At 72.3% G+C, this 57,671-nt stretch carries 42 protein-coding genes, 9 tRNA genes, 1 pseudogene and 1 CRISPR repeat array (2 of these 53 cut by a window edge); of the genes and pseudogenes, 29 read left to right on the forward strand and 23 right to left on the reverse strand.

What is annotated here, in order from left to right; genetic code table 11:
• From purD to ACIRO3_RS16535, 4 genes are all read left to right on the forward strand, one after another.
• Positions 1-786: the 3' portion of a phosphoribosylamine--glycine ligase gene (gene purD, locus ACIRO3_RS16520; protein ID WP_404137063.1), read on the forward strand. It extends 468 nt beyond the left edge of the window; the window shows 786 of its 1,254 coding nt (coding positions 469-1,254); its start codon lies off the left edge, out of view; the stop codon is at positions 784-786.
• A gap of 277 nt (positions 787-1,063) precedes the next feature.
• On the forward strand, positions 1,064-2,644 hold the full coding sequence (locus ACIRO3_RS16525) for a hypothetical protein (RefSeq protein WP_404137066.1): 1,581 nt from the start codon (positions 1,064-1,066) through the stop codon (positions 2,642-2,644).
• Positions 2,645-2,825: 181 nt separating this feature from the next.
• Entirely contained in the window at positions 2,826-4,304 is a 1,479-nt protein-coding gene (locus tag ACIRO3_RS16530) for a N,N-dimethylformamidase beta subunit family domain-containing protein (RefSeq protein WP_365997431.1), read from the forward strand.
• 237 nt (positions 4,305-4,541) lie between these two features.
• The gene (locus ACIRO3_RS16535) at positions 4,542-5,459 is read left to right on the forward strand and encodes a phosphoribosylaminoimidazolesuccinocarboxamide synthase (protein ID WP_404137069.1); all 918 of its coding nucleotides are present in this window, start codon (positions 4,542-4,544) and stop codon (positions 5,457-5,459) included.
• Between the two features lie 114 nt (positions 5,460-5,573).
• On the opposite strand, the gene ACIRO3_RS16540 is transcribed toward ACIRO3_RS16535, so the two are convergent.
• The 6 genes from ACIRO3_RS16540 to ACIRO3_RS16565 form a co-directional block, all read right to left on the reverse strand.
• Positions 5,574-5,646 (reverse strand) — tRNA-Gly (locus ACIRO3_RS16540).
• Between the two features lie 22 nt (positions 5,647-5,668).
• Positions 5,669-6,298: a response regulator transcription factor gene (locus tag ACIRO3_RS16545; RefSeq protein ID WP_361974037.1), complete on the reverse strand. Its 630-nt coding sequence runs from the start codon at positions 6,296-6,298 to the stop codon at positions 5,669-5,671.
• 77 nt (positions 6,299-6,375) lie between these two features.
• Positions 6,376-7,608 (reverse strand): sensor histidine kinase, encoded by a 1,233-nt coding sequence (locus ACIRO3_RS16550; RefSeq protein WP_404137072.1) that lies wholly within the window; start codon positions 7,606-7,608, stop codon positions 6,376-6,378.
• 332 nt (positions 7,609-7,940) lie between these two features.
• A tRNA-Gly gene (locus ACIRO3_RS16555) sits at positions 7,941-8,013 on the reverse strand.
• 74 nt (positions 8,014-8,087) lie between these two features.
• Positions 8,088-8,159: transfer RNA gene (locus tag ACIRO3_RS16560), tRNA-Gly, on the reverse strand.
• An 88-nt stretch (positions 8,160-8,247) separates the two neighbouring features.
• On the reverse strand, positions 8,248-8,565 hold the full coding sequence (locus tag ACIRO3_RS16565; RefSeq protein WP_351382784.1) for an Lsr2 family protein: 318 nt from the start codon (positions 8,563-8,565) through the stop codon (positions 8,248-8,250).
• 320 nt (positions 8,566-8,885) lie between these two features.
• On the opposite strand from ACIRO3_RS16565, the gene purS reads away from it, so the two are divergent.
• The 5 genes from purS to ACIRO3_RS16590 all read left to right on the forward strand — a co-directional run bounded on the left by purS (position 8,886) and on the right by ACIRO3_RS16590 (position 13,873).
• Positions 8,886-9,137: a phosphoribosylformylglycinamidine synthase subunit PurS gene (gene purS / locus ACIRO3_RS16570; protein WP_008740952.1), complete on the forward strand. Its 252-nt coding sequence runs from the start codon at positions 8,886-8,888 to the stop codon at positions 9,135-9,137.
• Positions 9,138-9,139: 2 nt separating this feature from the next.
• Positions 9,140-9,820: a phosphoribosylformylglycinamidine synthase subunit PurQ gene (gene purQ / locus ACIRO3_RS16575; RefSeq protein ID WP_404137077.1), complete on the forward strand. Its 681-nt coding sequence runs from the start codon at positions 9,140-9,142 to the stop codon at positions 9,818-9,820.
• Positions 9,817-12,066 (forward strand): phosphoribosylformylglycinamidine synthase subunit PurL, encoded by a 2,250-nt coding sequence (gene purL, locus ACIRO3_RS16580; protein WP_404137080.1) that lies wholly within the window; start codon positions 9,817-9,819, stop codon positions 12,064-12,066. Before purQ ends, purL begins: the two co-directional genes overlap by 4 nt.
• A 107-nt stretch (positions 12,067-12,173) precedes the next feature.
• Complete coding sequence (locus tag ACIRO3_RS16585) at positions 12,174-12,965, forward strand: sterol carrier family protein (RefSeq protein ID WP_404137083.1); 792 nt, start codon at positions 12,174-12,176, stop codon at positions 12,963-12,965.
• An 83-nt stretch (positions 12,966-13,048) separates the two neighbouring features.
• A complete protein-coding gene (locus tag ACIRO3_RS16590; RefSeq protein WP_404137086.1) occupies positions 13,049-13,873 on the forward strand; it encodes an META domain-containing protein in 825 nt (274 codons plus the stop codon).
• Between the two features lie 82 nt (positions 13,874-13,955).
• Here the strand turns inward: ACIRO3_RS16590 and ACIRO3_RS16595 are convergent, their stop codons facing one another.
• The gene (locus ACIRO3_RS16595) at positions 13,956-15,446 is read right to left on the reverse strand and encodes a sulfatase-like hydrolase/transferase (protein WP_404137089.1); all 1,491 of its coding nucleotides are present in this window, start codon (positions 15,444-15,446) and stop codon (positions 13,956-13,958) included.
• A gap of 124 nt (positions 15,447-15,570) precedes the next feature.
• Positions 15,571-15,666: a putative leader peptide gene (locus ACIRO3_RS16600; protein WP_323178891.1), complete on the reverse strand. Its 96-nt coding sequence runs from the start codon at positions 15,664-15,666 to the stop codon at positions 15,571-15,573.
• A 160-nt stretch (positions 15,667-15,826) separates the two neighbouring features.
• Here ACIRO3_RS16600 and purF point away from each other — a divergent pair, with 160 nt between their 5' ends.
• Together purF and purM are read left to right on the forward strand one after the other, a co-directional pair.
• Positions 15,827-17,344, forward strand: coding sequence for an amidophosphoribosyltransferase (gene purF, locus ACIRO3_RS16605; protein WP_361783780.1), 1,518 nt, complete (start codon positions 15,827-15,829; stop codon positions 17,342-17,344).
• A 136-nt stretch (positions 17,345-17,480) separates the two neighbouring features.
• Positions 17,481-18,551 (forward strand): phosphoribosylformylglycinamidine cyclo-ligase, encoded by a 1,071-nt coding sequence (purM, locus tag ACIRO3_RS16610; protein WP_053680253.1) that lies wholly within the window; start codon positions 17,481-17,483, stop codon positions 18,549-18,551.
• Positions 18,552-18,636: 85 nt separating this feature from the next.
• On the opposite strand, the gene ACIRO3_RS16615 is transcribed toward purM, so the two are convergent.
• Positions 18,637-18,903 (reverse strand): DUF3073 domain-containing protein, encoded by a 267-nt coding sequence (locus ACIRO3_RS16615; RefSeq protein WP_053680255.1) that lies wholly within the window; start codon positions 18,901-18,903, stop codon positions 18,637-18,639.
• Positions 18,904-19,193: 290 nt separating this feature from the next.
• On the reverse strand, positions 19,194-20,288 hold the full coding sequence (locus ACIRO3_RS16620) for a Glu/Leu/Phe/Val dehydrogenase dimerization domain-containing protein (protein WP_361783785.1): 1,095 nt from the start codon (positions 20,286-20,288) through the stop codon (positions 19,194-19,196).
• 205 nt (positions 20,289-20,493) lie between these two features.
• Here ACIRO3_RS16620 and ACIRO3_RS16625 point away from each other — a divergent pair, with 205 nt between their 5' ends.
• Both ACIRO3_RS16625 and bldC read left to right on the forward strand, forming a co-directional pair.
• Entirely contained in the window at positions 20,494-21,348 is an 855-nt protein-coding gene (locus ACIRO3_RS16625; RefSeq protein ID WP_404137095.1) for a hypothetical protein, read from the forward strand.
• Positions 21,349-21,894: 546 nt separating this feature from the next.
• Positions 21,895-22,101 carry a developmental transcriptional regulator BldC gene (gene bldC / locus ACIRO3_RS16630; RefSeq protein WP_003949541.1) on the forward strand — a complete coding sequence of 69 codons (207 nt, stop codon included), beginning with the start codon at positions 21,895-21,897 and terminating at the stop codon, positions 22,099-22,101.
• Positions 22,102-22,838: 737 nt separating this feature from the next.
• Here the strand turns inward: bldC and ACIRO3_RS16635 are convergent.
• Both ACIRO3_RS16635 and hrpA read right to left on the reverse strand, forming a co-directional pair.
• A tRNA-Asp gene (locus ACIRO3_RS16635) sits at positions 22,839-22,912 on the reverse strand.
• A gap of 69 nt (positions 22,913-22,981) precedes the next feature.
• Positions 22,982-26,905 carry an ATP-dependent RNA helicase HrpA gene (hrpA, locus tag ACIRO3_RS16640; RefSeq protein ID WP_404137098.1) on the reverse strand — a complete coding sequence of 1,308 codons (3,924 nt, stop codon included), beginning with the start codon at positions 26,903-26,905 and terminating at the stop codon, positions 22,982-22,984.
• 118 nt (positions 26,906-27,023) lie between these two features.
• Here hrpA and ACIRO3_RS16645 point away from each other — a divergent pair, with 118 nt between their 5' ends.
• The 3 genes from ACIRO3_RS16645 (at position 27,024) to ACIRO3_RS16655 (ending at position 29,120) form a co-directional block, all read left to right on the forward strand.
• Complete coding sequence (locus ACIRO3_RS16645) at positions 27,024-27,419, forward strand: hypothetical protein (protein ID WP_404137101.1); 396 nt, start codon at positions 27,024-27,026, stop codon at positions 27,417-27,419.
• Between the two features lie 73 nt (positions 27,420-27,492).
• The gene (locus ACIRO3_RS16650; RefSeq protein ID WP_404137104.1) at positions 27,493-28,245 is read left to right on the forward strand and encodes a DsbA family protein; all 753 of its coding nucleotides are present in this window, start codon (positions 27,493-27,495) and stop codon (positions 28,243-28,245) included.
• On the forward strand, positions 28,242-29,120 hold the full coding sequence (locus ACIRO3_RS16655) for a cytochrome c biogenesis CcdA family protein (protein WP_404137107.1): 879 nt from the start codon (positions 28,242-28,244) through the stop codon (positions 29,118-29,120). Before ACIRO3_RS16650 ends, ACIRO3_RS16655 begins: the two co-directional genes overlap by 4 nt.
• 40 nt (positions 29,121-29,160) lie before the next feature.
• Here the strand turns inward: ACIRO3_RS16655 and ACIRO3_RS16660 are convergent.
• From ACIRO3_RS16660 to ACIRO3_RS16670, 3 genes are all read right to left on the reverse strand, one after another.
• Positions 29,161-29,234: transfer RNA gene (locus tag ACIRO3_RS16660), tRNA-Phe, on the reverse strand.
• A 22-nt stretch (positions 29,235-29,256) separates the two neighbouring features.
• A tRNA-Asp gene (locus ACIRO3_RS16665) sits at positions 29,257-29,330 on the reverse strand.
• 38 nt (positions 29,331-29,368) lie between these two features.
• A tRNA-Glu gene (locus tag ACIRO3_RS16670) sits at positions 29,369-29,441 on the reverse strand.
• 103 nt (positions 29,442-29,544) lie between these two features.
• On the opposite strand from ACIRO3_RS16670, the gene ACIRO3_RS16675 reads away from it, so the two are divergent.
• From ACIRO3_RS16675 to ACIRO3_RS16695, 5 genes and pseudogenes are all read left to right on the forward strand, one after another.
• Positions 29,545-29,895, forward strand: coding sequence for a metallopeptidase family protein (locus ACIRO3_RS16675; protein ID WP_030012899.1), 351 nt, complete (start codon positions 29,545-29,547; stop codon positions 29,893-29,895).
• A 4-nt stretch (positions 29,896-29,899) separates the two neighbouring features.
• Entirely contained in the window at positions 29,900-30,382 is a 483-nt protein-coding gene (locus ACIRO3_RS16680) for a fluoride efflux transporter FluC (protein ID WP_404137110.1), read from the forward strand.
• Positions 30,379-30,753, forward strand: coding sequence for a fluoride efflux transporter FluC (locus ACIRO3_RS16685; RefSeq protein WP_404137113.1), 375 nt, complete (start codon positions 30,379-30,381; stop codon positions 30,751-30,753). The genes ACIRO3_RS16680 and ACIRO3_RS16685 overlap by 4 nt, the downstream gene beginning before the upstream one ends.
• A gap of 91 nt (positions 30,754-30,844) precedes the next feature.
• Positions 30,845-31,438, forward strand: coding sequence for a hypothetical protein (locus tag ACIRO3_RS16690; protein ID WP_404137116.1), 594 nt, complete (start codon positions 30,845-30,847; stop codon positions 31,436-31,438).
• 296 nt (positions 31,439-31,734) lie between these two features.
• Positions 31,735-32,838: pseudogene (locus ACIRO3_RS16695) on the forward strand (DEAD/DEAH box helicase); the annotation flags it as partial.
• Positions 32,839-33,427: 589 nt separating this feature from the next.
• A CRISPR array of direct repeats spans positions 33,428-33,740; the repeat unit is 28 nt; unit sequence GTGGCGGCTTCCGTCGCGACGACCGTCC.
• 539 nt (positions 33,741-34,279) lie between these two features.
• On the opposite strand, the gene ACIRO3_RS16700 reads toward ACIRO3_RS16695, so the two are convergent.
• Positions 34,280-34,352, reverse strand: a tRNA-Lys gene (locus ACIRO3_RS16700).
• 335 nt (positions 34,353-34,687) lie between these two features.
• Here ACIRO3_RS16700 and ACIRO3_RS16705 point away from each other — a divergent pair.
• The 3 genes from ACIRO3_RS16705 to ACIRO3_RS16715 all read left to right on the forward strand — a co-directional run bounded on the left by ACIRO3_RS16705 (position 34,688) and on the right by ACIRO3_RS16715 (position 37,465).
• Positions 34,688-34,761: transfer RNA gene (locus tag ACIRO3_RS16705), tRNA-Met, on the forward strand.
• Positions 34,762-34,918: 157 nt separating this feature from the next.
• Positions 34,919-36,133 carry a PP2C family protein-serine/threonine phosphatase gene (locus ACIRO3_RS16710; RefSeq protein WP_404137119.1) on the forward strand — a complete coding sequence of 405 codons (1,215 nt, stop codon included), beginning with the start codon at positions 34,919-34,921 and terminating at the stop codon, positions 36,131-36,133.
• 291 nt (positions 36,134-36,424) lie between these two features.
• Entirely contained in the window at positions 36,425-37,465 is a 1,041-nt protein-coding gene (locus ACIRO3_RS16715) for a M23 family metallopeptidase (RefSeq protein WP_404137121.1), read from the forward strand.
• Positions 37,466-37,522: 57 nt separating this feature from the next.
• Here the strand turns inward: ACIRO3_RS16715 and ACIRO3_RS16720 are convergent, their stop codons facing one another.
• The 4 genes from ACIRO3_RS16720 to ACIRO3_RS16735 form a co-directional block, all read right to left on the reverse strand.
• On the reverse strand, positions 37,523-38,809 hold the full coding sequence (locus ACIRO3_RS16720) for a PrsW family intramembrane metalloprotease (RefSeq protein ID WP_404137124.1): 1,287 nt from the start codon (positions 38,807-38,809) through the stop codon (positions 37,523-37,525).
• A gap of 43 nt (positions 38,810-38,852) precedes the next feature.
• Positions 38,853-39,656, reverse strand: coding sequence for a tRNA (guanosine(46)-N7)-methyltransferase TrmB (gene trmB / locus ACIRO3_RS16725; RefSeq protein WP_361783815.1), 804 nt, complete (start codon positions 39,654-39,656; stop codon positions 38,853-38,855).
• Positions 39,657-39,873: 217 nt separating this feature from the next.
• Positions 39,874-41,106: an L-2-hydroxyglutarate oxidase gene (lhgO, locus tag ACIRO3_RS16730; RefSeq protein ID WP_404137127.1), complete on the reverse strand. Its 1,233-nt coding sequence runs from the start codon at positions 41,104-41,106 to the stop codon at positions 39,874-39,876.
• A gap of 19 nt (positions 41,107-41,125) precedes the next feature.
• Positions 41,126-42,835, reverse strand: a complete 1,710-nt coding sequence (locus ACIRO3_RS16735; RefSeq protein ID WP_404137130.1) for a sporulation protein — start codon at positions 42,833-42,835, stop codon at positions 41,126-41,128.
• A gap of 625 nt (positions 42,836-43,460) precedes the next feature.
• On the opposite strand from ACIRO3_RS16735, the gene ACIRO3_RS16740 reads away from it, so the two are divergent.
• Entirely contained in the window at positions 43,461-45,677 is a 2,217-nt protein-coding gene (locus tag ACIRO3_RS16740) for an asparagine synthase-related protein (RefSeq protein WP_404137133.1), read from the forward strand.
• Positions 45,678-46,000: 323 nt separating this feature from the next.
• Complete coding sequence (locus ACIRO3_RS16745; protein WP_404137136.1) at positions 46,001-49,237, forward strand: BTAD domain-containing putative transcriptional regulator; 3,237 nt, start codon at positions 46,001-46,003, stop codon at positions 49,235-49,237.
• Here the strand turns inward: ACIRO3_RS16745 and ACIRO3_RS16750 are convergent.
• Both ACIRO3_RS16750 and ACIRO3_RS16755 read right to left on the reverse strand, forming a co-directional pair.
• Entirely contained in the window at positions 49,224-51,155 is a 1,932-nt protein-coding gene (locus tag ACIRO3_RS16750) for a sigma-70 family RNA polymerase sigma factor (RefSeq protein ID WP_404137138.1), read from the reverse strand. The genes ACIRO3_RS16745 and ACIRO3_RS16750 overlap by 14 nt on opposite strands.
• Positions 51,156-51,590: 435 nt before the next feature.
• A complete protein-coding gene (locus tag ACIRO3_RS16755; protein WP_361783830.1) occupies positions 51,591-52,358 on the reverse strand; it encodes a helix-turn-helix domain-containing protein in 768 nt (255 codons plus the stop codon).
• A 341-nt stretch (positions 52,359-52,699) separates the two neighbouring features.
• On the opposite strand from ACIRO3_RS16755, the gene ACIRO3_RS16760 reads away from it, so the two are divergent.
• Both ACIRO3_RS16760 and ACIRO3_RS16765 read left to right on the forward strand, forming a co-directional pair.
• Positions 52,700-54,118 carry an NAD(P)/FAD-dependent oxidoreductase gene (locus ACIRO3_RS16760; protein ID WP_404137142.1) on the forward strand — a complete coding sequence of 473 codons (1,419 nt, stop codon included), beginning with the start codon at positions 52,700-52,702 and terminating at the stop codon, positions 54,116-54,118.
• Between the two features lie 168 nt (positions 54,119-54,286).
• Positions 54,287-56,032, forward strand: a complete 1,746-nt coding sequence (locus ACIRO3_RS16765; RefSeq protein ID WP_404137174.1) for a SpoIIE family protein phosphatase — start codon at positions 54,287-54,289, stop codon at positions 56,030-56,032.
• Positions 56,033-56,090: 58 nt separating this feature from the next.
• Here the strand turns inward: ACIRO3_RS16765 and ACIRO3_RS16770 are convergent, their stop codons facing one another.
• Positions 56,091-57,392 carry an MFS transporter gene (locus ACIRO3_RS16770; protein WP_361974096.1) on the reverse strand — a complete coding sequence of 434 codons (1,302 nt, stop codon included), beginning with the start codon at positions 57,390-57,392 and terminating at the stop codon, positions 56,091-56,093.
• A 110-nt stretch (positions 57,393-57,502) separates the two neighbouring features.
• Here ACIRO3_RS16770 and ACIRO3_RS16775 point away from each other — a divergent pair, with 110 nt between their 5' ends.
• Positions 57,503-57,671 carry the start of a MarR family winged helix-turn-helix transcriptional regulator gene (locus ACIRO3_RS16775; protein WP_053676179.1) on the forward strand. The gene runs 365 nt beyond the window's last position, so 169 of the gene's 534 nt are visible here — the first part of the coding sequence; it begins with the start codon at positions 57,503-57,505; the stop codon falls past the right edge of the window.

Below are 57,671 nucleotides of genomic sequence, written 5' to 3' on the forward strand. Positions count from 1 at the left end.
GACGACCTCGCCGCCGCCCGCGCGCACGCGCTGGCCTGCGACCGGGTCGTCATCGAGGAGTTCCTCGACGGCCCCGAGGTCTCCCTCTTCGCCATCACCGACGGGGTCACCGTCCTGCCCCTCCAGCCCGCGCAGGACTTCAAGCGCGCGCTCGACGGCGACGCGGGCCCCAACACCGGCGGCATGGGCGCGTACTCGCCGCTCCCCTGGGCCGACCCCAAGCTGGTCGACGAGGTCATGGCCTCCGTCCTGCAACCCACCGTCGACGAGCTCCGCCACCGCGGCACCCCCTTCTCCGGGCTGCTGTACGCCGGTCTGGCGATCACCTCGCGCGGGGTCCGGGTCATCGAGTTCAACGCCCGCTTCGGCGACCCCGAGACCCAGGTCGTCCTCGCCCGCCTGCGCACCCCGCTCGCGAGCGTGCTGCTGAACGCGGCCCGGGGCACCCTGGACACCGAGCCGCCGCTCGCCTGGCGCGAGGACGCCGCCGTCACCGTCGTCATCGCCTCGCACAACTACCCCGAGACCCCGCGCACCGGGGACCCGATCGAGGGTCTGGCCGACGTGGCCGCGCAGGACGCCCCGCACGCGTACGTGCTGCACGCCGGAACCCGCCGCGACGGCGACTCCGTCGTCAGCGCGGGCGGCCGCGTCCTCTCGGTGACGGCGACCGGTTCCGATCTGGCGCAGGCCCGCGAGAGGGCGTATAAGGCCGTCGCCCGGATCCGGCTCGACGGCTCGCAGCACCGCACGGACATCGCGGCGAAGGCCGCCGAAGGCCGCTGAACAGCGGAACGACGTGAACGCGGGCCCGGGCGCACTCTGTGCGCCTGGGCCCGCGCGTGCGACTGCATCCGGCCGCGTTCGAACGCACCCACCTTTACCCAAAGCCATTCCATCGGGTGATGGTGCCCCGGACCGCCTGACTCTCGCGCCGGCCCCAACTAGGGTGCGGCGCAAGCGTTCCGGCACATGGCCCACCGGCATTGCGATGTCGGTGGCTGGTGTCACAGTGGGGGAGTGAGCAAAGCCGCCGCAGGGCAGAGGGGGGTGAGGTCCGGCCGTGTCCGGAACCGGTTCGATCGCTGAAGGTGGGACGCCGTCCGCGCGTTCCCGAGCCCTCGCCGTGCTGCGGGTCCGCAGCAGGGCGCTGGCCCTCGCGCTGCTGCCCGCCGCCCTCGCGGTGGTGCTCGTCGCCGCCCGGACGACGGGGCGGCTGGCCGGTGACCCCTGGCCCGCGGTGACCCTGACCGTCTGCGCCGTCGCCGCCGTCGTGCTGCTGGTCGGCGGGGTCTTCGCCGCCGTCGTGCTGCGGGCCGGCCCCGCCGTGACACCGACGGTGCCGCTGTCCGAGACCGCCGCCCCCGATCTGTACCGCCTGGTGCGCGACCTCGCCGACCGCATGGACGTGCCCGCGCCCTCCGCGATAGCCCTGACCCCGGACTGCGACAGCTGGCTGGAGGACCGCACCCATCCCGCCCACCGTCGCGCGGACACGGCGGCCGGCCGGCCCGAGTCCGAGCCCGGCGCGGCCCCCGTGCTGGTGATCGGTTCGCCGTTCCTGTGGTGGATGCGGGTCGCGGAACTCCGGGCGGTCCTCGCGCCGGTCGTCGCCGGCACGGGCCCCTCCGCCCATCCCGACATAGCCGACGCCCGCTCCTTCGTACGGGGGCTCGACGCCGCCGTGGACGTGGGCACCAGGCCCGGCCTCGGCTGGATCGCCCCGCCGGCCCGGCTGCTGCTGCGCCTGTGTCGGGTGGACGCCGCGGAGATGGAGCGCGGGGTGGCCGCCGCCGCGTCGGATCGCGCCCAAGGCGTGGACTACGGGCTGCGCATCGTCGCCCAGGAGCAGGTCGGGCTGGCCTACGCGGGCTGGGACCGGCTGCTGACCCGGGTGGCCCTGCCGGCCTGGCGGATGGGCCGGTGGCCCGCACGGCTCGACGCCGGCGTGGTGTCCGCGCTGACCGAGCTGTCCCGCCGCGACCGCCTCGCGGACGGGTTCACCTCCCGGCTCGGCGAGCGCCCCGCCTGCGATCTGCTGGAGCAGCCGGGCGCGGTCGACGAGGCCGCCTCGCTGCTGGCCGCGCGGCTCTTCCACGGCGGTCCGGCCGAGGCGGGTCCGGACTGGTCCCCGGTGGACTGGGCCGCGTACCCGGAGGAGGTCGTGGACCGCAAGTGGCGCACGGAGGCCGCCCGACTGCACGCCGCCCTCGACGGGCTGGCGGCGCCCGCCGCCCCCACGGTGGAGCGGGTCATCGCCTACCTCACGGACGCCGTCCCCGCCGGGGAGTCGCTGGCGGGCAGGCTCAGCGGGGACCTCGCTCGGCAGGAGTCGGGGCCGGACTCGGCCGTGGCGCGGACCGCGGACGCCGTTCCGCTGTTCCCGCTCCAGGCGCCGCGCAGTGGGCGGGACCTGCTGGCCGACCACGTGACGGCGCTGGTCTGTTGTGCGGCCGTGGACTCCGCCGGGGCCGCGCCGGGCCTGGACTGGCTCGACGGCCCCGTGCTGCTGGTGGGCGGAGCACGCCGGTCGGACCTCGGGCCCCGAGTGCTGTCCCTGGTCGAGGACGGCGACCCGGAGCCGCTGCGGGACTGGCTCCAGGAGATCGGAGTCCGCCCGGAGAAGCCGGTCCGGCTGGTGTGAGGCGCGGCCGGCGCCGCTCGCGCCCGCGCGCCCGCGCGCGCTCCCTGGCCCCGGATCGCCCCCGGCGGCGCCCGGTCATGTGACAAGGCTTTTTCGCGACGAACGGTGACGGAGTGCGCGCGTTATGTGATGTGCTGGGGTCGACGGATGCACGTTCGGGGGAGCGAGGGAGGGGAGCGGGATGAGTGCGGACCAGATCCGGCGGTGGGAATCAGGTGCGCTGGCGCACGCGGTGAACGATCCCTTCGGGCAGGGACCGCTGCCCTGGTTCCGGGGCAGCGAGCTGTACTTCGACGACACCGGCCAGGTCGTCCCCTGGTACGTCGACCCCGCCGTCGCCCCCGGCCAGATCCCGCGCGCCCGCAGCGGCGGCGGCCCGCTCACCGCCGACGACGTCCACCGACAGATCAAGGGCTTCGCCTCCACCGGCGCCGTGTCCCCCGGCGAGGCGATCGACTTCCACATCACCGTGGACCCGCCGCAACAGTTCTCCGTCGACATCTACCGCATCGGCCACTACGCGGGCGACGGCGCCAGCAAGATCCACTCCAGTCCCCGGCTCTCCGGCATCGTCCAGCCGGCCCCGCTCGCCGCCGACCGGACGGTCTCCTGCCACCACTGGTGGCTGTCCTGGCGGCTCCAGGTCCCCTCGTACTGGAACGTCGGCGCGTACGTGGCCGTCCTGACGACCGTGGACGGCTACCGCTCCCACATCCCCTTCACGGTCCGCGACGATCAGCCCGCCGACCTGCTGCTCCTGCTGCCCGACATCACCTGGCAGGCCTACAACCTCTACCCGGAGGACGGCCACACCGGCGCGAGCCTCTACCACGCCTGGGACGAACAGGGCCGCCTCCTCGGGGAGCGGGACGCCGCCACCACCGTGTCCTTCGACCGCCCCTACGCGGGCGCGGGCCTGCCGCTCCACGTGGGCCACGCCTACGACTTCATCCGCTGGGCCGAGCGCTACGGCTACGACATCGCCTACGCCGACACCCGGGACCTGCACGCCGGCCGCGTCGACCCCACCCGCTACCGGGGCCTGGTCTTCCCAGGGCACGACGAGTACTGGTCGGCCCCCATGCGCCGCACCGTGGAGCGCGCCCGCGAGCACGGCACCTCGCTCGTATTCCTCTCCGCCAACACCATGTACTGGCAGGTCGAACTGGCCCCCTCCCCGTCCGGGGTCGAGGACCGGCTCCTCACCTGCCGAAAGCGGCGCGGACCCGGCCGCCCCAGCCTCTGGCGCGAGGTCGACCGCCCGGAACAGCAACTGCTCGGCATCCAGTACGCGGGACGGGTCCCCGAGCCCGCGCCCCTGATCGTGCGCAACGCCACGCACTGGCTCTGGGACTCCACCGGCGCCGCCGAGAACGACGAGCTCGACGGACTGGTCGCCGGCGAGGCCGACCGGTACTTCCCGCGCACCCAGCTTCCCGAACACCAGGACCGGATCCTGCTCGCGCACTCCCCGTACCTCGACAGCGAGGGCGCCAAGCGCCACCAGGAGACGTCCCTGTACCGGTCGCCCAGCGGCGCCTGGGTGTTCGCGTCCGGCACCTTCGCCTGGTCCCCGGCGCTCGACCGCCCCGGCCACGTGGACGAACGGGTCCAGCGGGCCACGGCCAACCTCCTCGACCGGATCTGCAAGCACGACTGACACGCCCCCACACCAGACACGGCCCCCACGCCCGGCACGGCCCCCGGCACCCCCCACCCACCGCACCGGACCGCACCGCACCGCCGGCCGACGCGGCATCCCGCACCGCACCGCCGGCCGACGCGGCATCCCGCACCGCACCGCCGGCCGACGCGACGGGCCGCGCCCCCTGGCGAGGGCGCGCGGCCCCGTACGGGACAATGGGACCGCGCTCGTACAGAACCACAGGGAGACCCCGTGTCCGGATTCGTCGAAAAGCCCGAGCCGGCTCAGGTGCCGGGCCTCGTCCACCTCCACACCGGCAAGGTCCGCGATCTCTACCGCGACGAGGACGGCAACCTCGTCATGGTCGCCAGTGACCGGCTGTCCGCCTTCGACTGGGTCCTGCCCACCGAGATCCCGGACAAGGGCCGGGTCCTGACCCAGCTCTCCCTGTGGTGGTTCGACCAGCTCAGGGAACTGGTCCCGAACCACGTCATCGGCACCACCCTGCCCGCCGGCGCCCCCGCCGACTGGGCCGGCCGCACGCTGATCTGCCAGAACCTCGACATGGTGCCGATCGAGTGCGTGGCCCGCGGCTACCTCACCGGCTCCGGCCTCGCCGAGTACGAGCGGACCCGCACCGTCTGCGGACTCGGCCTGCCCGAGGGCCTCGTGGACGGCTCCGAGCTGCCCGGCCCCATCTTCACCCCGGCCGCCAAGGCCGAGGTGGGCGAGCACGACGAGAACGTCTCCTACGAGGAGGTCGCGCGCACCGTCGGCACCGAGACCGCCGCGCTGCTGCGCCAGGCCACCCTGGCCGTCTACACCCGCGCCCGGAACATCGCCCGCGACCGGGGCATCATCCTGGCCGACACCAAGTTCGAGTTCGGCTTCGGCGCCGACGGGACCCTGGTCGCCGCCGACGAGGTGCTGACCCCGGACTCCTCGCGGTTCTGGCCGGCCGACCAGTGGAAGCCGGGCCGCGCCCAGCCCTCCTTCGACAAGCAGTACGTCCGCGACTGGCTGACCTCCCCCGCCTCCGGCTGGGACCGCGCCGGTGAACTCCCGCCCCCGGCATTGCCGCAGGAGGTCGTGGAGCAGACCAGCGCCAAGTACATCGAGGCGTACGAGCGGCTCACCGGCCTGACCTGGACCGCGAAAACCGGTCGCTGACCGGTCGCTGACCGGTCCCGTGTCCCCGGCCCGCCGAGCGGGCCGGGGAAGCCGAACGGCCCGTGAACACGAAGAAGCCCCCCGGTCCGAGGATCGGGGGGCTTCTTCGTACAGAGCGGACAACGCGACTCGAACGCGCGACATCCACCTTGGCAAGGTGGTGCTCTACCAACTGAGCTATGTCCGCATGCGCCGTAGCGCGGTACCCACTATACCCAACCCCGCTGCCGTGCGAGACGCACTGCCGTGTGCCGGTTCTCGGCCCCCAGCTTCGTCGCCGCCGAGGACAGGTAGTTGCGCACCGTTCCCTGCGTCAGGCAGGCCCGCTCCGCGATCTCGGCGATCGGCGCCCCGTCCCCCGCGAGTTCCAGCACCTCCGCCTCGCGGGCGGTCAGCGGAGAGTCCCCCGCGCTGATCGCGTCCGCCGCCAACTCGGGGTCCACGTAACGGCCTCCGGCGTGCACGGTCCGGATCAGCTCGGCCAGTCGCTGCGCCGACACCGTCTTCGGCGCGAAGGCCCGCACGCCCGCCGCGAGGGCCCGCTTGAGGTGGCCGGGCCGGCCGTGACTGGTCACGATCATGACCTTGCAGTCGGGGAGTTCGGACCGCAGCGATGTGGCGACACTCACACCGTCCGCCCCCGGCATCTGCAGGTCCAGCACGGCGACGTCCGGACGGTGCGCCCGGGCCATCGCCAGGGCCTCCGGCCCCGAGGCCGCCTCCGCGACGACCAGCAGGTCGTCCTCCAAGGCCAACAGCGCGGCCAGGGCGCCGCGGATCAGGTGTTCGTCATCGGCGAGCAGTACGCGTACGGGGCTCACGCCCGCACCTCCAGTCATGGGCCCGGGGCTCACGCCCGCGCCTCCAGTCGTGGGCCCGGGGCTCACGCCCGCACCTCCAGTCATGGGCCCGGGCCTCACGCCCGCACCGTCGGTCGTTGTTCGGGGACCCGCGCCAGCAGCCGGAACCGGCCCCCCTCCGCCGAGCCCGCCGACAGGGTTCCGTCGACCGCCGCGAGGCGCTCGCGCAGCCCCGCGAGCCCCGATCCGGGCGGACCGGACGGCGCCTCGGGGGCCCCGTCGTTCTCCACCAGCAAGGTCAGCGCGCCCGAGCCGTCCGGGGCCTCGGCCAGCCGGATCAGGCAGCTCTGCGCGTCGCCGTGCCGCAGTACGTTGGTGGTCGCCTCCCGCACCACCCAGCCCAGGGCCGACTGCACCTCGGCGGGCAGCGCCCGGCGGTCCTCGTACTCGACCCGGCAGTCCATCCCGGCCGCGCTGAGCACCCCGCGCGCACCCTCCAGCTCCACCGCCAGGTCCGCCTCGCGGTAGCCGCGCACGACGTCCCGTACCTCGCGCTGCGACTCGCGGGCGATCCGCTGGACCTCGATCATCTGCTCCACCGCCTCGGGCCGGCCGCGCCGGGCCAGTTGCACCGCGAGCTCGCTCTTGAGGGCGACGACCGCCAGGTTGCGCCCCATCACGTCGTGCAGGTCCCGGCCGAACCGCAACCGCTCCTCGGCCACCGCGAGCTGGGCCTGGAGCTCCCGGGCGCGGTCGAGTTCGTACACGATCCGCAGCAGCCACCCCGAGAACCCGCAGGCGAAGCTGAGGAACAGGCCGGTCAGCAGCACCCCGATGGCATACCCGACGCCCTCCTGCGCCGGCAGCCCGACGGCCACCACGGTCAGGCCGGTGGCCGCGGCGTGGGCCGGCGCGACGAACCACATGTGCCGGGCCTTCTCCAGGCACATCACCAGCGAGCCGGTGGCGAAGCAGGTCAGGCCCGTCACCAGCATCGGGGCGACGGCCTCGTCGACGTGCCCGGTCCGGCGCAGGACGAGAACGCTCAGGCACCCGGCGGCCGTCACGACCACCGTCGCCGCCGCCACCCACACCGGACGCTCCCGGCGCCCCACCAGCCAGTCCAACGCCCGGGAGGAGAGGAACCCGACGAGCACGGAGTGCCCGCACATCAGCGCCAACAGGATCAGGTCGACGGAGCCCGGGGCTTTGCGCGGACCGAGGACCAGGCCGCCGACTCCGAAGGTCAGGATCTCGATCGCCACGAAGAGGTGGAACGACCACCGCGTGTAGAGCTCGACCTTCCCCGCACTGCTGCGGTTCTTCCACCACCCCGTCAGCTTCGACACGGTCCCAGCCCCCCGACCTCGTTCACGGCTCCACGCCGACCGGCGGCGCGGTTCCCGGCGCGACCACCGGTGGACAGCAAACACGGTGTCCACGGTCCAGGCCAACGCGACGAGCGCGGCGAGGTCCGGCCGCGCCCCACCGGGAAGGAGACTCCGCCGGCGGCTCGCTGTGTCGCTCACCACACAAGCCTCGCGACCGACCGGCCGCGCCGGCAGTGCGCGCTGTCATGGCGGGAGATGACATATGTCAGCCGGGGCCGGGCAAAGGCGCGGGTATAGGGGTGAACACACGACAAAGGCCCCGATCAATGATCGGGGCCTTTGTCACACTGAGCGGACGACGCGACTCGAACGCGCGACATCCACCTTGGCAAGGTGGTGCTCTACCAACTGAGCTACGTCCGCATGCAACGACGTAAAGCCGTGCGCTGCGAGCATCACTCTACCTGATCCACAACCGTGGTCGGTAAAGCGTGCAGAGCGGGTGACAGGGATTGCACACTGCGCCTCCCCCCTGGAAGGGGGGTGTTCTGCTACTGAACTACACCCGCACGACTTCGGGGTCTTGACCTTGCGGCCTCGCCCCTTGGCGTGATCCACACACTAGCCGATCGGAGGGGGTGGATGGCAAATCCGGGGTCAGTGGGCAGCGTTGTAGGCCTCGTAGACGCGCTTGGGGATGCGTCCGCGCGGCGGCACGTCGTGGTGGTTGGACCGGGCCCAGGCCCGGACGACCGCCGGATCGGGGGCGATCGACGTGTGCTTGTACGCCTTCCCCGATCGCGCCTGGCGGCGGCCGGCGGCCACGAAGGGGGCGAGGCTCTTCCGCAGTTTCTTTGCGTTGGCGACATTGAGGTCGATCTCGTACGACTTACCGTCCAGTGCGAACACGACCGTTTCCGCCGCTTCTCCGCCATCGATGTCATCGGAGATCGTGACTACTACGCGCTGCGCCACGGATATCGGTCCCTTCGTGCGAGGTCACCGCGTGCTGACATGCGGTGATGTCGCCTGTGTGGATGTTTCGGAGCAATGCATCAATCCGTCGGAATCCCGACTGATTCCTTTGTACCGTGATTCGCATTGAATTGCGAAGCCCAGTTAATTCTCTCCGCGTGTCCTGCCGCAATCCCGAGCACGTGGTTTTCCGGTGGATTTTGCGAAGCGTTGGTGAAGCTGAAACCGATCGCGGATCATGCCCAAGGTATATCTACCCGCGTAGAAATTTTCGCCGGGTACGCTGATGGAACCGCCTTCGCACCAACCACCACACGGGAGTGCCAGTGGCACGCGTCGTAGTCGACGTCATGCTCAAGCCGGAGATCCTCGACCCCCAGGGCCAGGCGGTGCAGCGTGCACTGCCGCGGCTGGGCTTCGAGGGAATCGCCGACGTCCGCCAGGGGAAGCGCTTCGAACTGGAGGTGGAGGGACCGGTCGACCAGGCCGCCCTCGACCGCATCCACAAGATGGCCGAAACCTTCCTTGCCAACACCGTCATCGAAGACTTCACCGTGAAGGTCGAGGCCTGAGGGTGACCACTCGCATCGGAGTCGTCACGTTCCCCGGAACGCTCGACGACCGTGACTCGCTGCGCGCCATCCGCCTCGCGGGAGCCGAGCCGGTCTCGCTGTGGCACCGCGACAAGGACCTGCACCAGGTCGACGCGGTCGTCCTCGCGGGCGGCTTCTCCTACGGGGACTACCTGCGCGCCGGGGCCATCTCCCGCTTCTCGCCGGTGATGGAGACCATCATCGAGCAGGCCAGGGCCGGCATGCCGGTCCTCGGCATCTGCAACGGCTTCCAGGTCCTCACCGAGGCCCATCTGCTGCCGGGGGCGATGCTCCGCAACACCGACCTGCACTTCATCTGCCGCGAGCAGAAGCTGCGGGTGGAGAACGCGGAGACCGCGTGGACCGGCGACTACAGCGCCGGCCAGGAGATCTCCGTACCGCTCAAGAACATGGACGGCCGCTACACGGCCGACGAGCGCGTGCTGGACGAACTGGAGGCCGAAGGCCGAGTGGCCTTCCGGTACCTGGACGGGAACCCGAACGGTTCGCTGCGCGACATCGCCGGCATCACCAACGCCGCGGGCAACGTCGTCGGTCTCATGCCGCACCCCGAGCACGCGGTGGAACCGCTGATCGGGACGGGCCGCACCGACGGCCTCCCGTTCTTCACCTCGGTCCTGAAGAAGCTGGTCAGCGCATGAGCCTCGACACCGTCAAGAACGCCACCGACACCCCGGACGCCTCCCAGCCGTGGAAGGAACTCGGCCTCAAGGAGGACGAGTACGCCCGCATCCGGGAGATCCTCGGCCGCCGCCCCACGGGCGCCGAGCTCGCCATGTACTCGGTCATGTGGTCCGAGCACTGCTCGTACAAGAGCAGCAAGGTCCACCTGAAGCAGTTCGGCGAGAAGGTCCCGCAGAACGACGCCATGCTCGTCGGCATCGGCGAGAACGCCGGCGTCGTCGACGTGGGCCAGGGTTACGCGGTCACCTTCAAGGTCGAGTCGCACAACCACCCCTCCTACATCGAGCCCTACCAGGGCGCGGCCACCGGCATCGGCGGCATCGTCCGCGACATCCTCGCGATGGGCGCCCGTCCGATCGCGGTCGTCGACCCGCTGCGCTTCGGTGCGGCCGACCACCCCGACACCCGGCGCGTCCTGCCGGGCGTCGTCGCGGGCATCGGCGGCTACGGCAACTGCCTGGGTCTGCCGAACATCGGCGGCGAGGTCGTCTTCGACGCCTGCTACCAGGGCAACCCGCTGGTCAACGCCGGTTGCATCGGTGTGATGAAGCACGAGGACATCCACCTGGCCAAGGCCTCCGGCCCCGGCAACAAGGTCATCCTCTACGGCGCCCGCACCGGCGGCGACGGCATCGGCGGCGTGTCCGTGCTGGCCTCGGAGACCTTCGACGACTCGAAGCCGACCAAGCGCCCCGCCGTCCAGGTCGGCGACCCCTTCCAGGAGAAGCTCCTCATCGAGTGCACCCTGGAGATCTTCAAGGAGAAGCTGGTCGCGGGCATCCAGGACCTCGGCGGCGCCGGGCTCTCCTGCGCCACCTCCGAGCTGGCCTCCGCGGGCTCCGGCGGCATGCGCGTCGAGCTCGACACCGTGCCGCTGCGCGACGCGACGCTCTCGCCCGAGGAAATCCTCATGAGCGAGTCGCAGGAACGCATGTGCGCGATCGTCGAGCCGCAGTACGTGGACCGCTTCATGGAGATCTGCGAGAAGTGGGACGTCATCGCCACCGTCATCGGTGAGGTGACCGACGGCGAGCGCCTGGAGATCTTCTGGCACGGTGAGCAGATCGTGGACGTGCCCCCGGGCACCGTCGCCCACGAGGGCCCGGTCTACAACCGGCCGTACGCCCGCCCCGCGTGGCAGGACGCCCTCCAGGCCGACGACGCGGGCAAGCTGCCCCGTCCGCAGACCTCCGAGGAGCTCCGCGCGCAGGTCCTGGCGCTGGTCTCCTCCCCGAACCAGGCCTCCAAGTCCTGGATCACCGACCAGTACGACCGCTTCGTCCAGGGCAACACGGTGCTCTCGCAGCCCGAGGACGCCGGCATGGTCCGCATCGACGAGGACACCAACCTCGGCGTCGCGATGGCCACCGACGGCAACGGCCGCTTCGCGAAGCTCGACCCGTACACGGGCGCGCAGCTCGCGCTGGCCGAGGCGTACCGCAACGTCGCCGCGACCGGCGCCAAGCCGCTCGCCATCTCCGACTGCCTCAACTTCGGTTCGCCGGAGGACCCGGGCGTCATGTGGCAGTTCGCCGAGGCCACCCGCGGTCTCGCGGACGGCTGCCTGGAGCTGGGCACCCCGGTGACCGGCGGCAACGTCTCGCTGTACAACCAGACCGGCGACACCGCGATCCACCCGACCCCGGTCGTGGCGGTCCTCGGTGTGATCGACGACGTCAACCGCCGTACGCCGATGGCGTTCGCGGAGGCCGGTCAGCTGCTGTACCTGCTTGGCGACACCGCCGAGGAGTTCGGCGGCTCGGCCTGGTCCGAGGTCGTCCACCAGCACCTCGGCGGCCTGCCGCCGAAGGTGGACCTGGGCCGCGAGAAGCTGCTCGGCGAGATCCTGATCTCGGCCTCGCGCGACGGCATGATCGACGCCGCGCACGACCTGTCCGACGGCGGCGTGATCCAGGCGCTCACCGAGTCCTGCCTGCGCGGCGGCAACGGTGCGCGGATCGTGGTGCCCGAGGGCCTGGACGCCTTCACCTTCCTGTTCTCCGAGTCCGCGGGCCGCGCCGTCGTGGCCGTTCCGCGCAGCGAGGAGCTCCGCTTCACCGACATGTGCGGTGCGCGGGGCCTGCCCGCCGCCCGCATCGGCGTGGTGGACGGCGAGGAGATCGAGATCCAGGGCGAGTTCACGATCGCGCTCGCGGAACTGCGGACCGCCCACGAGGCGACGATCCCGGCGCTGCTCGCCTGATCCCGCCCGTGCCGTCGTCGAGCCCCCGCCCGGAATTCCTCCGGGCGGGGGCTCGGTCGTTCGGCCAGGTCGAGGTCCGGGCTGATCGCGCCGGATAGGGTCGCCCCATGCCCACCGCCCGGAAGAAGCCGCGTACCTACGACTCCGCCAGGATCCGCGCGGCCGTCACCGCGCAGTTCGACCACATCGCCGCGGCGGTGGCGACGCTCACCCCCGAGCAGCTGGCCCGCCCCACGCACCTCGGCGACTGGACGGTGCGGGACCTCGCCGCGCACATCGCCTGGATCGTCCGGTCGATTCCCGAGGCGGTGGCGCTGCCCGAACCGGCCAAGGCCGAGCTGACCGTCCGGGACTGGCCCTTCGCCACGTCCCGGATCGCCGCGCGGATCGACGAACTGGCCCGGGAGACCGCCGCCGGCGAGGAACTCGGTCCGCTGTACGAGGAGTCGGCGACCCGGCTCGCCGAACTGCTCCGCGTCGTCCCGGACGGCCGGCTGCTCGGACTGCGGGTCGGGGCGATGGCCTTCGGACCGTTCATGGTCACCCGCACGGTCGAGCTGGTCGTCCACACCGACGACCTCAACCGGGCCGCCGACCTGGACGTCCCGATCGACCGGCAGGCGCTGGCCGCCTGCACCCGGCTGCTCGCCGACGCCCTCGCGGACAGGGCACCCGGGGGCTCGGTGGAGCTGCGGATCCCGCCCTTCGCCGTGGTCCAGTGCCTGGAGGGCCCCCGGCACACCCGGGGCACCCCGCCCAACGTGGTGGAGAGCGACCCGCTGACCTGGATCCGGCTCGCGACGGGCCGTACGACCTGGGACGAGGCGTTGCACGGAGCGCGGCTCAGCGCGAGCGGGGAGCGGGCCGATCTGGGCGCGCTGCTGCCGTTGATGGGCTGAGGGAAACCCTCCCCGCAGGGCCGGACGTCGGGCCGAGGACGAACGGAGGGGAACCGTCCGGGCACCTCGCCCGTCCCAGGTGCATGCGTCAGCAACGGCACGTCCTCGCCGCCCTCACGCTCGCCGTCACCGTCACCACCGCGGTGACCGCCTGCGCGGACCAGACGACCCCCGCCGGCCCGGATCCATCCCCGGGCTTGCCGGGCACGAGTTGGTCCGTGGAAAGCGTGACCGTGGACGGGAAGACCCTGACCGCACCCGCAGCGGCCCGACTGGCCATCGGCGCCGAGGCCCCGTACGAGGCCACGGGCAACTACGGCTGCAACGGCCTGTCGGCCAAGGTGGAGATCAAGGGCTCGACCATGAACGTCCAACCGGGTTCCAGGACCGCGATGGCCTGCCCGGACATCGCGTTCGAGACGGCTTTCGCCAAGCTCTTCCGGGGCGCGCTCACGATCGAGACCCGGCCGGAACACCTCACCCTGAAGACCACCGACGGCAACACCATCTCCCTGACCACGAAGCCCCGGACCCCGGACGCGCCGCTCACCGCCACCGACTGGAACACGGACTCCCTGATCCAGGGCGCGACGGTGTCCTCGCTGCCCGCCGAGGCGGCGGGCAAGGCCCGGTTCACGATCGCCGCCGACGGCGCCGCGAGCGGCAACCTCGGCTGCAACCGGTTCTCCGCCCGGGCCGTCGTCGAGGGGCCCCGGATCACCTTCGGGCCCCTGACCTCGACCCGGATGGCCTGCACGGGCCCGGCCGGTGACGTCGAGCGGGCCCTGACCGCGCTGTTCGCCAGTGGCCCCCTCGAACACCGCGTCCAGGGCGACACCCTGACGCTGACCGCCACCGACGGCAGCGGCAAGGGCCTTGGAGCCAAGGCGGCCTCCGCGGTCGAATGACCCCGCCCGCGCCCGGCCGGTGTCCACAGCCTGTGGACACCGGCCGGGCCCGAGCCCGGGGCGGGTTCCGCGCGCCGGCCGATCAGGCCGGGTACGGGAGCAGCGTCGCGTCCGTCTTCTCCCAGGCCGCCCGCAGTTCGGCCAGCCTGGCAGGTTCCACGGCCGCCTTGTCGGCCTGCTCGCGGACGTCCCCGGCCAGGTTGAACAGCTGGTCCTTGCCGGCCTTGCCCCGGTAGTACTTCCAGTCCCCGCGGCGCAGCGCCCGCTCGCCCCGCACCCGCCAGAACAGGTTCCGCTCCGCGACCCTCTCGCCCCGCACCAGGTACCCGGCCAGGCTCACCCCGTCGAGCGGGTACGCGCGGTTCGGTCGGGCCCCGGCCAGTTCCAGCAGGGTCGCCGTCCAGTCCGGGCTGAACACCGGGACGTGGCTGACCTGCCCGCCGTCCAGGCGCGCGGGCCAGCGCACGATGTTCGGCACCCGGATCCCGCCCTCCTGGAGCGAGGCCTTGTTGCCGGAGAGCGGCCAGTTGTACGAGAAGCGCTCGCCCCCGTTGTCGCTGGAGAAGACGACCAGGGTGTCCTCCTCCTGGCCGGAGCGCTTCAGGGCCTTCAGCACCTCGCCGATCGAGCGGTCGAGGTCCTCGACCATCTCCTTGTACTTCTCCACGGACCCGCCGTCCTGGTGCCACAGGGCCCGACCGTCGCCCGCCTTGATCCGGCGGACGATCTCGGCACTCTCCTTCGTGTCCCCGTCCGCGATCCAAGGCCAGTGCGGGGTGGTGAAGTTGAGGTTCAGCAGCCACGGCTTGCCGTGGTGGTCGCGGGAGACGTACTCGCTCGCCCGCTCGGTGATGATCCGCGTGTAGTAGCGCAGGTCCTTGTACTCGGCGTCGCCCTCGTAGAGGTCGTACTCCCCGCCCAGGCCCAGCTTGGAGTAGTACTCCAGGGCCCCTCCGAAGTTGCCGAAGAACTCGTCCCAGCCGGACCTGGTGGGGCTGTAGTCCGGCAGGTACCCGGCGTGCCACTTGCCGATCAACGCGGTCGCGTAGCCGGACTCCTTGAGCAGTGAGGCCAGCGTCGGATGGGTGGGCTCCAGCCCCGCGGACTTGTCGGCGATCGGCTCGGCCAGCCCGCCCTTGGTACGGCCCGGGTAGCGCCCGGTGTACAGGCTGAAGCGGGTCGGTGAGCAGGTCGCGGAGCCGGAGTACGCGTCGGTGAACCGGACTCCCTGACGGGCGAGCCGGTCCAGGTTCGGGGTTTTGATGTGCGGTGACCCGTACGAGGACAGGTCCGCCCAGCCGAGGTCGTCGCCGAGGATGAACAGGATGTTCGGCCGCCGGGAGTGACGCCCCCGGGCGGCCTTGAACTCCCGCTCCTCGGGGCCGGCGTGCCGGGCGTCGGCGGACACGGAGGCGGTCCCGGACGCGGGTGCGGCGGCAGCCGGCGAGGCGGCCCCCAGCCCGACGGCCGCGGCGGCGGCGCTCACGCCCACGGCCCCACCGAAGGCGCGTCGGGACAGGGGGGATTCAGACGAGGTCACAGATGCTCCAAGGCATGGCCCGCCGGCCGACATCGCGGCGGCGCGGGACGGCGCACGGCACGGCGAGACGGCTGGAGCGAGCGGAAAGGCACTGCGGGGGAAATCGGCGACAAGCGCCGGGAAAGTCAGAAAAGGCGCGCCGGAGCGCGGGGCGGAACTACGCCCGGCAACAACAGATGGCGCTCGCGACACGGACCAGGTCCACGTGCCGGCGCTCGACGAGGGTGACGGTGCGGTCACCGAGAGGCTGCATGAGCCGGAAGCTTGTACGAATCGACGACCCACTGTCAACCAGGGCATTCCGGATATCGAGACAGTCACCCTCCGCACGGGTTACCCGACTGTCCGCACTGTGACTTTTACGGGCCGTCCCCAATTCGGACCAGTGGTCGATCTCGCCTACACTCGGGAGCGTGCCTCGTGGTGATGGACGACTCAACCACGACCTGCTCCCCGGCGAAAAGGGCCCCCAGGACGCTTGCGGCGTCTTCGGTGTCTGGGCTCCGGGTGAAGAGGTCGCCAAGCTCACCTACTTCGGACTGTATGCGCTGCAGCACCGCGGACAAGAGTCCGCGGGAATCGCTGTGAGCAACGGTTCCCAGATCCTCGTCTTCAAGGACATGGGCCTCGTTTCCCAGGTCTTCGACGAAACCTCTCTCGGCTCGCTCCAAGGTCATATCGCGGTCGGTCACGCCCGCTACTCGACCACCGGAGCCTCCGTCTGGGAGAACGCGCAGCCCACTTTCCGCGCGACCGCCCACGGCTCCATTGCCCTGGGTCACAACGGCAACCTGGTGAACACCGCCGAGCTCGCCGAGATGGTCGCCGACCTCCCCCGTCAGGACGGCCGCGCCACCCAGGTGGCGGCCACCAATGACACCGACCTGGTCACCGCCCTGCTGGCCGGCCAGGTCGACGACGAGGGCAAGCCCCTGACCATCGAGGAGTCGGCCACCAAGGTCCTCCCTCAGGTCAAGGGCGCGTTCTCGCTCGTGTTCATGGACGAGGGAACCCTCTACACCGCCCGTGACCCGCAGGGCATCCGCCCGCTGGTCCTCGGCCGCCTGGAGCGCGGCTGGGTGGTCGCCAGTGAGACCGCCGCCCTCGACATCTGCGGCGCCAGCTTCGTCCGCGAGGTCGAGCCGGGCGAGCTCATCGCGATCGACGAGAACGGCCTGCGCAGCTCCCGATTCGCAGAAGCGAAGCCGAAGGGCTGTGTGTTCGAGTACGTCTACCTGGCGCGCCCGGACACCGACATCGCCGGCCGGAACGTCTACCTCTCGCGTGTCGAGATGGGACGGCGCCTCGCCAAGGAAGCCCCGGTCGACGCCGACCTGGTGATAGCGACGCCGGAGTCCGGCACGCCCGCCGCCGTCGGCTACGCCGAGGCCAGCGGGATCCCGTACGGCGTCGGACTGGTCAAGAACGCCTACGTGGGCCGGACCTTCATCCAGCCCTCGCAGACGATCCGCCAGCTCGGCATCCGCCTCAAGCTCAACCCGCTCAAGGAAGTCATCCGGGGCAAGCGCCTGGTGGTCGTGGACGACTCGATCGTCCGCGGGAACACCCAGCGCGCCCTGGTCAAGATGCTCCGCGAGGCCGGCGCGGCGGAGGTCCACATCCGGATCTCCTCGCCGCCGGTGAAGTGGCCGTGCTTCTTCGGCATCGACTTCGCCACCCGGGCCGAGCTCATCGCGAACGGCATGACGGTCGACGAGATCGCCACGTCGATGGGCGCCGACTCGCTCTCGTACATCTCGCTCGACGCGATGGTGGAGGCGACCACCATCCAGAAGCCGAACCTCTGCCGTGCCTGCTTCGACGGCGAGTACCCGATGGAACTGCCCGACCCGCAGCTCCTCGGCAAGCAGCTCCTGGAGACCGAACTCGCCGGCGGCACCGACGCCGCCGACGCGCTCCGGCGCCCGTAGCCCTCCTCCGACCCGACCGCACCAGGTCGGGTCGGACCGGCTCGGCCCCAGCTCGACCTGCGCCCGGCCCTGTCTTTCAAGCTTCTCCCAGGGCTGTGCACCACCCGCAGTAACGACACGAAAGCTCTCTCCTGTCATGACAGAGAAGACCACCGGTGCCAGCTACGCAGCAGCAGGTGTCGACATCGAAGCGGGCGACCGCGCCGTCGAACTCATGAAGGAGTGGGTGAAGAAGACGCAGCGCCCCGAGGTCCTCGGTGGCCTCGGCGGTTTCGCCGGCCTCTTCGACGCCTCCGCCCTCAAGCGGTACGAGCGCCCCCTGCTCGCCTCCGCCACCGACGGCGTCGGCACCAAGGTGGACATCGCCCGCCGCCTCGGCGTGTACGACACCATCGGCCACGACCTGGTCGCGATGGTCATGGACGACATCGTCGTCTGTGGCGCCGAGCCGCTCTTCATGACGGACTACATCTGCGTCGGCAAGGTCCACCCCGAGCGTGTCGCGGCCATCGTGAAGGGCATCGCGGAGGGTTGCGTCCTCGCCGGCTGCGCCCTCGTGGGCGGCGAGACCGCCGAGCACCCGGGCCTGCTGGGCCCCGACGACTTCGACGTGGCCGGCGCCGGCACCGGAGTGGTCGAGTACGACCGCCTGCTGGGCGCGGATCGCATCCGTACGGGGGACGCCGTCATCGCGATGGCCTCCTCCGGTCTTCACTCGAACGGGTACTCGCTGGTCCGGCACGTCCTCCTGGACCGCGCCGGGATGCCCCTGGAAGGTCACGTCGAGGAGCTCGGCCGGACCCTCGGCGAGGAGCTGCTGGAGCCGACCAAGATCTACTCGCTGGACTGTCTCGCCCTCACCCGCACGGCCGAGGTCCACGCGTACTCGCACATCACGGGCGGCGGCCTCGCCGCGAACCTGGCCCGGGTGATCCCGGACCACCTGCACGCCACGGTCGACCGCGCGACCTGGGCCCCCGGTGCGATCTTCGACCTGGTCGGCAAGGCCGGCCAGGTGGAGCGCCTGGAGCTGGAGAAGACGCTCAACATGGGCGTCGGCATGATGGCCGTCGTCCCGCAGGAATCGGTGGACGTGGCCCTGACCGCGCTGGCCGACCGCGGCGTGGACGCCTGGGTCGCCGGCGAGATCCTGGACCGGGGCGACCACACCGAAGGCGCGACCCTGACCGGTTCCTACGCGAGCTGAGCAGCACTGAAACCCGGTCCGGGGCGATGCCCTGGACCGGGTTCAGTATTTTCGAGACTTCTTGCAGGTGCCGACGTCGAGAGCGTCAAGCGCCGCGGCGCTGCGCCGAGGGACCGGACTCATCGTCCTCGTCCTCGTCGTCATCGCCGTTGTAGAGAGCCGCGTACTTGGCGTACGGGTCGTCTTCGTCATCCAGATCGTCATCGACCTCGACCGGCGCGCTGACGGGCAGCGGCTCTGTCGGCGATGCGCCCAGCTCATTGGCCAGACGCGAGAGGTCAGTCCCGCCGCTGTTGTACTTCAGCTGGCGGGCGACCTTTGTCTGCTTGGCCTTGGCCCGGCCGCGCCCCATGGCTCGACCCCCTCGGTGACGGGGCTCGACGGCCCCAGAGTCTGACACGCGTTCATGGTTCGGAGCGGGCTCTCCGTGGAGAGACCGTCCGTAGGGGTTCAACGGTACCTGCTTCAGCGGCCGTACGGTACGCCGCCCGCATCACGCGCGCCGATGCAGTACCAACGAGACACCCCGTACTCGCTGGTCAGCTGCGATTTTAACCCTTTCCTGGCGGGCGACCCGCCGAAGAGCAGTGAGTTCCGTCTCCCCTGCGCCTCCGGCGGGTCCCGAGGGGCCCTCGGAAGGGGTCAGACGGTGACGCCGCCGCGCGCGTCGGCCATCCGCTGCTCGGCGATCCGGTCGGCCGCGGCAGCCGGCGGAATCCCGTCTTCCTTCGCACGTGTGAATATGGCCAGGGTGGTGTCGAAGATCTTCGACGCCTTGGCCTTGCACCGGTCGAAGTCGAAGCCGTGGAGCTCGTCGGCGACCTGGATGACCCCGCCCGCGTTGACCACGTAGTCGGGGGCGTAGAGGATCCCGCGGTCCGCGAGGTCCTTCTCCACACCCGGGTGGGCGAGCTGGTTGTTCGCCGCGCCGCAGACGACCTTGGCGGTCAGCACCGGCACCGAGGCGTCGTTGAGCGCGCCGCCCAACGCGCACGGCGCGTAGATGTCCAGGCCCTCGGTGCGGATCAGCGAGTCCGTGTCGAAGGCGGCGGTCACCCGACCCGGGTGCCGGTCGAGGATCTCCTGCACCGACTCGCGTCGGACGTCGGTGATCACGACCTCCGCGCCGTCCTCCAGGAGGTGCTCCACCAGGTGCCGGCCGACCTTGCCGACGCCCGCGACGCCGACCTTGCGGCCGCGCAGGGTCGGGTCGCCCCACAGGTGCTGGGCGCTCGCGCGCATGCCCTGGAAGACGCCGTACGAGGTGAGGACCGAGGAGTCGCCGGCGCCGCCGTTCTCGGGGGAGCGGCCGGTCGCCCAACGGGTCTCGCGGGCCACCACATCCATGTCCGCGACGTACGTGCCGACATCGCAGGCCGTGACGTAGCGGCCGCCGAGGGACTCCACGAACCGGCCGTAGGCCAGCAGCAGTTCCTCGCTCTTGAGGAGGTCCGGGTCGCCGATGATCACGGCCTTGCCGCCGCCGTGGTCGAGGCCGGCGAGGGCGTTCTTGTACGACATGCCGCGCGCGAGGTTCAGCGCGTCGAGCACGGCCTCCCCGTCCGAGGCGTACGCGTGGAAGCGGGTACCACCGAGGGCCGGGCCCAGGGCGGTGGAGTGGATGGCGATGACAGCCTTGAGGCCGGTGGCTCGGTCCTGGCACAGCACGACTTGCTCGTGGCCGCCCTGTTCCGTGCGGAACAGGGTGTGCAGGACGCCGTCGGTCATTTCGGTCACGGTGGTGACTCCCATGGAAGAGATGCGGCGGGAAGACGCCCCCCTGCGGGTGGGGGAGGACGCGCTGGGAGCAGCGTAAGACCTGAGGGGCCCGCGCAGGCGTCCTGTCCGGGGATCGAAACACTCCCGGGTCCCCGGCGGGGCCCCGGCGACCTCGCGGGCGCCCGCCGGAGTACCGCCGGCCGACGCGGGGGAGTACGAGAGCGTGAGCGAATCCCCCGACCCCCGGCCGCCCTCCGCGCGCCCCGCCCCGACCGTTCCGTACGCCTCCTACCTGCGCGTCTACGAGCCGCTGGCGGCCTTCCCCGAACCGGAGCGCACCCACTGGGCCGACTACGCCCGGCGCGGGGACACCCCGACCGCCCAGGACGAACTGCGCAGGTCGCTCGTGGACTTGGTGCGGGTGCCCCTGGTGGCGGTCCCCCGGCACGAGAGCGCCGACGCCTTCACCACCGAGTGGGACGGGACGCTGCTGGTCTGTCCGTGGCGGACCAGGCTGCGGGGCTGGCTGGCGCTGGAGGAGCTCGTGGAGTGGTTCCCGCGCCCGGTGCTGGACGCGGCGCTGCCCCCGGCCGCCCGCCGTCGGGCGACCGAGGAGTACGAGGCCTGGCGCGCGCGGAACCCGGACGGCCGCCCGTGGATCCGGACCGGGGTCTGGCAGGTCCCGCTGCGGTGGTTCGTGCTGGTGTCCGACGAGGAACGGGAGTACCTGCCGGGCGAACGGCTGCGCTACCGCACTCCGATGGTGCAGGCCCGGCGGCGCCTTGCCCGGGGCCTGCGGACCCTGCGGGAGGCGGAGGGGTACGGCATGCTCACGGAGGGTCTGGTGGAGGTCGGCAGCTGGCTGGAGGAGTTCCACCCGCGCTCCATGGTCGAACTGGACTACGGCGGACTGACGCACACCCTGCCCGAGGCCGGGCTGGCCGACGACCGCTCGGCGCGGGACCTGGCGCGGGGGATCGCGGAGCTGCGGGCCGGGGACCGGGAGGGCGCGACCCGGACGTACGGGGAGCTGGCGGAGCGCTGGCGGGCGGTCCGGGAGAGACTGTTCGCCAATTAGGTCCCGGAGACCCCTGGCGCGCCCGCCGTGTCGCCCGTATCGTCCGATCGGCCATAAGTCGCAGATCAGAGTCTTGATCACGGTATTGGGGTCTTAGTGCCGGGACCTACGTCCCGATACGGGCCATTGGCCCAAGGGTGACGGACCGCACTATCTACACCCTTGCGCCCTTCCCCTACCCTCGTGCCAAAATAGGACAAGGAGTCCGGGGAGGGTTCCTTTCGTCCGAGTAAGGGCGGAACACTCGGTATTGCACTCTATGGGGGGTCTGACGACTCCTGATCGCGCTGTGACTGATCGTCACAGTGGGGTGACTGTCCGTTATGGGACGGTCCATCGGCTTCCGCCGCTGATGAACACCTCGGAGGGCAATTCCATCGGTTTGGCCGTCGAGGCTGGACGGATGGTGTAGTTGTAGTGCCGAGGACAAGCCGTTCGTCCTATAACCGACTCGGCCTGCGTATGTCCATTTCGGGCAACGTGGGCCAAGGTGCAGAATTTAGAGGAAAGAACCGAGATGGTTCGGTTCTCCCGAGGAGGCCGCTCATGACCGCTCGCACCCCTGATGCCGAGCCGCTGCTGACCCCGGCTGAGGTTGCCACGATGTTCCGCGTGGACCCGAAGACGGTCACCCGCTGGGCCAAGGCTGGCAAGCTCACGTCCATCCGCACCCTGGGTGGACACCGCCGTTACCGCGAGGCTGAGGTTCGCGCACTGCTCGCGGGAATTCCGCAGCAGCGCAGCGAGGCCTGAGGCTTGCAAGCAGGACCTTTTTGACGGGTCTGAATCGGGTCCCCCAATCCGATGAAACCCAAAAGCTTCAAACGGCAGGGCCTGCCCCAACAGGTTCCGCTGTTCGATCGCGCTGGACTCCGCCGGGTCCAGCGCGATCTTTTTTATGCCCGGAAGGCGGCCGAATCGCGGGTCTCCCGGGCGGGCCCGCAGGGCGGGTGCCATTGCACATATAAAATCGAGCCGACGTAGGACTGCGATAAATGTGCGAGTCTCAAAAACTCATGTGGTGACACCCGTCACAGCTGATCACTCTTGTACACCCGGCAATGCACCCCGTAAAGGGACGTGAGCGACAGGGCGCGTCATGCGGACGGGGGTTTTCGCCCCACGCGGTCACCGGTCGGCGGTTCGGGCACGAGAATGCGGCAGGACCTGGCAAGGGGCGCGGTCGCGTTGAGACGGGACTGTGACCGGTGGGGGTCCGGGGGTCGGCCGGGGCGACCGGTGGCCCGAGAAAGGCCTCCAGGGCCGCTCTGCGCGCCTCGTGGACCGCAGACGTGATCCACGGGCCTGCGACCCGCTCGCGCCCCTCAGGCCTCCGACGCGCGAACCGCCCCCGCCTCCGCCCCTGAACGACCCGCGCGCGGCGCCGACCGGCCCGCCGGCAGAGCCCGTCGGTGAAGTCCGCCGGCGCATGGACCCGTCAACGCGTCAGGGCCCGTATCCCCTGAGGGATACGGGCCCTGACGTTTCTGCGAACCTGACGGGACTTGAACCCGCGACCTCCACCTTGACAGGGTGGCGAGCTAACCAACTGCTCCACAGGTCCTTGATTCGTAGCCGCTGGGCGGTTACGAATCAGACTGTACAACAGCTCAGGGGGTGCAGTCGAACCCGATCAGGGGGCGGCCGCGTCCACCGCCTTCACGATGCGCTTGTCGGAGATCGGATACGCCGTCCCGAGCGCGTGCGCGAAGTAGCTGACGCGCAGTTCCTCGATCATCCACCGGATCTCGGTGACCGCCTCGGGCACGGGCCGCCCCTTCGGGAGCTGCTCCAACAGCCACAGGTACTCGTCCCGCATCTCGTGGACCTTCTCCATGCGCGTGGTGTCGCGCTGGACGCCCGTCGGCATCTGCTGGAGGCGCCGGTCGACCGCCACCAGGTAGCGCATCAGGTCCGGCAGCCGCTTCAGTCCGGTCAGCGTCACGAAACCGGCCGGCATCAGCGCCGCCAGCTGCGTCTTCGCGTCCTGGACGTTCGCCATCAGGGCCAGGCTGTTGGTGGCCTTCAGCCGCCGTTCGCAGGCCTGCCAGGCGGCCAGCACCTGCTGCACCTGGTCCACCGTCCGTACGGTCGTGTCCACCAGGTCGGCCCGTACCCCGTCGAAGAGCCTGCGGAAGCCGGCCTCGTCCCAGGCCGGCCCGCCGTGGACGGCGATCAGCCGGTCGGTGGCCGCCGTCGCGCAGTCCTCGAACAGCGCCTGGATGGAGCCGTGCGGATTGCGCGAGAGGGCCAGCTTCTGCTGGTTGGTGAGCTTGTCCGAGGCGAACTTCGCCGGGTTCACCGGGATGTTGAGGAGGATCAGCCGCCGGGTGCCGAGCCACATCGCCTGCCGCTGTTCGGCCTCCGTGTCGAAGAGCCGTACGGACACGCTCGTGCCCGCGTCCACCAGCGCCGGGTACGCCTTCACCGGCTGCCCCGCCCGCCGGGTCTCGAAGACCTTGCTCAGCGTCCCGATGGTCCAGTCGGTCAGCCCGGAGCGCTCGACCGACTCCCCGCCCGCCCGCTCGGCGGTCGCCGCGGCGGCCTTGGAGAGGGCCTGGCGGGCCTTCGGCTTGAGGCTCAGCCGCAGGGCCTCCAGGTCCTTGTCCTCCGCGAGGTTCTTGCGGCGCTCGTCGACGATCCGGAAGGTGATCTTCAGGTGGTCCGGGATCCGGCTCGGGTCGAAGTCGTCGGCGGTCACCGGCACTCCGACCATCCGGTGCAGCTCACGGGCCAGCGTCACGTGCAGGGGCTCCTGCATCGGGTGGGACGTGGCCAGGAAGCGCGTGGCGAAGTTCGGCGCGGGCACGTAGTGCCGGCGGATCGGCTTCGGGAGGGAACGGATCAGCTCCGTGACGACCTCTTCCCGCAGGCCCGGGATCTGCCAGTCGAAGCCCTCCTCGGTGACCTGGTTCAGCACCTGGAGCGGGATGTGGACGGTCACGCCGTCCGCGTCCGCGCCCGGCTCGAACTGGTAGGTCACCCGGAACTTCAGCGGCCCCTGGAGCCAGGAGTCCGGATAGTCGGCCTTGGTGACCCCGGCCGCCTTCTCGGTGAGCAGCATCTCGCGCTCGAAGTCGAGCAGTTCGGGCTCGTCGCGCTTCTTGTGCTTCCACCAGGAGTCGAAGTGCGCCCCGGAGACCACGTGCTCGGGGATCCGCTGGTCGTAGAAGTCGAACAGGGTCTCGTCGTCGACCACGATGTCGCGGCGCCGCGCCCGGTTCTCCAGCTCCTCCACCTCGGTGAGGAGCTTTCGGTTGTCGGCGTAGAACTTGTGGTGCGTACGCCAGTCGCCCTCGACCAGGGCGTTGCGAATGAACAGCTCGCGCGAGACCTCGGCGTCGATCCGGCCGTAGTTGATCTTCCGTTGGGCGACGATCGGCACGCCGTACAGCGTGACCTTCTCGTACGCCATCACGGCAGCCTGGTCCTTCTCCCAGTGCGGCTCGCTGTAGGTGCGCTTGATCAGGTGCTGCGCCAGCGGCTCCACCCACTCGGGTTCCACCTTGGCGTTCACCCGCGCCCACAGCCGCGAGGTCTCCACCAGTTCCGCCGACATCAGGAACTTGGGCTGCTTCTTGAAGAGCGAGGAGCCGGGGAAGATCGCGAACTTGGCCGACCGCGCGCCGAGGTACTCGTTCTTGTCGGTGTCCTTCAGGCCGATGTGCGACAGCAGGCCCGCCAGCAGCGAGATGTGCACGTGCTGCTCGGGGGCGTCCGCCTCGTTGACGTGGATCCCCATCGTCCGGGCGACCGTGCGCAGCTGCGAGTAGATGTCCTGCCACTCGCGGATCCGCAGGAAGTTCAGGTACTCCTGCTTGCACATCCGGCGGAACGAGGACGAGCCGCGCTCCTTCTGCTGCTCGCGCACGTAGCGCCACATGTTCAGGAACGAGAGGAAGTCGCTGGTCTCGTCCTTGAAGCGGGCGTGGTTCTGGTCCGCCTGCGTCTGCTTGTCCGAGGGCCGCTCGCGCGGGTCCTGGATGGACAGCGCCGCCGCGATGACCATGACCTCGCGGACACAGTTGTTCTTGTCCGCCTCCACCACCATGCGCGCCAGCCGCGGGTCCACCGGGAGCTGGGAGAGCTGGCGGCCCATCGGCGTGAGCCGCTTGTTGTGGTCCTTCTCGGCCGGGTCGAGGGCGCCGAGCTCCTGGAGGAGCTGCACCCCGTCGCGGATGTTGCGGTGGTCCGGCGGGTCGATGAAGGGGAACTTCTCGATCTCGCCGAGACCGGCGGCGGTCATCTGGAGGATGACCGAGGCCAGGTTGGTGCGCAGGATCTCCGCGTCCGTGAACTCCGGACGCGTGAGGAAGTCGTCCTCCGAGTACAACCGCACGCAGATGCCGTCGCTCGTACGGCCGCACCGGCCCTTGCGCTGGTTGGCGCTTGCCTGCGAGATCCGCTCGATGGGCAGCCGCTGCACCTTGGTGCGGTGGCTGTAGCGGGAGATCCGGGCGGTGCCCGGGTCGATCACGTACTTGATGCCCGGGACGGTCAGCGAGGTCTCGGCGACGTTCGTCGCGAGAACGATCCGGCGCCCCGTGTGCTGCTGGAAGACCCGGTGCTGCTCGGCGTGCGAGAGGCGGGCGTAGAGCGGCAGCACTTCCGTGAACCGCAGATTTCGCTTGTTCAGGGCGTCCGCCGTGTCGCGGATCTCCCGTTCCCCGGAGAGGAAGACCAGGATGTCGCCCGGCCCCTCCGACTGGAGCTCGTCCACGGCCTCGCAGATCGCCGTGATCTGGTCCCGGTCGGAGTCGTCGCCCTCCTCCTCCAGGAGCGGGCGGTAGCGGACCTCCACCGGGTACGTCCGCCCGCTGACCTCGACGATCGGCGCGTCCCCGAAGTGGCGGGAGAACCGCTGCGGGTCGATGGTCGCCGAGGTGATGACGACCTTGAGGTCGGGGCGCTTGGGCAGCAGCGTGGCCAGGTACCCGAGCAGGAAGTCGATGTTCAGCGACCGCTCGTGGGCCTCGTCGATGATGATCGTGTCGTAGGCGCGCAGCTCGCGGTCCGTCTGGATCTCCGCGAGGAGGATGCCGTCCGTCATCAGCTTGACGAAGGTCGAGTCCTGGTCCACCTGGTCGGTGAAACGGACCTTCCAACCGACGGTCTGCCCGATCTCGGACTTCAGCTCCTCCGCGATCCGCTCCGCGACCGTACGGGCGGCGATCCGGCGGGGCTGGGTGTGCCCGATCATGCCCCGGACACCACGACCCAGCTCCATGCAGATCTTGGGGATCTGCGTGGTCTTTCCGGAACCGGTCTCGCCGGCGACGATCACGACCTGGTGGTCGCGTATCGCCTCTGCGATCTCGTCCTTCTTCTGGCTGACGGGAAGGTTTTCGGGATACGTGATCTCCGGCTTGCGCGAGGCACGGCCGGCCAGACGCGCGGCGGCCTTCTCGGCCTCCGCGGCGATCTCGTCGAGCACGGCCTGCTTGGCCTCGGGCTTGCGGATGCGGCGGGCGCCTTCGAGGCGGCGGCCGAGGCGGTGCGCGTCGCGGAGGGAGATCTCACCGAGAAGCGTCTGCAGGGCGGCGAAGGAAGTAGACATACCTGGTCGAGGATCTCACCCGGGAGTGCCGGGTGGCGAACGCATTTGTGCCCCCTCCCCGTACCATTTCGGGACGAGACCGGCTGAACCCGCCCGCCGTACGAGTGAGAGGCCCGCCATGTTCCGCGCCCGGGGAGTGTGGTGCCTGCTGGGCGGCCTCCTCGCGGTGCTGCTCGCCGGGGTCCCACAGACGGCGGCCCGGGGCGGCCCCGCGAAGGCCGTCGCCGCGGCGACCCCCTTCGCGCCGGCGGTCACCTCCGTGCCGCCCGCCACGACCCCGCCCGCCGCCTCGGTGGGTGCCGGGCAGGGGCCGACCTGCGCTCCCGGTGGCGGGGACCACGGCAGGATCCCCGCGGTGCCGCCCCGCTGCGGCGACCCGCAGCACTGCGCCCCGGCCGCCCGGGTCGCGGCGGAGCAGCCGGCGGGCTGCCGGACGATGCCCGTACGGATCCTCGTACGCGGGCCCGACCGGCCGACGCCGGGCCCCGTGGAGCTGTCGGTGATGCGGGTCTAGGAGGACCGGCCGTTTCCGCCGGTCCGCCCGCCCGTCCACCCGCACCCGCATCCCGCAGCCCTGGAGCACCCGCATGTCCCCTTCCCCCTCCCCTTCTTCCTCCTCTTCCTCCGGCAAGCCGTCCCCGCACCGGCACCTGCTGATCGCGGCCGGGGTCGCGATCGCCGCCGTCACCCTCGGCGTGGTCTCCTGGCAGGCCACCGCACCCGCGGAGCGGCCGGGCGGCGACGCCTCCTCCGCCTCCGCCCGCCCCGCCCCGCAGGCCGATCCCGAACTGCTGGGGCTCGCCCGCCGCGACGCCGGCGACAAACTCGCCGTCGGCCGCGCCGACGCGCCCGTCGTACTGATCGAGTACTCCGACTTCAAGTGCGGCTACTGCGGCAAGTTCGCCCGGGACACCGAACCCGAACTGGTGAAGAAGTACGTGGAGGCCGGCGCCCTGCGCATCGAGTGGCGCAACTTCCCGATCTTCGGCGCGGAGTCCGAGGCCGCCGCCAAGGCCGCCTGGGCGGCGGGCCGACAGGACCGCTTCGAGCGGTTCCACGCGGCCGCCTACGCCGAGGGAGCCAAGGAGAAGGGCTTCGGCGAGGCCCGACTGGTCGAGCTGGCCCGCGATGCCGGGGTGCCCGACCTGGAGCGCTTCAAGCGGGACATGGCCGGCGAGGAGGCCGCCGCGGCGCTGCGCGCGGACCAGCAGGAGGGCTACCGCATCGGCGTCACCTCCACCCCCTCCTTCCTGGTCAACGGGCAGCCCCTGGCCGGCGCGCAGCCCCTGGACGCCTTCGAGGCGGCCATCGCCCGGGCCGAGGCGGCGGCGAAGAAGTGACCGACATCGGATACCTGGCCGCCCTGCTGGGCGGCCTCCTCGCGCTGCTCAGCCCGTGCAGCGCGCTGCTGCTGCCCGCCTTCTTCGCGTACTCGATCGACTCCACGTCCCGGCTGCTGGCCCGCACCGGGATCTTCTACGCGGGCCTCGCGAGCACCCTCGTACCGCTGGGCGCGGCCGGCTCGTACGCGGGCCGGTTCTTCCACGGCAACCGCGAGACCCTCGTCCTGGTCGGCGGCTGGCTGATCATCGCGCTCGGGATCGCGCAGATCCTGGGCCTGGGCTTCGCCTCCCGGCGGATCGCGGAGATCTCCGGACGGATCCGGCCGACCACCGCGTTGTCGGTGTACGCGCTCGGCGCGGTCTACGGCCTGGCCGGCTTCTGCGCCGGCCCGATCCTCGGCAGCGTGCTGACCGTGGCCGCCGTCAGCGGCAGCCCGGTCTACGGCGGCCTGCTGCTGGCCGTCTACGCCCTCGGGATGGCCGCGCCGCTGTTCCTGTTGGCCCTGCTGTGGGAGCGCTTCGAGCTGGGCCGCAAGCGCTGGCTGCGCGGCCGGACCATCCGGGTGGGCCGGCTCGGGCTGCACACCACCTCGGTGCTGTCGGGGCTGTTCTTCATCACCCTGGGCGCGCTGTTCCTGATCTACGACGGGGCGAGCGCGCTGCCCGGACTGCTGGACGTGGACGACTCGTTCGCGGTGGAACAGCGGGTCCGCTCGATCGCCGACGCGGTACCGGACGGGGCGCTGCTCGGGCTGGTCGTCGCCGCCGCGGGGGCGGTCGCCCTCACGCAGTGGCGCCGCACGGTCCGGAGCGGGAAGGAAGCGGAGGGCGCGGAGGACGTGAAGGACCTGGAGGTCGTGAAGGAGGACTGACGCAAGAAGGCCCCGTCCGAGGACGGGGCCTTCTTTCTTGTGGCTGGGGCCGGGGTCGAACCGGCGACCTATCGCTTTTCAGGCGATCGCTCGTACCAACTGAGCTACCCAGCCACGAAACTCTTACGAGCTTCAGCGAACCTGACGGGACTTGAACCCGCGACCTCCACCTTGACAGGGTGGCGAGCTAACCAACTGCTCCACAGGTCCTTGCAATGTGCGAGACAAGTCTCGCACACGGTTTTGCGTACCCCCAACGGGATTCGAACCCGTGCTACCGCCTTGAAAGGGCGGCGTCCTGGGCCACTAGACGATGAGGGCTAAAGGCCCGCCGGGCACTTTGCAGCGCGTCGGGGACGTGAGAAGCATATGGGATCCGGGGAGGTATCGCCAAAACGGTTTCCCCCGGAGCGACAATGACGGGGTGCTGGAGATGACGCGCGAGGAGTTCGAAGAGCTCGTCGCAGAGGCCTTGGACCGGATTCCGCCGGAGCTCACGCGGCTGATGGACAACGTGGCGGTCTTCGTCGAGGACGAGCCGCCCGCAGACGATCCGGAGCTCCTCGGGCTCTACGAGGGGACCCCGCTCACCGACCGCGGCGAGTGGTACGCCGGGGTGCTGCCCGACAGGATCACGATCTACCGCAACCCCACGTTGCGGATGTGCGAGGACCGGGAGAGCGTGGTCGCGGAGACGGAGGTCACCGTGGTCCACGAGATCGCCCACCACTTCGGGATCGACGACGAGCGGCTGCACGCCCTGGGCTACGGGTGAGCCGGTGACCGGTGGCGGCGAGGACGCCGCGTCGATCGACCCCGACGCCGATCCCCCCGCACGGCCGGGTGAGGCCGTCGAACCGCGGGCGCGGGTGCTCGCGGCCATCGCGGTCGGCGGCGCGATCGGCGCCTCGGCACGGTACGGGGCGGCCCTGCTGTGGCCGACGGCCCCCGGAGCCTTTCCCTGGGACACCTTCGGGGTCAACGTCGTGGGCTGCTCGCTGATCGGCGTGCTGATGGCGGCCGTCGCCGAGGAGGGCCGCACCTCGCCGCATCCGCTCCTGCGGCCCTTCCTGGGTGTCGGCGTGCTCGGCGGGTTCACCACCTTCTCCACCTACGCGCTGGAGTTCTCCGGGCTGCTCGACGAGGGCCTGCCGGCGATCGCGCTGACGTACGCCGGGCTGACGGTGGTCGCCGCACTGGCGGCGGTCTGGGCCGGGGCGGCGGTGACCCGGGCGGCGCTGCGCGACGGGGGGCGGACGTGAACTGGCTGCTGGTGGTGGCCGGCGCGATGGTCGGGGCGCCGCTGCGGTACCTGACGGACCGGGCCGTGCGCGGCCGCCACGACTCGCTCTTCCCCTGGGGCACTTTCGTGGTGAACACAGCCGCCTGCCTGGTGTTGGGGGCGCTGACCGGGGCGGTGCTGGCCGGGGCGGCCTCCTCGCGGGTCGGCCTGCTGCTCGGCACCGGGCTGTGCGGGGCGCTCAGCACGTACTCGACGTTCTCGTACGAGACCCTGCGACTCGTCGAGCGTGGGGCCCGGTTCCTGGCCGCGGCGAACGTCCTGGCGTCGGTGCTGGTGGGGCTGGGCGCCGTGCGTCTGGGCTCGCAGGTGGCCGGCCGGCTCTTCGGCTGAGGGCGTGTCTCTTACGGGGCACGGGGAGTTGGGCACATTGACCCGCTCATGCGGAACGCCCCGCAGCTTCCCGTCCCGGAGGTGCCACCCCGTGCGCCAGTTGTCCGCTTCCCTCCGACTGGCCGTCACCGCGCTCGCGCTGGCGGCATCGGCAGGCTGCATGAGCGTCGGCGAGGACGCCGCGAAACCCGGCCCCTCCGCGTCGGCGGGCGCCAAGGACGCCGCCACCTCCGCCGGGGGCACCGTCTCCGGGCGGGGCTCCGGCGTCCACGGCAACGGCCACGGCGGGAAGGACGGTACGGGGACCACCCCGGACGGCAAGGCCGGCGAGCCCGGCAAGGCCTCCGGCGCGACCGGGGCCTCGCCCAGTCCGGGAGCCCCCGCCAAGCCGGGCGCTCCCTCGCCGTCGGCCGGACCGGGTGGCGGTGCGGGCGGCCAGGGGCCGCGGCCGGCGACGGGCGGAGGCTCCGCCGCCGGTGGCGCCGCCGGTTCCGGTGGTTCGGGTTCCGCCGGTACGGGCTCGGGCTCGGGGTCGGGTTCCGGCGGGGGCGCTGCCGCCGGCGGATCCGGAGGGTCGAATCCCACTCCGCCTGTGGTGGAACCCACTCCCGAACCGCCTGTGACGGAGCCCACCCCGGAGCCCACGCCGCCTCAACCGGAGCCCAGTCCGCCGGTCGTCGGGTAGTCGTATCGGGGAGGTTCGTCGGCGGTTGTCCGGCTCTGTCCTCCGGGGATCTTCGCAGGTCAGAGGCCTCTTGGGGGGAACGACTTGCCAGACCCCCAGGAGGGTGCGTATGGTTATAGATCGTTTGATCCCATTGCCCGGCGCCGAATCCGAAGAGCGCCGTGTGGCGCGTACTCCCTAGCCGTGGCTGACCGCATTGAGGCGGTCGATTTGCGATTCACGGAGTTTGGGCGCGTGCCGAGACTCCGGAAGGTTTCGCATTTCGCATGTCCATTTCCAGTTCTGACCGCACCGTCATGCCCGAGAACGACTCGAACGAGATCGTCACCGCCGAGACCCTTGCGGTCACCGAGGCCATCGAGGCCGCTGAGGCGAACGAGATCATCGAGGCTCTTGAGGCCGAGGTGACCGACCAGTCCATCGACGAGGCCGACGAGGCCGACGCCGAACCCACCATCACCTTCAGCGACCTCGGTCTGCCGGACGGCATCGTCCGCAAGCTCGCCCAGAACGGTGTCACGAGCCCCTTCCCGATCCAGGCCGCGACCATCCCGGACGCCCTGGCCGGCAAGGACATCCTCGGCCGAGGCCGCACCGGCTCCGGCAAGACCCTCTCCTTCGGTCTGCCGACCCTGGCCTCCCTGGCCGGCGGTCACACCGAGAAGAAGAAGCCCCGCGCGATCATCCTCACGCCGACGCGTGAGCTCGCGATGCAGGTCGCGGACGCCCTCCAGCCCTACGGCGACGTGCTCGGCCTCAAGATGAAGGTCGTCTGCGGCGGTACCTCCATGAGCAACCAGATCTTCGCTCTGGAGCGCGGTGTCGACGTCCTCGTCGCCACCCCCGGCCGGCTGCGCGACATCATCAACCGCGGCGCCTGCTCCCTGGCGAACGTCCAGGTCGCGGTCCTCGACGAGGCCGACCAGATGGCCGACCTGGGCTTCCTGCCCGAGGTCACCGAGCTGCTCGACCAGATCCCCGGCGGCGGCCAGCGCATGCTCTTCTCCGCCACCATGGAGAACGAGATCGGCACCCTGGTCAAGCGCTACCTGACGAACCCCGTCACGCACGAGGTCGACAGCGCGCAGGGCAACGTCACGACCATGACCCACCACGTCCTCGTCGTGAAGCCGAAGGACAAGGCGCCCGTCACGGCCGCGATCGCCGCCCGCAAGGGCCGCACGATCATCTTCGTCCGCACCCAGCTGGGCGCCGACCGCATCGCCGAGCAGCTCATCGAGGCCGGCGTGAAGGCCGACGCGCTGCACGGCGGCATGACGCAGGGCGCCCGTACCCGCGTCCTCGCCGACTTCAAGGACGGCTACGTCAACGCGCTCGTCGCCACCGACGTCGCCGCCCGCGGCATCCACGTCGACGGCATCGACCTGGTCCTGAACGTGGACCCGGCCGGCGACCACAAGGACTACCTGCACCGCTCGGGCCGCACCGCCCGCGCCGGCAAGTCCGGTGTCGTCGTGTCGCTGGCGCTTCCGCACCAGCGTCGCCAGATCTTCCGCCTGATGGAGGACGCGGGCGTCGACGCCTCGCGCCACATCGTCCAGGGCGTCGGCGCCTTCGACCCCGAGGTCGCCGAGATCACCGGCGCGCGTTCGCTGACGCAGGTTCAGGCCGACTCCGCGAACAACGCCGCCAAGCAGGCCGAGCGTGAGGTCGCCGACCTCACCAAGCAGCTGGAGCGCCTGACCCGCCGCGCCGGCGAGCTGCGCGAGGAGGCCGACCGCCTCGTCGCCCGCTCCGCCCGCGAGCGTGGCGAGGACCCGGACGCCGCTGTCGCCGAGGTGGTCGAGGCCGCCGAGGCCGAGGTCGCGGCCGCCGTGGCCGAGCCCGTCGTCCAGGAGCGCACCTTCGAGCGTCGTGACGACCGCGGCAACTTCGAGCGCCGTGACAACCGTCGCGACGACCGCGGTGACCGCGGTGGCGACCGTGGCGGTTTCCGCTCCGGTGGCGACCGTCGTGACGACAACCGCGGTGGCGGCTTCCGCTCCGGTGGCGACCGTCCGTCCGGTGGCTTCCGTTCCGGTGGCGACCGTCGTGACGACAACCGTGGTGGCGGCTTCCGTCGCGACGACCGTCCCTCCGGTGGTTTCAACCGTGACGACCGCGGTGGCGACCGTGGCGGCTTCCGTCGCGACGACCGTCCCTCCGGTGGCTTCCGTTCCGGTGGCGACCGTCGTGACGACAACCGTGGTGGCGGCTTCCGTCGCGACGACCGTCCGACCGGTGGTTTCAACCGTGACGACCGCGGCGGTGACCGTGGCGGCTTCCGTCGCGACGACCGTCCGACCGGTGGTTTCAACCGTGACGACCGCGGTGGCGACCGTGGCGGCTTCCGCTCCGGTGGCGACCGTCCGTCCGGTGGCTTCCGCTCCGGCGGTGACCGTCCGTCCGGTGGCTTCCGCTCCGGTGGCGCCGGCGACCGCCCCTACGGCCGTCGTGACGACAACCGCCCCTCCGGCTCCGGTTCGACCGGGTCGACCGGTTCCTTCGGTGGCCGTCGTGACGACAAGCCGCGCTGGAAGCGCAACGGCTGACGTCTGAGCGTCAACTGACACGGGCTCGGCCCCCACGGCACTCCGGTGCGGTGGGGGCCGAGCCCGTTCGCGTGAGAGGGGTGCCGCGGGGGGCGTGCAGGGCCGTACAGAGCCGTACAGGGCCGCGCGCCACGCCCCCGGCCCCCCCCGGCCCGGGGGCGGATGGTTCGGCATCGGAACGCGCCAACTGCGCCCGGAGGCACCCGGAAACGACGGAGCGCCCCGCCTGGCCGAAACCAGACGGGGCGCCCTGTGCCAGGTCGGGGGCGAGGCCCCGGACCGCGAGCTGTAGGCCATGTCGGACTCGAACCGACAACCAACGGATTAAAAGTCCGCTGCTCTGCCAATTGAGCTAATGGCCCTCGGCGTGCTCACCCCAGAGCATAGCCGCAGAGGGGCGCGAGGCCGATCGGGTATCGACCGGAGCGCCCCGGCGGTTTCCCGCCACCGATGGTCGGAGCCCCGCGATCGCGCGCGGACGCCGCGGATTCGCCGGGCTCCGGGCCCCCGTGAGGGGCCGTCCGGTCGGCGTGGCGCGCGCCCGTCACCGGCGGGGCGGGCCCGCGCGAGGGCCTCAGTCGGCCGTCCCGAATCCGTTCTTAGGGCCGCTGACCTGCGGTGATGATGTTCCGTGAGGTCCTCGGGGGGTTAATTGGCGGGGACTGTCCCCCACATGACGTAGAGTTGTGTTTACCGACGCGGGGTGGAGCAGCTCGGTAGCTCGCTGGGCTCATAACCCAGAGGTCGTAGGTTCAAATCCTGCCCCCGCTACTCAGTACGAAGGCCCGGTCCCCTCAGGGGGACCGGGCCTTCGTCGTTCCCGCCCCCCGCTCGCTTCCACGCCCCGCTCGCGCCTTGGTCACCCGTACGGCCCCGGCCGGGTCGCCCGCCGACACCGCCGACGCCAGCCTTGAGGGGCGATGCGGCGGTGGCCCGCACCCGTGCGAGGGACCGGGCGGCAGGAGACAGCGTGGTGGGGCTGGGCCGGCAGGGCGACGACGGACGCGCGACCGGTGGCGGACGGGTGTCCCGGCTGGTGGTCCGGGTGTTGCCGGCGATCCTGATCGTCCTGGGGTTCGTCTTCGACCTGCTGACACCGCCGAGCTTCACCGGTTCCCCCTTCTTCTCTGCGGCCCCGCTGATCGCGGCCCCGCTGTTCTCCTTGCGCACGACGTTCCTGACGGGTCTGGCCGCCTCCCTCGCGGTCGTCGTCCTGCACCTCCACAACGGCACCAGTTGGCGGGCCGAGTCGATGACCGAGCTGGCGACCGTGGTCACCGTCGCCGGGCTGGCGCTCCTGATCAACCGCGTCGTGCTGCGCAGCGGCAAGGAACTCGCCTCGGCGCGCGGGATCGCCGAGGCCGCCCAGCGGGCCGTGCTGCCGACGCCCGCGGATCGGATCGGGGGGCTGCACGTCGCGGCCTCGTACGAGGCCGCGCAGGCGGACGCCTTCATCGGCGGGGACCTGTACGCCGTCCAGGAGACGCCGTACGGGGTGCGGCTGGTGGTCGGTGACGTGCGCGGCAAGGGGCTGGGCGCGGTGGAGGCGGTCGCGGTGGTGCTGGGGGCCTTCCGGGAGGCGGCGGAGTACGAGCCGACGCTGGGGGCGCTCGCACAGCGGCTGGAACGCGCGCTGGCCCGGGAGGGGACCCGGCGCGACAGCCTGGACGCGGTGGAGGGGTTCACGACGTGCGTGCTCGGCGAGGTCCCCAAGGGTTCGGCGGTGCTCAGGCTCGTCAACCGGGGCCACCCCGAGCCGTTGCTGCTGCATCCCGACGGGGAACTGGTGGTGCTCGCACCGGCCGTGCGGGCACTGCCGCTGGGCATGGGCCTGGGGGCGGCCCCGCCCGACCGGGTCGACGAGTGGCCGTTTCCCCGGGGCGGCACGCTGCTGCTGTACACGGACGGGCTGTCGGAGGCACGGGACGCCGCCGGGAGGTTCTACGACCCGGCGGGCCGGCTGCGGGGGAGGGTCTTCCCCGGGCCGGAGGAACTGCTCAGCGCGCTCAACAGTGACGTGCGCCGGTACACGGGCGGCGGGGCGACGGACGACATGGCGCTGCTGGCGGTCGGCCGCCCGGCGCGGGGGCAGCCGGAGCGTCGCCGGACGGTGCCGGTGGTCAGCCGGGAGGACCCGACGTGACGGTGCGTGCGCGAACCGGAGCACCCCGTTAAACAGTTGACGGATCGTCACTTTGCCACTGTGGCTGAAGTGGTGAGGGTACCCGCTGATTTTTGCCCGGGTTGATCACTATCAGGGTAAATGTCCAGGCCAAGGCTGTTCAGACAGTGGCCGATTGGCGTTAACGATCAATCGCAACAGCTTGGAATCACTCCCCCGCGTCTATTACCGTTCGATAACGCAGCGCGGTCGTCCCAGCCGTCGCAAGAGACGGCGCCGCGCGCGTTCCCCTGCTTTGAGGAGTGTGCCCCCGTGGCCTCCAACTCGCCTGCCCACGACGGCGTCGACATCCAGGAGACGCCCACGGCGGGCGCCTGGGGCGAGTGGAACCCGACCGAGGACTCGGCCCGACCGCTCCGCGGCAAGCACCGCGTCCTCAAGCCGCGCGGCGGACTGGCCCGCAGCTCGACCGTGCTCGGTGTCGGCGTCATCGCCGCCGTCGGCGCGGGCGGCATAGCCACCGCGCAGGACCGCCCCCAAGTGGCCATCACCATGCCCTCGTTCCCCGACCTGATGGGCGACGACGACCACGCCTCCGGCGCCGCGGACGAGATCGTGCGGGACGCGCGGACCGCGAGCATCCCGCAACAGGTCGGCGGAGGGGAACGGTCCCCGGGCCAGGCCGACGCCGGCGAGGCCCTGCTGAACCGCCTGCTGCTCCAGGCCGAGACGCGGGCGCACGACGACGACGCCCGACTCAGGGCGGACGCCGAGCGCGCCGCGCAGGAAACCGCCGCCCAGGAGGCCAAGGCCCAACGGGAGGCGGCCGAGAAGGCGGCCGCCGAGAAGGCGGAGCAGGCCGCGAAGGCCGAGGAGGCCCGGGCGGCGGCCGAGAAGGTGGCCGCCGAAGCCGCCGCCGCGGCCAAGGCCGCGGCGGAACGCCCGGCGAGGGCGTCCGGCAACTTCGTCCTGCCGACCTCCGCCTACACGCTCACCTCGCACTACGGCGACTCCGGCTCCATGTGGTCCTCCGGCCACCACACGGGCCTCGACTTCGCGGCCCCGACCGGCACCCCGGTCAAGGCCGTGGGCAGCGGGAAGATCACCTCGGCCGGCTATTCCGGGGCGTACGGCTACCGGATCGTGCTCCAGCTCGATGACGGCACCGAGATCTGGTACTGCCACCTGTCCTCGATGTCGGTGACCTCCGGGGCCGTGGGCGCGGGCGACACCATCGGCCGCGTCGGCGCCACCGGCAACGTCACCGGCGCCCACCTCCACCTGGAGGTCCGCGAGGGCGGCTCCACGCTGGACCCGCTCGCGTGGCTGAACTCCAAGGGCCTCAACGTCTGACCCGGCCCGAGGGGCCCCGGGCCCCGGCCACCGAAGGCCCCCGGGGCTGCGCGGGACTCAGCGCCCGACGTCGGCCGCGGGCCGTCTCTCATCCGCGCGCCTGGGTGCCGGTACCGCGGTCAGCGTCGCCCGGCCGGCGGCCGGAACGGGGTCGAACCACGGCGGGAGCAGTTCCTCCATCACCGCCGCCCGCGCGAGAGCGGGCGCGGCCGTGGCCCGGCGCAACCACATCTCCCCGAGCAACTCCCGCTCCCGCTGGGCGAAATCCGGTTCCCGGACCGGTCCGCCGCGCCGGGCGCGGTGGCGCAGCAGGGCGAGCGCGGCCGCGTCCGCCTGGTACCGGGCGACGGTCCGGCCGGCCGCGCGGCCACCGGTGCGCCGGGCCAGGGCGCGGGCCAGCGACCGGGCGGGCATCGACGCCAGGGCCGGTACCTCCGCCCGACCGAGCCAGCCGGCGGCGGCGTACACCGCGAGTTCGGCGGCGACGGCCCGCAGCAGTCGGCGCCGGGTGCGCACGGTGAGCCACAGCAGCAGCCCGAACGCCGGGACCATCACGCAGCCGTAGACCACGTAGAACCCGTGCTCCCCGAACTCCGACGAGCTGTTCCACAGCGCGTGCAGCGCGATCGCGGAGGCCAGTCCGAGCAGCGGCAGCCCGATCCGCGCCGACCGGCGGGAGCGCAACAGTCCGGCGCCGAGACCGAGCCCGGTGAGCACCGTGAACAGCGGGTGCGCGAAGGGCGACAGGACGACCCGTACGAAGAAGGTCGCCGCCGTGAGGGAGTCGAGCACGCCGGCGCCACTGGACAGGTCCTCGTCGAAGGCGTTGCCCAGATACAGGATGTTCTCGGTGAAGGCGAAGCCCGTGGCGGTGAACCCGGCCAGCACGAAGCCGTCCGCCGGCCCGGCGAGACGGCGTCTTCGCAGGACGAGCACCAGCACCAGCGCGGCCGCCTTGGCGCTCTCCTCGACGACCGGGGCGATGGCCACCGAGCCGAGCTGATCGGCATCGGTGGGGTCGGCGGTGGCCGCCGCGATCCACTGGGTGGCGAAACTGTTGGCCAGTATGGCGATCAGCGCGGCGGTACAGGCCCCCCAGCCGAAGCAGAACAGCGACTGCCGCCACGGCCCGGGCGCGGCCCGAGCCGACCACCGGAAGGCCGCCATGAGCGGTGGTACCGGCAGCAGGGCGAGACCGAGCCCCACGAAGAAACCGGGCGTGCCCGTCTGCTCCCGCACGAGTTCGAGGATCGCGACCCCGGGCACGGCGAGCAGCACGACGAGCACGCACGCACGGGCCCGGCCCGACGGACGTGCGAGCACACCCGCGAGCGCTCGGTACACGCCATCACCCTAGCGAGCGGCTCTGACACACGGAGTGACGTTGTCAGTTCTCCGAGCGACGGAAGAGCAAGTCGTGTACGAGGTGCCCCTTGTCGAGACCCTGGCCCTCGAAGCGGGTGAGCGGACGGAAGTCGGGGCGGGGCGCGTAGCCGCCGTCGGCCTGGGTGTTCTCGAACCGCGGGTGCGCGGTGAGGACTTCCAGCATCTGCTCGGCGTACGGCTCCCAGTCCGTCGCGCAGTGCAGCACCGCGCCGGGCGCCAGGCGGGTGGCGGCCAGATCGAGGAACTCGGGCTGGATCAGGCGCCGCTTGTGGTGGCGGGCCTTGGGCCAGGGGTCCGGGAAGTACACGCGCAAACCGGCGAGGGAATCGGGCGGCAGCATCTCGCGGAGCAGGATGATCGCGTCACCGTTGGCGACGCGGACGTTGGTCATGCCGCCCCGCTCGGCGAGCGCGAGCAGGTTGCCCTGGCCGGGGGTGTGCACGTCGGCGGCGAGGATCCCGGTGCCGGGGTCGGCGGCGGCCATCTGCGCGGTCGCCTCGCCCATCCCGAAGCCGATCTCCAGGACGACCGGCAGCCCGTCGAACATCGCCTTGAGGTCGAGGACCTCGTGCCCGTCGATGTCCAACCCCCAGGTGCCCCAGAGCCGCTTCAAGGCCTCGCCCTGCCCGGTGGTCACCCGGCTGCGGCGCGGCTGGAAGCTGCGGATCCGGCGCTCGTGGTGCGAGCCCGCCGGGTCGGGCGCGGGCCCGTCCGGGAAGCGGGGCTCGGTGCGCCACTTGGGAGGCGTGTACGTGGCGCCGCCCTCGGGGGCGCTCGGCGACTGGGGATTCGTGGACTCAGACACAATGCGCCGATTCTACGACCCGGCCCTCCCCGCCGCCCGCCCCCGGCCCGCCGGGACCTCGGGCCCGCCGGGACCTCGGGCCCGCCGGGACCCCGGGTCCGGCGGGTCATCCGGCCGGTCGGGTCATCCGGCCGGTCGGGCCCGGCGGACAGGTCGGGCGCGTCAGGCAGTCGGGCGCGTCAGGCAGGTCGGGCCGGCCAGGCCCGTCGGGCACCGGTCAGGCCGTGCGCAGCGTGGCCAGGGCGCGCCGGGCCACCTCGCGCCCGATCGGGAGCGACGCGGTCGCGGCCGGCGACGGCGCGTTGAGGACGTGCACGGTGCGCGGGGCCTCCCGGATCAGGAAGTCGTCCACGAGGGTCCCGTCCCGCAGGACGGCCTGCGCCCGCACGCCGGCCGGCGCCGGAACCAGGTCGGAGGCCGACACCGCCGGCAGCAGCCGCCGCACCGCCTCGGTGAACGCCCGTCTCGACAGCGACCGCCGGATCTCGCCCGCCCCGTAGCGCCAGTGCCGCGCGGCCATCCGCCAGGACCCCGGCCAGGCGAGCTCGTCGGCGAGGTCCCGCGGCCGGACCACGCCCCACCCGTACCCCTCCCGGGCGAGCGCCGGCACCGCGTTCGGGCCGACGTGGACCCCGCCGCCGATGCCCCGGGTCAGGTGCACCCCGAGGAAGGGGAACGCGGGGTCCGGCACCGGGTAGACCAGCCCCCGGACCAGCGACGGCCGCGCCAGGTCGTAGTACTCGCCCCGGAAAGGCACGATCCGCATCCCCGGGTCGTCACCGGCGAGCCGCGCGATCCGGTCGCACTGCAGCCCGGCACAGTTCACCAGCACCCGCGCCCGCACCACCGTGCCCGACGTGGTGCGCACCGCGACCCCGCCCGGGCGTCGCGAGATCAGGTCGACCGCGCCGCCGTAGACGATCTCCGCCCCGGAGGACTCCGCCAGCTGCGCCGCGACCCGCCCGTAGTCCACGATCCCGGTCGTGGCGACATGGATCGCGGCCAGCCCGCGCACCTCCGGCTCGTACTCCGAGATCTGGGACGGGCCCAGTTCCCGTACGGGGATGCCGTTCTCCCGACCCCGCTGGACCAGCGCGTGCAGCCGCGGCAGCTCGGACCGCTCCGTGGCGACGATCAGCTTGCCCGTCACCTCGTGCGCGATCCCGTGTTCCACGCAGAACTTGACCATCTCGGCGGCCCCGCCGACCGCGAACCGCGCCTTCAGCGAGCCCGGCCGGTAGTAGATGCCGCTGTGGATCACACCGCTGTTGCGGCCGGTCTGGTGTCGGGCCGGGCCGGGCTCCTTCTCCAGGACGACCACCCGGGTACCCGGGGCCAGCCGCGACAAGGCATGCGCTGTCGACAGGCCGACGATTCCGCCACCGATCACCAGCACATCGCAGTCCACGCCGCCGCCCACGCTGACACCTCCCACCCCTGCATACTGCACCCCGCCACCGACAACGCGGCTACGCGGGGGCGACCAGCAGCGGTCGTGCCCGTTCGCGCAGCTCCACGACGCGCGGTTCGTCCCCGTACGGTTCCAGCCGGTGCAGCAGGTCCCGTACGTACTCGTTCGTCCGCGCGGAGGAGATCCGTCCCGCGACCTCTACTGCCCGGGTACCGGCCGCACACGCCGCGTCGAGGTTGCCCGACTCCAGCTCCGCGACCGCGCTCACCACCAGGCGCAGGCCGTGCGAGCGCACGTACTCCTCGGTCGGTCGCGACAGCGCCTGCTCGGTGAAGCGGCGGACCTGCCGGGGGAGTTTGAGGTCTCGGTAACATTCCGCCGCATCCGCCGCGAAACGGTCGTACGAGTAGAAACCCAGCCAGGTCGGATCCGCGTCGCCCTCCCGGGCCCGCTCCAGCCATCCCTCGGCCGCCCGCAGCGCCGCCCCGGCGGCCACCGGATCGCCGGCCTTCGCGTGCGCCCGGGCCTCGACGAGGCGGAAGAAGCTCATGGTGCGGGAGGTCGCGAGGCCGCGGTTGCGCTCGACGGCGGCCTGGGCCAGGTCCACGCCCTCGTCCGGGAAGTCCCGGTAGGTCGCCTGGAGGGACATCGAGGCCAGCACGTACCCGCCGAGGGGCACGTCGGCGGCCGCCCGGGCGAGCCTCAGGGCCTGGATGTAGTAGCGCTGGGCCGCCTCCTGCTGACCGGTGTCGAACGCCATCCAGCCGGCCAGCCGGGTCAGTTCGGCGGTGGCGCCGAACAGCGCGCGCCCCACCTCGTCGGTGTACGAGCCGAGCAGCAGGGGCGCCGCGTCCACCCGCAGGCACTCCGGCACCATCGAGGAACGCCAGTCCCCGCCGCCGTACTTGGAGTCCCAGCGGCGCGCGTCCTCGGCGGCCTCGCGCAGCTTGGTGACATCGCTGTGGCCCACGCGCTGCGGGACGGCCTCCGACAGCGCCGCGGCGCCCTTCGTCGCACCGCCCGGTTCGCGCGGGGCGTGCGCGGTGCGCGGGGTGGACGCCACGCGCGGGGTCTCCGGGATCCGCGGGACCACATCGGACGGGGCGGACGACGTGGGCGGCGGGGGCGGTGCGGACGCCACGGACAGTCCGCTCCCGGCGGACGAGGTGGACGGCGTGGGCGGTGCGGACGACGGGGGCGCGGTGGGCCCGTCCGGCGCCGCACCCGGCCCGGCGGCCCGGGCCCCCTCCGTCGGGAGCTCCCGCGGCTGCGACTCGCCCGGACCGCCCCCCGGCTCGCGCGCCACGGAACTGTCGGCGGGGGATATCAGCCAGCGCGAAGCGGGCGTCGCGTACGCGGACACGGCGAAGGAACCGGCCAGCGACTGCCAGATCCCGCCACCGCCCCGCCGGCCCGCGAGGTCGAGCCGGTACAGGTCCGTGGCCGACCGCACCGCCGCCCCCACGTCGCGCGGGAAGGCCAGGCCGACCTCCGGCGCGGGGTCGGCGTCCGCCAGTCCGATCTCGTGCAGCGGTACCGGCCGCCCCAGTTTCGCCCCGATCGCGGCGGCGATCAGATGCGGGGCGGCGCCCTGCGGCACCATCCCCTTGGACACCCAACGGGCCACCGACGTCTTGTCGTACCGAAGCGTCAGGCCGCGCTGCGCGCCGAGGTCGTTCACCCGCCGGGCCAGCCCCGCGTTGCTGATGCCCGCGAGGGCGAGGACGGCGCCGAGCTTCTCATTGGGCTCGCGGAGCTCCCTGGACATGCGCCACCCCTCGTCACACGCGGAACGCAGACGCCGCCGGGGCATAGGCGCCCGGCATTTCGTAAACCCAGCGTAGTTCCCCGCCTCCCAAGCGTTAAGGCCTCCACTTCCGTATGGCGGGATTGTTGTCCGTACGCACAGTCGGGGTGGGGCCCACACCCGGGGCGCACGTGTCAGCGCGTGCTCCGTCCGTGTGGCCGTGCGCCCGGCCGTGCGCTCTGGCTGCTCCCGGGGCCCGGCGATTCGATGTGCGGTGCGTGGGTCGGCCCGCCGCGTGGATCGGGTGGGCCGGGGGACGCCGCTGCCTCAATCCCCGCGGGTGGCGGAACGGTTCGGGGGGTGGATCCCGCCTCCCGGGCCGCGCCCCGGGGAGCCGGCGCGGCGAGGGGAACCAGTACGGCCGAAGAATGGCCGAAACCGACCTATGGGACGCCGGGCACGGAACGCCAAATACCGCGTGGCGGGGGCGTGTTCGTTTGCATGTGCGCCCCCCTTAACCCCTCTCGCACGCCTGTCTCGTGGCAGCATGGACCCCGAGCCACCCGGGGCCCGTACGGTCGCGCCCGCACGCCGACCACGCTGTACGTGCCCCGGTCATGTGCCCACAGGCTGGGGAGGCGGCGGCGTGCGCTGGTTGGTCGGGTGGAGCAGTATCGCCGCGAGCTTCGGCACGGCCGGACGCGTCTCCGGCCAGGGCGTTTCCGGTTCCGCGTACGGAGCCTCCCACCGACCCGGCGCCGACGGCCCCCCGTACGGAACCGCCTACGCGGACCCCCCGCACGGCGGCATCGCCGACGCGGCCCACCCCGACGACCCCGCCGCCCAGGACGCCGAACGCACCGTCCAACCCGTCGGAGCCCAACTCCTGTGGGGCGACCCCGACCCCCTCTGGGCCGTCGGCGACTGGCGCCCCGACGAGATCCGCACCGTCACCGCCGACCCCAGCGACCCCTTCACCCGGCTCGCCGTCCTCGGCTGCTGCGGAGCCACCGACGCCGAACTGCGCCGCGCCCTGTACGCCGCCCGCGGCGGCGCCCTGCGCCACCTCACGCAGTGGTCCGGCAGCTACACCGCCGTCGTCCAGGCCGGCCGCCGCATCACCGTCCTCGGCGACCTCGCCGGCGCCCGCCCCGTCTTCTACACGCCCTGGGCGGGCGGCACCGCGTACGCCACCGCCGCCCTCCCGCTCGCCGACCTCATCGAGGCGCAGCTCGACATCGGCCACCTCGCCGCCCTCCTGGCCTGCCCCGACAGCCCCGAGGCACTGGGCGACGGCACACCGTACGTCGGCGTTCGCCGCATCCCGCCCGGCCACACCCTGATCCTGCGCGAGGGATCCCGCGAGATCACCGGCTACGAATCGGTGGCCTCCCTCGCCGTCGCCGCGCCCGAGGCCGACCCCGAGCGCGCCGTGGAGGGCGTGCGCGAAGCATTGGTCGACGCGGTGCGCGCCCGGCTCACGGCGCCCCGGCATGCCCCCGACACACTGCTGCCCGACCCCGGCCCCGTGCCCGGAATGGGACCCGCGGACCGCCGCGCCGCCCGCGGCGCCCCCGCACCCGGCGTCGGCGCCGACCTCTCCGGCGGCAGCGCCTCCGCGACCCTGGCCCTCCTCGCCGCCGGCCTCCCCGGCGCCCCCGGCAGCGTCCTGCGGCAGTCCGGCGAACGCCTCCTCGCCGTCACCTTCAACGACCTCGCCACCCCGCAGGGCCGCGAGGGCGAACTGGAACGCGCCCACGCCATCGCCGCCGACCCCCGCCTGCACCACGTCGTCGTGGCCGCCGCCGAGGAAGCCCTCCCGTACGCCGAACTCGACGGCCCGCTCACCGACGAACCCGGCCCCTCCCTCGTCTTCGCCGCCCGCGAACGACGCAGACTCGCCGCCGGCTCCGCCGACCACTTCACCGGCCACGGAGCCCGCCAGGTCCTCGACGCCCACCCCGCCCGCCTCGCCGACCTCCTGATGGACCGCCGCAGACGCCACCTCCTGCGCCCCGTCGCCGCGCTCGCCCGCTCGGCCGCCGGCGAGTCCCTGTTCGTCCCCCTCACCGTCTACTCCGCCGCCCGCCGCCTCGCCCGCACCCCCTACCGCGCGGGCATGGAAGCCGCCGCCGCCCGCCTGCGCGACGGCGCGCCCCCGGCCGGCGCGCTCACCCCCGTCGACGCCTCCCTCGCCGCCCTGACCTGGTCCCGACCCGGCCCCGCCGCGGGCTGGCTCACCGGCGAAGCCCTCGCCGAGGTCTCGATCCGACTCACCGCCGCCGCGGGACGCCCACCCCTGTCCCTGCGCCCCGGCGAGGCCCGCGCCCGCGCCGTCCTCGCCCGACACGCCGCCGACCACCGGGTCTTCGAGCAGGCCGTCGAGGTACGCAGCCAACGCCTGCACGCCCCGTTCCTCGACAACCAGGTCGTACGGGCCGCCCGCGCCCTCCCCGAGTCCCTGCGCGTCCAACCCGGCGCCCGCGCCACGATCCTGCGCAGCGTCCTGTCCTCCGCCGGAGTACGCGAACTCCCGCCCGGCTGGGGCGTCACCGCCCACGCCCCCAACGAGACCGCGACCCGCCTCGGCCTGCGCGCCGCCCTCCCCGACCTGCTCGCCCTCTTCGCCACCCCCCTGCTGGCGGATGCGGGCCTGATCGAGGCCCGCGTCGTACGCCAGGCCCTGCTCGACGCGGCCGACGGCCGCCCGGTGCCGCTGGACGGACTCGCCGAACTCGTCTCCATGGAACTGTGGCTGCACCGCCTCCTCGCCCGCCGCGGCACCTGCTGGACCGGAACCACCGCCCCCCGCCGCCGCGCCGTCCCCACAGGCATCCCCCACCGCCGCCCGGCCCTCTCCTGACCTCCCCCGGCCCTTCCGCCCCACGCCCGACCGGCACCGCCCGCCCATCCCGCCCCATCCGGCTCCACCGCTCCATGGGCGCCCCACCCGCACCGCGCCCCACCCAGCCCCGCCCCGCGCCCGACCGGCACGGCCGCCCCATCCAGCCCCGCCGGCGTTTGAGGCGCCCGGCGCAGCCGGGGCCGGCAGCAACACGGCGGCACGTGGCACAACGCGGCAGCACACGGCAGCACACCGCACACCGCACACGCCACCCCCCGGGAGGCCCCCGCCCCCGCCACAATTCCCCCCCACCCCGGCCAGGGGAAAGGCAGAATTGCCCGGTGCAGTACCTCATCCTCGGCCCCACCGAGGCCCGCGACGACTCCCACGCCCCCCTCCCCATCGGCGGCGCCCGCCTCCGCGCCCTCCTCGCCTCCCTCGCGCTCCGCGCCGGCTCCCCGGCCGCCGTCACCGTGGCGGACCTCGTCCACGAGGTGTGGGGCGACGACCCGCCCCAGGACGCGCCCGCCGCCCTCCAGGCGCTCGTGTCCCGCCTGCGCCGCGCCCTCGGCGCGCGCGACCGCGTCCTCGCCGACCCCACCGGCGGCTACCGCCTCGCCGCGACCCGCGAGGACGTGGACCTCCACCGGTTCACCCGGCTCGCCCGCGAAGGCGCCCGACAGCTCGACGCCCACGCCGCGACGCCCCCCGCCACCGCCGCCGCGACCCTCCGCTCCGCCCTCGCCCTCTGGCGCGGCGCCGCCCTCGCCGACCTCCCCGAGCCCGCCCGTTCCGCCCTCGCCGCCGCCCCGGAGGCCCTCCGTACGGCCGCGCGGCGCGGCCGGGTCGAGGCCGAACTCCGGGCCGGCGCCACGGATCCGGCGTCCCTGCTGCCCGAGCTGGACGCGCTGATCCACGAGCACCCGTACGACGAACCCCTGCGCGTGCTGCAGCTCCGCGCCCTGCGCGCCGCCGGCCGTCCCGCCGACGCCCTCGCCGCGTACGAGCGCACCCGCCGCACCCTCGTCGAGAACCTGGGCACCGATCCCGGGCCCGCCCTGCGCGCCCTGCACGCGGAACTCCTGCGACCACCCCCCGAACCCGCCGCACGTCCCGAACCCTCCGAACCCCCCACAGCCCCCGAACCGCCGGAGGCCCCGCGCGGCAACCTCCGCCCCCGCCTCACCTCCTTCGTGGGCCGCGAGCCCGACCTGGCGGCCCTGCACGGCGACCTGACCCGGCACCGCCTCGTCACCCTCATCGGCCCCGGCGGCTCCGGGAAGACCCGCCTCGCCGAACACGCCGCCGCCGCCCACCCCGAACCGGGCTGGCTCGTCGAACTCGCCCGCCTCGACCACCCCGCGGCCGTACCCGGCGCCGTACTCAGCGCCCTCGGCCTGCGCGAGAACGGCCTGGTCGCCCGCGAGAAGACCCCGGCCGAGGACCCCACCACCCTCCTCATCGACCACTGCGCCCACCGCAGCCTGCTCCTCGTCCTCGACAACTGCGAACACGTCATCGGCGCCGCCGCCCACCTCGCCGACCGGCTCCTCACCCACTGCCCCGGCATCCGCGTCCTGGCCACCAGCCGCGAACCCCTCGGCGTCCCCGGCGAGGTGCTGCGCCCCGTGGAGCCCCTGCCGCCCGACCCCGCGCACCGACTGTTCGCCGACCGGGCGGCGGCCGCCCAGCCGGGGTTCACCCCGGACGACGACCCGGCGGCGGTGACCGAGATCTGCGCCCGCCTCGACGGCCTTCCGCTCGCCATCGAGCTCGCCGCCGCCCGGTTGAGGCTGCTGACCCCGCGGCAGATCGCCGACCGCCTCGACGACCGGTTCCGGCTCCTGACCGGCGGATCCCGCACGCTCCTGCCCCGCCAACAGACGCTGCGGGCGGTCGTGGACTGGTCCTGGGACCTGCTCACCGAACCCGAACGCGCCGTCCTGCGTCGGCTCGCCGTCTTCACCGGCGGCTGCGACCTGACCGCCGCCGAGGCCGTCTGCGCGGAACCCGCCCTCGACGTGGCCGACGTCCTCGGCTCGCTCGTCGACAAGTCCCTCGTCCTGGCCGAACCCACCCCCGACGGCATGCGGTACCGGATGCTCGAAACCATCCACGAGTACGCCATCGCCCGCGCCGCCGTCGAGCCGGCGCGGGCCCGCACGACCGCCCTGCGCCACGCCGCGCACTTCCTCGCCCTCGCGGAGGAAGCCGAACCCCTGCTGCGCACGGCCGCCCAACTGCCCTGGATCCGGCGCGTCGAGACCGAGTTGGACAACCTCCGAGCGGCCCTCGACCTGGCCGTGCGGGACGGCGACGCCGACACCGCCCAACGCCTGGTCTTCGCCCTGGGCTGGTTCTGGTGGCTGCGCAACTACCGCGTCGAAGGCGCCCAGTGGACCGCCCGGGCCCTCGCCCTCACCCCGACCGAACCGCCCGAGGGCTCACCCGCGTACCTGACCCGGCTGCGCCTCCAGGTGCTCCACATGTTCCTGCGCTCGGAATCCAGCGAGGCCGAGGAGTTCCGCACCCCCGAGTACCGGGCACTCGCCCGCCGCATCAAGGAAACCTTCCGCCACGGCTCCCCGGAGACCAACGCCTTCCCCGGCATACTGTGGCCCACGACCGCCCTCCTCACCGGCGACCTCCTCGACTTCCACACCGACCTCGACGAGGCCGTCGAGAACTGCCGCCGGCACGGCGGGGACTGGGAACTCGGTGTCATCCTCATGCTCCGCACCCACGTCGCCATCGACATGACCGGCGGCCTGCACACCGTCGACGCCGACCTCGTCGAACTCCACGAGATCGCCCACCGCGTCGGCGACCGCTGGACGCGGGCGCAGGTGTCGAGCGCCGCCGGCGAGGTCGCCCTGTCCCGCGGCCAGTACGACTGGGCCCGCATCGAGTACGAGGAGTGCCTGCGCCTCGCCCGCGAGGTGGGGGCCCACATCGAGGCGCCCTTCGCCATCGCCCGCATCGCGGAGACCGCCTACTGCTCCGGGGACATGGAAGGCGCCGAACGGCTCCTGGCCGAGTCGGACCGGGAATCGCGCAAGTACGGAGGGGTGTACGACGTACGTGCCTTCGCGCGCCTGCTCGCCTCGATGATCGCCCTCTACCGTGGCGACTTCGCCAAGGCCCGCGCCGAGTACGCCGTGGCCCGGGCCGAATCCAAGGGAGCCGGCGTCCCCCCGCAGTTCATCGCGGGCCTAGACAACATCGAAGCCCTCCTCGTCGCCCACGACCAGGGCCCGCGAGCCGCGCTCGCCGGCGTCGGGCCGGCTTTCGCCGACGCGATCTCCACCCACTGCGCGGAACGGGTCCTGGCCGCTCTCGCCGAGACCGCGGCCGGACTGCTGGCCGCCACCGACCGGCCCGGCGAAGCCCTGCGGGTCCTCGCGGCGGCCACCGCGTGGCGCTCGGGACACCCCCGCTCGGTGCCCGAGGAGGCGTTCCTCGACGGGTTCCCGGAACGCGCCCGCGCCCTCCTCGGCCCCGCCCGCTCCGCGGATGAGGAGGCGGCGGGCGCCGAACTGACCCCGCCCGAGGTCGCGGCCCTGCTCAAGAGCAGCTGATCACCGCGTCGGCCCAGCTCGCCAACGCCGGCAGCCGCCCCGGCCCGACCCGCTCCACCACCAGGCGCAACGTCGTGTGTCCGGCCAACGACACCTCGACCCGGGCGGGCGCGTCGCCGTACCCCAGGGCGCCGGACCGCCACAGCCGCCGCCCGTCGCCGTACACCGAGAACCGGACCTCGGCATCGGTCAGCAGCGCCAGCCCGTCCACCCCGGCCCGCGCGGTGAAGCTCTCGCACCGCCGGTTGAGGCCGATCTCCACCGAGGAACGGGAGTCGACGGTGATGCCCTGTGAGAACCGGCGCCCACCGACCTCCAGCCCCCAGCGCTGCCACACCCAACTCCCGGCCCAGGTCCGCAGCTCCGGTCCGGTGTGCTTCCCGTACGCGGAGTGCCCCAGCCGGGCCAAGGCGAACCCCTGCGCCGGGGCGGGCGCCGCCGGCGTCGGCGACTTCGACGGCGTCCGGACGGGCGGGGGCTTCGGCGCCGGTCGCACGACGGCCGCCTTCGACACCGACGGCCTGGCCGAAGGCGCCCGACTCGGCGCCGGCGCGGGTGCGGGCGCGACAGGGCGCCGAGGCGGTACGGGAACCCGCGCCACCGGCGCCTTCGTCCCCGGCGACCGAGGCTCCGGCGCGGGCGGGGCGGGAGCGGGCACCACCGGCGCCACCACACCCGGCACCGCCTCCGCCCGGGGCCGCGGCGCGGAATCGTCCCCGGCCAGCGCGAACACCACCCCGGCGGCCGCCGCGACCGCGATCCCGGCGGCAATGGCGGCCTTGGCCGGCAACCCCAGCCCCTCGGACACCACCGCGCCCCCGGCCCCGGCCGAAGCCCCACCCCCCGCACCCGCGGCGGCACCCGCCCCCGCCCCGGCACCCGCCGAGGATCCGCCGACCGCGGCGGCGGCAGCCCCCGCGCCACCGGCGGCCACGGCCCCACCGGCCACCACCCCGGCCGCCTTCACCGCATACCCGGCGGCGAACCACCCGATGACCGCCACCGGCAACAGCGCGGGAATCCCCGCGTTGACGTCCTTGAGCTCCCCGGCGGCGAGCCGGCACTTGACGCACTCCTCCAGGTGCCCCCGCAGCCCCCGCTCCGCCCGCACCCGCAGCCCGCCCCGGGCATACGCGCCCAGCCGGTCCGCGTACCGCGCGCAGTCCCCGCCCTCGACCAGCGCCGAACTCACGTGCGCCTGGAGGTAGGCCTGCTTGAGCCCCTCGCGAGCCCGACTCGCCAGCACCGCCGTCGCGTTGGGACTCAGCCCGAACAGCGGGGCGATCGCACTCGGCGAGGCCTCCTCGACGGTCGTGTGCCACAACACGGCCTGCCACCGCTCGGGCAGGCTCCGGAAGGCACGCATCGCCAGGGACCGTTCGGCCTCGTGCATCGCCCGGACGTCCGCGCCCCACTCCAGGGTGTCGTCACCGGAGAGCCCGGAGCCACCCTCCGCCCCCGCGGCCGCCTGCTCCGCGAACACCGCGAAGTCCTCGACCAGATGCTCCCGTTTGGCGGTCTTCGCCCACGAGGCAGCGACCCGCCGCACGGTGGTCAGCAGATAGGCCCGCACCGAATGGTCCGGCCCCGCACCTCCCCGCACCGCCTGAAGGGTCCGTGCGAACACCTCGCCGGTCAGGTCGTCGGCGGTGTGCGCGTCCCGGCAGCAGGTGCGCGCGTAGCGCCGTACGGAATCCGCGTGCCGACGGAACAACTCCTCGTACGAGCCGTCGTCACCCCCGCGCATCCGGGTAAGCAAGTCCGTGTCCGACGGCGGCAGTTCACCATCCTCGGCTTCCGAGCCGACGTGCCGGCCACCCGGATCACGCTGCGCGGGCACCTGGCGGGCGGGCAAGCCGCCCGCCTCGACCTCGCCCCCGGCGCCGCCGAATGACTCGTCTCGCCCGTCAACGTTCATTGCGGAAGCCCCCGCACGGCACACTCAACCGGTACACCGATCCAGCGTGGCACACGGGCGCCGGCGCACCGGCCCCCTCTCACCGCCATCCACTCATCCGGGGAGGATCCGGCGAATCGCCGTGCTGATCCTCACCCGATCGAGCGAGTGGCCGTTCGAAGGAACCGGTTGACCGCCTCCACGAGGCCCGCCCGACACGACTCCCACCGCACGGCGCCGACACCCGCCGGTCACCGCACGCCGTTCACCGAGCCGAGCCGGACACCGAGCCGAGCCGATCCCCGAGCCGAGCCGATCCCCGAGCCGAGCCGGGCCGATCACCACACCACGGCCTGAAGCACGGCCTTGAACCACGGTCCTGAGCCACGGTCCTGAATCGCGACTCAGAACCACGCCCCTGAGCCACGACTCAGAACCAGGCCCCCGAGCGACGACTCAGACCGTGCGCGACCGCAGACCCTCCAGCAGGATCTCCAGCAGCCGGGCCGAAGCCGCGGCCTGCTGCGCCGGGTCCGGCAGGGCGGGCGCGGCGGTCGCTATCACCAGCAGCACATCGGCCACGGTGACGTCGGCACGCAGTTCACCCGCCTCCCGGGCGCGGTCCACCAGTCGGCCGACCACCTCCAGCAGCGCACCCGACCCCGAGTCGTCCGAGAGCTCGTCCTCGACGGCCGTCCGCGCGCCCACGACCCGCAGGTCCGGCCCGCCGACCCCGCCCGCCTGGCGCTGGTGCGGAACCCTGGCGGCCTCCGCCTCCTCGATCCCGTCCTCGTCGGCCGAGCCGACCCGCAGCACCTGCGGCGGCAGCAGCCGTCCGGCGCCGGAGGCCACGGAGGTGCGCAGGAAGCGCGAGAGCGCCTGCCACGGCTCCTCCTCCTGGCCCAGCGCGGACTTCGCCTGGTCGGTCAGCCGGGCGGTCTCTTCCTCGGCTATTCGCCGGACCAGCACGTCCTTGCTCGGGAAGCGCCGGTACACCGTGCCGACGCCGACGCGGGCGCGTCGCGCCACGTCCTCCATGGGAGCCCCGTAGCCCAGCTCGCCGAATACCTCGCGGGCGGCGCGCAGGACGTGTTCGAGGTTGCGCTGCGCATCGACACGCAGCGGAGTGGAACGACCCATTCCGTGCGTGGTGGCACCTGTCATCACGCGGCCGCTGTCAGCAGACAGAGCGGTCGCAGAGCCATGAAAATCGGAAATGTGCATATGTTTCCCCCGGTAATCATTTGTCTCCCCCCGGAGACACTCCCCGCCTTCACGCCGAGGGGGGCCACGGTCATGGGGCCCTGGTCCTACTCCTCGACGAGTTACGAACATAGTTGAGCCAGAGTCAATTCAGAAGGGGCAGCCCCGGACGGAGCACCGCCCGATCGGAGCATTCACCCCCACTTTTCCGGCGCAAGCCTACGGAATCACTCCCTCCGCACGCGCTGACCTGCGCTCCTGCGCGCAGATCCACACCCCCTGACAGACCCGCCCCAGCACTCTCTCCGGTCACACAATCTGCCGGGCCTGTGGACAAACTCCCGGCCACGTTGCGTCATGGGGTGGTGAAGGCTGCTAACACGCGGGGCACGGCCCCCGGTACCCCGCCCCGAACGCGCATCCTCATCATCGGAGGCGGATACGTCGGCATGTACACGGCGCTGCGACTCCAGCGGAAGCTGAGATCGGGCGAAGCCGAGGTCACGGTGATCACCCCCGAGCCCTACATGACCTACCAGCCCTTCCTCCCCGAAGCGGCCGCCGGATCCATCTCCCCCCGCCACGTCGTCGTACCGCTGCGCCGCGTCCTGACCGAGTGCCGCATCGTCATCGGCCAGGCCCAGCGCATCGACCACGCCAAGCGCGTCGCGACCGTCACCACCCTCGCCACCGCCGAGGAGGGCGCCGGCGACATCGAGATCGCCTACGACGAACTCGTCCTCGCACCCGGATCGGTCTCGCGCACCCTCCCCGTCCCGGGACTCGCCGACTACGGCATCGGATTCAAGACGGTCGAAGAGGCCATCGGCCTGCGCAACCACGTCATCGAACAGATGGACATCGCCTCCTCCACCCGCGATCCCGCCATCCGAGACGCCGCCCTCACCTTCGTCTTCGTCGGCGGCGGATACGCCGGCGTCGAAGCCCTCGGCGAACTGGAGGACATGGCGCGGTTCGCCGCCCGGTACTACCACAACATCAAACCCGAGGACATGAAGTGGGTACTGGTCGAGGCCAGCGACCGGATCCTCCCCGAAGTCGGCCCCGAAATGGGCGTCTACACCGTCCGTGAACTGCGCCGACGCAACATCGACGTACGCCTGGAAACCCGCCTCGAATCCTGCGAGAACCGCGTGGCCGTCCTCAGCGACGGCGCCCGCTTCCCCACCCGCACCGTCGTCTGGACCGCCGGCGTCAAACCCCACCCGATCCTCGCCGCCTGCGACCTGCCCAAGAACGAACGCGGCCGGCTCGCCTGCACGGCCTTCCTCACCGTCGAAGGCGTCGAACACGCCTGGGCGGCGGGCGACGCGGCAGCCGTCCCCGACATCACCGCCGCCGAACCGGGCCGCGAATGCGCCCCCAACGCGCAGCACGCCGTCCGCCAGGCCAGGTCCCTCGCCGACAACCTCGTCGCCGCCCTGCGCGACGAGGTCCTCACCGAGTACGCGCACAAGTACGCCGGCTCCGTCGCGTCCCTCGGCCTCCACAAGGGCGTCGCCCACGTCTACGGCCGCAAGCTCAAGGGCTACCCGGCCTGGCTGATGCACCGCGCCTACCACCTCAGCCGCGTCCCCACCTTCAACCGCAAGATGCGGGTTCTTGCGGAATGGACCCTCTCAGGTCTGTTCAAACGCGAGATCGTCTCCCTAGGCTCCCTCGAACACCCCAGAGCAGAATTCGAACTCGCGGCGGGAGGCGGCCCGAAGGACCCGCCACCCCCACCCGCGCCCCAACCGCCGAAGGACGGCCAGGGCTGACGTTGTCAGTCCGGTCGGCCACACTGGACGTGTGACCATAGGTGGGCCCACGCCTGCACAGAGTGACAACCGAGTGCACACCGTCCGGCGATCGACCTGGGGGGAACCGCCCAGCGGCAGCTGGGGGAGACACAGCGACCACTTGCGACACCACGAGGCTTGAACGCAGTGAACTTCACCCGCTGGAGCGCCCGGTTCCCCGGAACGCAGCGCCGCGCCGCCGCCCGGACCGAACACGCCGCCGCCCAGGCCAAACGGGGTGAAGGCTCCGTCCCGGCAGCCCGCGGCGCCGCCACCCACGCCCCGGCGCCCCCGGGCGACGGCACCCCCGCGGAGCCCACCGTCTCCGGAACGGGCACGGGCCCCCTCCCGGCCGCGCCCTCCCTCGACGAACTCTCCGTCCGCGACGTCCTCGGGCTGCTCCCGGCGCTCGTCGCCCTCGTCCACGGCCCCGACCACCGCGTCGCGTACGTCAACGACGCCTACGCAGCCGGCTTCGGCCCCCGCACCCCGGGCGCCCCCGCCCACGAGGCCCTCCCCGAACTCGGCGACCTCGGCCTGCTCCCGCTCCTCGACCAGGTCCAGCGCAGCGGCAAGCCCCGTACCGCCAAGAACCGCACCGCGCCCGGCGGCGGCGACTCCTACACGGTCACCTGCACCCCCGTCGAGTTCCCCAAGACCGACACCGCGCCCGGCCAGGAACCCCACACCGGCGTACTGGTCCACCTCGCCGACGTCACCGACCACGCCGAGGCCGCGGAACGGCTGCGCGCCAGCGAGCGCCGCCAGCGCGAGGCCGCCGTCACCCTCCAGCGCTCCCTCCTGCCCCAGGAACTGGAACAGCCCGACGACCTCCGCGTCGCCGCGACCTACCAGCCCGGCGGTACCGAGGCGGCCGTCGGCGGCGACTGGTACGACGTCATCACCCTCGGCGCCGGCCGCACCGCGCTCGTCATCGGTGACGTCATGGGCCGCGGCGTCCGCGCCGCCGCCGTCATGGGCCAGCTCCGCACCGCCGTCCGCGCGTACGCCCGCCTCGACCTCCCGCCCCACGAGGTCCTCCAACTCCTCGACGGTCTCGCCGCCGAGATCGACGCCAGCCAGATCGCCACCTGCGTCTACGCCGTCCACGACCCCAACGAGGGCCTGCTGGCGTACGCCTCCGCCGGCCACCTCCCGATCCTGGTCCGCGACGAGCACGGCACCGTACGCCGCGCCGCCGACCCCACCGGCCCGCCACTCGGCACCGGCGGCTGGCTGCACACCTCCGGCACCATCCCCCTGGGCCCCGGCTCCACCGCCGTCCTCTATACCGACGGCCTCGTCGAACGCCGAGGCGAGGACATCGACGAAGGCGTCGCCGCCCTCGAACGCGCCCTCGCCGGCGCCCAGGGCACCCCGTCCGTCATCTGCGACCGCCTGATGCGCGCACTGGGCGTGGACGCCGACCACGACGACGACGTCGCCGTGATGGTCCTCCAGCAACCCGCCCGCACCGGAGCCGACGCCGAGCTCTTCCACAACGCCGCCCTCGAACTCCTCGGAGGCATCGAGGCCGCGCCGCGCGCCCGCGCCTTCGCCCAGGGCGTCCTCGCCTCCTGGCGCTTCCCCGTCGAACTGTGCGACCTCGGCGTGCTCGCCGCGAGCGAACTCGTCGCGAACTCCCTCCAGCACGGCACCCCGCCCATGCACCTCCGGCTGCGCCGCACCGACCGCCGCCTGATCATCGAGGTCACCGACGGGGACGACCACCTCCCGCGCCGCCGCCGCGCCGAACCGGCCGATGAAACCGGCCGCGGCATCTCCATCGTCGCCACCATCGCCTCGAACTGGGGATCCCGCCGCACCCCTGGCGGCGGCAAGGCCGTCTGGTGCGAGTTCGCGCTCCCCGACAAGCAGCCCGACAAGCAGTAGGACGACATGACGATGCCCCCGGTCCGAAGAAGGACCGGGGGCATCGTCATCAGGTGATCTACACGGAAGCGGGCTCCGCGGCCTTCACCACGGCGACCGGAGCCGCCGGCGCCGACGGAGCGCCCTTCAGCAGCGACGGGTTGTCCTGCGCCGGCGTCAGCTGCTTCCCGAGCCGCAGCGCCAGCCAGGCGATCCCCAGCGAGACCACCACGAACACCCCGATGTACAGCATCGGCACACCCGCCCCGAGCGGCACGCCCAGCGGCCCCAACGCCAACGCCATCTGCTTGACCAGCGCGAACGCGGAGTTGTACTGCCCCACCGAACCCTCCGGCGCGAGATCCGCGACGAGCGGCGCGAGCGTCGGCGACAGCATGGCCTCACCGATCCCGAAGAGCGCGTACGTGGTGACGAACGCGGCCGCGGCCATCACGGCGCTGCCGTGCCCCAGCCCCGAGAACCCGGCGATGAGCCAGGCACCGGTCCAGATCAGACCGACCAGCGCGATCACCCGAGACCGCCGCCGCTTCTCGACGAGCCTCAGTACGACGAACTGCGCCACGACGATCGCACCGGTATTGGCGGCGAGCGCGAACCCGAGCGTGGACGGGGAGATCCCGGCGGCCTCGGTACCGAAGGCGGCCAGACCCGACTCGAACTGTCCGTAACAGGCGAAGAAGACCACGAAGCCCAGCACCAGCAGCTTGACCATCGCCTGGTTCCGCAGCATCCGCTTCCAGCCACCACCCGCCTGCGACGGGTCCCGCGGCACGGCGTCCTTGATGCTCGGCGCGTGCGGCATCCGCACGGTGGCGATGACGCCCGCCAGCACCAGGAACATCACCGCCTCGATACCGAACAGCAGGGTGAAGCTGCCCGGGTGCGCGACATCCACGATCTGGCCGCCGATGAGACCACCGATGCCGAGACCGAGGTTCTGCATGAAGAACTGGAGCGCGAAGGCACGCGTGCGGGTACTCGGGGTCGAGCACCACACGATCATCGTCGCCAGCGCCGGCTGCATCACGGCCTGCCCGGCGCCCAGCGCCAGCGCCGACAGCAGGATCGGCACCAGTCCGGTGGACAGCCCGAGGGACAGCGCCCCGAGGGACGCGGCCACCGCCGCCCCCATGACGACCGGGACGGGACCACGTCGGTCGATGATCCGACCGGTGAAGGGCAGCGCGACGAGAGCGCCCAGCGCGAAGGCCACGAAAGCGCTCGTGGCGGCCATGGAGCCCAGATTCCGCACCTGCGCCACGTAGATGTAGAGGAACGGAACCGTGAAGCCGATGCCGAACGCGGTCAACGCGTTCCCGGCCTGGATCCGCCGCATCGCAGCGCCCATCACCTTGGTCACTTTCACCACCTTGATAGCTGAAGCCTGAAGACTTCATCCCTAAAGTTCGAAGCTTAACTCTACACATCGAAGGAGTTAGATGCCAACGAGCTCGTGCCATACTTCGGGCCATGGGTGACACCGACGGCACTACGCCTGTCCACGAGCCGAGCCTCGACGAGCAGATCGCCGTCTATCAGCGCGAGTTCCAGGACCTCGACCCCCAGGTCGAGAAGGTGGTCTCGGCACTGAGCCGGCTGAACCGCCGCATGAACGTCGCGTACGGACGCCAGACCGCGG

Source organism: Streptomyces sp. NPDC102278 (assembly GCF_044766345.1).
Classification (GTDB): domain Bacteria; phylum Actinomycetota; class Actinomycetes; order Streptomycetales; family Streptomycetaceae; genus Streptomyces.

Coding starts and splice junctions, on each gene's coding strand:
- ACIRO3_RS16530 (WP_365997431.1), top strand. CDS start 2,826: ATGAGTGCGGACCAGATCCGGCGGTGGGAATCAGGTGCGCTGGCGCAC.
- ACIRO3_RS16545 (WP_361974037.1), bottom strand. CDS start 6,298: ATGACTGGAGGTGCGGGCGTGAGCCCCGTACGCGTACTGCTCGCCGAT.
- purL (WP_404137080.1), top strand. CDS start 9,817: ATGAGCCTCGACACCGTCAAGAACGCCACCGACACCCCGGACGCCTCC.
- ACIRO3_RS16585 (WP_404137083.1), top strand. CDS start 12,174: ATGCCCACCGCCCGGAAGAAGCCGCGTACCTACGACTCCGCCAGGATC.
- ACIRO3_RS16590 (WP_404137086.1), top strand. CDS start 13,049: ATGCGTCAGCAACGGCACGTCCTCGCCGCCCTCACGCTCGCCGTCACC.
- ACIRO3_RS16595 (WP_404137089.1), bottom strand. CDS start 15,446: ATGTCGGCCGGCGGGCCATGCCTTGGAGCATCTGTGACCTCGTCTGAA.
- ACIRO3_RS16600 (WP_323178891.1), bottom strand. CDS start 15,666: ATGCAGCCTCTCGGTGACCGCACCGTCACCCTCGTCGAGCGCCGGCAC.
- purM (WP_053680253.1), top strand. CDS start 17,481: ATGACAGAGAAGACCACCGGTGCCAGCTACGCAGCAGCAGGTGTCGAC.
- ACIRO3_RS16615 (WP_053680255.1), bottom strand. CDS start 18,903: ATGGGGCGCGGCCGGGCCAAGGCCAAGCAGACAAAGGTCGCCCGCCAG.
- bldC (WP_003949541.1), top strand. CDS start 21,895: ATGACCGCTCGCACCCCTGATGCCGAGCCGCTGCTGACCCCGGCTGAG.
- hrpA (WP_404137098.1), bottom strand. CDS start 26,905: ATGTCTACTTCCTTCGCCGCCCTGCAGACGCTTCTCGGTGAGATCTCC.
- ACIRO3_RS16645 (WP_404137101.1), top strand. CDS start 27,024: ATGTTCCGCGCCCGGGGAGTGTGGTGCCTGCTGGGCGGCCTCCTCGCG.
- ACIRO3_RS16650 (WP_404137104.1), top strand. CDS start 27,493: ATGTCCCCTTCCCCCTCCCCTTCTTCCTCCTCTTCCTCCGGCAAGCCG.
- ACIRO3_RS16735 (WP_404137130.1), bottom strand. CDS start 42,835: ATGTCCAGGGAGCTCCGCGAGCCCAATGAGAAGCTCGGCGCCGTCCTC.
- ACIRO3_RS16750 (WP_404137138.1), bottom strand. CDS start 51,155: ATGAACGTTGACGGGCGAGACGAGTCATTCGGCGGCGCCGGGGGCGAG.
- ACIRO3_RS16755 (WP_361783830.1), bottom strand. CDS start 52,358: ATGCACATTTCCGATTTTCATGGCTCTGCGACCGCTCTGTCTGCTGAC.